This is a genomic window from Arthrobacter sp. NPDC058288, assembly GCF_042880995.1.
Taxonomy (GTDB): Bacteria; Actinomycetota; Actinomycetes; order Actinomycetales; family Micrococcaceae; genus Arthrobacter.
On sequence record NZ_JBHVYH010000007.1, the window covers coordinates 1 to 57,470 of the forward strand.

Annotated in this window: 50 protein-coding genes (1 of these 50 running past the window's edge); 28 read left to right on the plus strand and 22 right to left on the minus strand. The window is 62.8% G+C overall.

Annotation, left to right across the window (positions count from 1 at the left end; translation table 11 throughout):
• The 4 genes from ACFVWT_RS16925 to ACFVWT_RS16940 form a co-directional block, all read right to left on the minus strand.
• Positions 1-860: carbohydrate ABC transporter permease (locus ACFVWT_RS16925; protein ID WP_390249840.1), on the minus strand; the 860-nt coding region annotated here is incomplete at its 3' end.
• A 9-nt stretch (positions 861-869) separates the two neighbouring features.
• Entirely contained in the window at positions 870-2,180 is a 1,311-nt protein-coding gene (locus tag ACFVWT_RS16930) for an extracellular solute-binding protein (RefSeq protein WP_390249842.1), read from the minus strand.
• Positions 2,181-2,360: 180 nt separating this feature from the next.
• Positions 2,361-3,344: a LacI family DNA-binding transcriptional regulator gene (locus tag ACFVWT_RS16935; protein ID WP_390249844.1), complete on the minus strand. Its 984-nt coding sequence runs from the start codon at positions 3,342-3,344 to the stop codon at positions 2,361-2,363.
• Positions 3,345-3,550: 206 nt separating this feature from the next.
• The gene (locus ACFVWT_RS16940) at positions 3,551-4,486 is read right to left on the minus strand and encodes a helix-turn-helix domain-containing protein (RefSeq protein ID WP_390249846.1); all 936 of its coding nucleotides are present in this window, start codon (positions 4,484-4,486) and stop codon (positions 3,551-3,553) included.
• A 455-nt stretch (positions 4,487-4,941) separates the two neighbouring features.
• Here ACFVWT_RS16940 and ACFVWT_RS16945 point away from each other — a divergent pair, with 455 nt between their 5' ends.
• The 4 genes from ACFVWT_RS16945 (at position 4,942) to ACFVWT_RS16960 (ending at position 9,697) form a co-directional block, all read left to right on the plus strand.
• Entirely contained in the window at positions 4,942-6,096 is a 1,155-nt protein-coding gene (locus ACFVWT_RS16945) for a sugar ABC transporter substrate-binding protein (protein WP_390249848.1), read from the plus strand.
• A gap of 130 nt (positions 6,097-6,226) precedes the next feature.
• Positions 6,227-7,738 carry a sugar ABC transporter ATP-binding protein gene (locus ACFVWT_RS16950; RefSeq protein ID WP_390249850.1) on the plus strand — a complete coding sequence of 504 codons (1,512 nt, stop codon included), beginning with the start codon at positions 6,227-6,229 and terminating at the stop codon, positions 7,736-7,738.
• Positions 7,731-8,720 carry an ABC transporter permease gene (locus ACFVWT_RS16955; RefSeq protein ID WP_390249852.1) on the plus strand — a complete coding sequence of 330 codons (990 nt, stop codon included), beginning with the start codon at positions 7,731-7,733 and terminating at the stop codon, positions 8,718-8,720. The genes ACFVWT_RS16950 and ACFVWT_RS16955 overlap by 8 nt, the downstream gene beginning before the upstream one ends.
• Positions 8,717-9,697: an ABC transporter permease gene (locus ACFVWT_RS16960; RefSeq protein ID WP_390249854.1), complete on the plus strand. Its 981-nt coding sequence runs from the start codon at positions 8,717-8,719 to the stop codon at positions 9,695-9,697. Before ACFVWT_RS16955 ends, ACFVWT_RS16960 begins: the two co-directional genes overlap by 4 nt.
• 457 nt (positions 9,698-10,154) lie before the next feature.
• On the opposite strand, the gene ACFVWT_RS16965 is transcribed toward ACFVWT_RS16960, so the two are convergent.
• Entirely contained in the window at positions 10,155-10,943 is a 789-nt protein-coding gene (locus ACFVWT_RS16965) for an SDR family oxidoreductase (protein ID WP_390249856.1), read from the minus strand.
• 423 nt (positions 10,944-11,366) lie between these two features.
• On the opposite strand from ACFVWT_RS16965, the gene ACFVWT_RS16970 reads away from it, so the two are divergent.
• Positions 11,367-12,266 (plus strand): LysR substrate-binding domain-containing protein, encoded by a 900-nt coding sequence (locus ACFVWT_RS16970; protein WP_390249858.1) that lies wholly within the window; start codon positions 11,367-11,369, stop codon positions 12,264-12,266.
• A 28-nt stretch (positions 12,267-12,294) separates the two neighbouring features.
• On the opposite strand, the gene ACFVWT_RS16975 is transcribed toward ACFVWT_RS16970, so the two are convergent.
• A complete protein-coding gene (locus ACFVWT_RS16975) occupies positions 12,295-14,034 on the minus strand; it encodes a helix-turn-helix domain-containing protein (RefSeq protein ID WP_390249860.1) in 1,740 nt (579 codons plus the stop codon).
• Between the two features lie 217 nt (positions 14,035-14,251).
• On the opposite strand from ACFVWT_RS16975, the gene ACFVWT_RS16980 reads away from it, so the two are divergent.
• The 8 genes from ACFVWT_RS16980 to ACFVWT_RS17015 all read left to right on the plus strand — a co-directional run bounded on the left by ACFVWT_RS16980 (position 14,252) and on the right by ACFVWT_RS17015 (position 24,797).
• Positions 14,252-15,883 carry a flavin-containing monooxygenase gene (locus ACFVWT_RS16980; RefSeq protein WP_390249862.1) on the plus strand — a complete coding sequence of 544 codons (1,632 nt, stop codon included), beginning with the start codon at positions 14,252-14,254 and terminating at the stop codon, positions 15,881-15,883.
• 86 nt (positions 15,884-15,969) lie between these two features.
• Positions 15,970-17,340: an NAD-dependent succinate-semialdehyde dehydrogenase gene (locus tag ACFVWT_RS16985; protein ID WP_055806567.1), complete on the plus strand. Its 1,371-nt coding sequence runs from the start codon at positions 15,970-15,972 to the stop codon at positions 17,338-17,340.
• A gap of 27 nt (positions 17,341-17,367) precedes the next feature.
• Positions 17,368-18,417, plus strand: a complete 1,050-nt coding sequence (locus tag ACFVWT_RS16990; protein ID WP_390249864.1) for a 2,3-butanediol dehydrogenase — start codon at positions 17,368-17,370, stop codon at positions 18,415-18,417.
• Between the two features lie 187 nt (positions 18,418-18,604).
• Positions 18,605-19,213 (plus strand): cysteine hydrolase, encoded by a 609-nt coding sequence (locus tag ACFVWT_RS16995; RefSeq protein WP_390249867.1) that lies wholly within the window; start codon positions 18,605-18,607, stop codon positions 19,211-19,213.
• Positions 19,214-19,218: 5 nt separating this feature from the next.
• The gene (locus ACFVWT_RS17000; RefSeq protein WP_390250279.1) at positions 19,219-19,842 is read left to right on the plus strand and encodes an alpha/beta hydrolase; all 624 of its coding nucleotides are present in this window, start codon (positions 19,219-19,221) and stop codon (positions 19,840-19,842) included.
• 383 nt (positions 19,843-20,225) lie between these two features.
• Positions 20,226-21,539, plus strand: a complete 1,314-nt coding sequence (locus ACFVWT_RS17005; RefSeq protein WP_390249869.1) for an MFS transporter — start codon at positions 20,226-20,228, stop codon at positions 21,537-21,539.
• A 1-nt stretch (position 21,540) separates the two neighbouring features.
• The gene (locus ACFVWT_RS17010) at positions 21,541-24,066 is read left to right on the plus strand and encodes a glycoside hydrolase family 3 C-terminal domain-containing protein (RefSeq protein ID WP_390249871.1); all 2,526 of its coding nucleotides are present in this window, start codon (positions 21,541-21,543) and stop codon (positions 24,064-24,066) included.
• 71 nt (positions 24,067-24,137) lie between these two features.
• On the plus strand, positions 24,138-24,797 hold the full coding sequence (locus tag ACFVWT_RS17015) for a TetR/AcrR family transcriptional regulator (RefSeq protein ID WP_390249873.1): 660 nt from the start codon (positions 24,138-24,140) through the stop codon (positions 24,795-24,797).
• A 60-nt stretch (positions 24,798-24,857) separates the two neighbouring features.
• Here ACFVWT_RS17015 and ACFVWT_RS17020 read toward each other — a convergent pair whose 3' ends face one another.
• On the minus strand, positions 24,858-25,958 hold the full coding sequence (locus ACFVWT_RS17020) for an NAD(P)-dependent alcohol dehydrogenase (protein ID WP_390249875.1): 1,101 nt from the start codon (positions 25,956-25,958) through the stop codon (positions 24,858-24,860).
• A gap of 459 nt (positions 25,959-26,417) precedes the next feature.
• Between ACFVWT_RS17020 and ACFVWT_RS17025 the strand changes: the two genes are divergently transcribed.
• The gene (locus ACFVWT_RS17025) at positions 26,418-27,008 is read left to right on the plus strand and encodes a TetR/AcrR family transcriptional regulator (protein WP_390249877.1); all 591 of its coding nucleotides are present in this window, start codon (positions 26,418-26,420) and stop codon (positions 27,006-27,008) included.
• 171 nt (positions 27,009-27,179) lie between these two features.
• Positions 27,180-27,821 carry an NADPH-dependent F420 reductase gene (locus ACFVWT_RS17030; protein ID WP_055806774.1) on the plus strand — a complete coding sequence of 214 codons (642 nt, stop codon included), beginning with the start codon at positions 27,180-27,182 and terminating at the stop codon, positions 27,819-27,821.
• A 102-nt stretch (positions 27,822-27,923) separates the two neighbouring features.
• Here the strand turns inward: ACFVWT_RS17030 and ACFVWT_RS17035 are convergent, their stop codons facing one another.
• From ACFVWT_RS17035 to ACFVWT_RS17045, 3 genes are read right to left on the minus strand one after another with little or no spacing between them, the layout of a single operon-like run.
• The gene (locus tag ACFVWT_RS17035) at positions 27,924-29,030 is read right to left on the minus strand and encodes an NAD(P)-dependent alcohol dehydrogenase (protein WP_390249879.1); all 1,107 of its coding nucleotides are present in this window, start codon (positions 29,028-29,030) and stop codon (positions 27,924-27,926) included.
• A 32-nt stretch (positions 29,031-29,062) separates the two neighbouring features.
• Complete coding sequence (locus ACFVWT_RS17040; RefSeq protein WP_390249881.1) at positions 29,063-30,514, minus strand: aldehyde dehydrogenase; 1,452 nt, start codon at positions 30,512-30,514, stop codon at positions 29,063-29,065.
• A 57-nt stretch (positions 30,515-30,571) separates the two neighbouring features.
• Positions 30,572-31,930, minus strand: coding sequence for an MFS transporter (locus ACFVWT_RS17045; protein ID WP_390249883.1), 1,359 nt, complete (start codon positions 31,928-31,930; stop codon positions 30,572-30,574).
• Between the two features lie 177 nt (positions 31,931-32,107).
• Here ACFVWT_RS17045 and ACFVWT_RS17050 point away from each other — a divergent pair, with 177 nt between their 5' ends.
• From ACFVWT_RS17050 to ACFVWT_RS17090, 9 genes are all read left to right on the plus strand, one after another.
• A complete protein-coding gene (locus ACFVWT_RS17050) occupies positions 32,108-32,941 on the plus strand; it encodes a PaaX family transcriptional regulator C-terminal domain-containing protein (protein ID WP_390249885.1) in 834 nt (277 codons plus the stop codon).
• Between the two features lie 105 nt (positions 32,942-33,046).
• Positions 33,047-33,883, plus strand: coding sequence for a PaaX family transcriptional regulator C-terminal domain-containing protein (locus ACFVWT_RS17055; protein WP_390249887.1), 837 nt, complete (start codon positions 33,047-33,049; stop codon positions 33,881-33,883).
• Between the two features lie 87 nt (positions 33,884-33,970).
• Entirely contained in the window at positions 33,971-35,545 is a 1,575-nt protein-coding gene (locus tag ACFVWT_RS17060; protein ID WP_390249889.1) for an FAD-dependent monooxygenase, read from the plus strand.
• A complete protein-coding gene (locus ACFVWT_RS17065; RefSeq protein ID WP_390249891.1) occupies positions 35,538-37,574 on the plus strand; it encodes an acetate--CoA ligase family protein in 2,037 nt (678 codons plus the stop codon). The genes ACFVWT_RS17060 and ACFVWT_RS17065 overlap by 8 nt, the downstream gene beginning before the upstream one ends.
• Complete coding sequence (locus ACFVWT_RS17070) at positions 37,571-39,244, plus strand: (2,3-dihydroxybenzoyl)adenylate synthase (RefSeq protein ID WP_390249894.1); 1,674 nt, start codon at positions 37,571-37,573, stop codon at positions 39,242-39,244. Before ACFVWT_RS17065 ends, ACFVWT_RS17070 begins: the two co-directional genes overlap by 4 nt.
• Positions 39,245-39,253: 9 nt before the next feature.
• Complete coding sequence (locus ACFVWT_RS17075; protein WP_390249896.1) at positions 39,254-40,375, plus strand: cupin domain-containing protein; 1,122 nt, start codon at positions 39,254-39,256, stop codon at positions 40,373-40,375.
• Positions 40,375-41,199 (plus strand): fumarylacetoacetate hydrolase family protein, encoded by an 825-nt coding sequence (locus ACFVWT_RS17080; protein WP_390249898.1) that lies wholly within the window; start codon positions 40,375-40,377, stop codon positions 41,197-41,199. Before ACFVWT_RS17075 ends, ACFVWT_RS17080 begins: the two co-directional genes overlap by 1 nt.
• Complete coding sequence (locus ACFVWT_RS17085) at positions 41,199-41,948, plus strand: maleylpyruvate isomerase family mycothiol-dependent enzyme (protein WP_390249900.1); 750 nt, start codon at positions 41,199-41,201, stop codon at positions 41,946-41,948. The genes ACFVWT_RS17080 and ACFVWT_RS17085 overlap by 1 nt, the downstream gene beginning before the upstream one ends.
• Before the next feature lie 25 nt (positions 41,949-41,973).
• Complete coding sequence (locus ACFVWT_RS17090; protein ID WP_390250281.1) at positions 41,974-42,543, plus strand: adenylate kinase; 570 nt, start codon at positions 41,974-41,976, stop codon at positions 42,541-42,543.
• Positions 42,544-42,700: 157 nt separating this feature from the next.
• Here the strand turns inward: ACFVWT_RS17090 and ACFVWT_RS17095 are convergent, their stop codons facing one another.
• On the minus strand, positions 42,701-43,153 hold the full coding sequence (locus ACFVWT_RS17095) for a DoxX family protein (RefSeq protein WP_390249902.1): 453 nt from the start codon (positions 43,151-43,153) through the stop codon (positions 42,701-42,703).
• Between the two features lie 157 nt (positions 43,154-43,310).
• Positions 43,311-43,808, minus strand: coding sequence for a MarR family winged helix-turn-helix transcriptional regulator (locus ACFVWT_RS17100; RefSeq protein WP_390249904.1), 498 nt, complete (start codon positions 43,806-43,808; stop codon positions 43,311-43,313).
• 102 nt (positions 43,809-43,910) lie between these two features.
• On the opposite strand from ACFVWT_RS17100, the gene ACFVWT_RS17105 reads away from it, so the two are divergent.
• Together ACFVWT_RS17105 and ACFVWT_RS17110 are read left to right on the plus strand one after the other, a co-directional pair.
• A complete protein-coding gene (locus ACFVWT_RS17105) occupies positions 43,911-44,486 on the plus strand; it encodes an NADPH-dependent F420 reductase (RefSeq protein WP_390249906.1) in 576 nt (191 codons plus the stop codon).
• A 468-nt stretch (positions 44,487-44,954) separates the two neighbouring features.
• Positions 44,955-46,121: a luciferase family protein gene (locus tag ACFVWT_RS17110; RefSeq protein WP_390249908.1), complete on the plus strand. Its 1,167-nt coding sequence runs from the start codon at positions 44,955-44,957 to the stop codon at positions 46,119-46,121.
• A 46-nt stretch (positions 46,122-46,167) separates the two neighbouring features.
• On the opposite strand, the gene ACFVWT_RS17115 is transcribed toward ACFVWT_RS17110, so the two are convergent.
• The 8 genes from ACFVWT_RS17115 to ACFVWT_RS17150 form a co-directional block, all read right to left on the minus strand.
• Complete coding sequence (locus tag ACFVWT_RS17115) at positions 46,168-47,334, minus strand: serine hydrolase domain-containing protein (RefSeq protein WP_390249911.1); 1,167 nt, start codon at positions 47,332-47,334, stop codon at positions 46,168-46,170.
• Between the two features lie 24 nt (positions 47,335-47,358).
• Entirely contained in the window at positions 47,359-48,312 is a 954-nt protein-coding gene (locus tag ACFVWT_RS17120) for an alpha/beta hydrolase (RefSeq protein WP_390249913.1), read from the minus strand.
• 67 nt (positions 48,313-48,379) lie between these two features.
• Entirely contained in the window at positions 48,380-48,526 is a 147-nt protein-coding gene (locus tag ACFVWT_RS17125; RefSeq protein WP_390249915.1) for a hypothetical protein, read from the minus strand.
• Positions 48,523-48,972, minus strand: a complete 450-nt coding sequence (locus ACFVWT_RS17130) for a hypothetical protein (protein WP_390249917.1) — start codon at positions 48,970-48,972, stop codon at positions 48,523-48,525. Before ACFVWT_RS17130 ends, ACFVWT_RS17125 begins: the two co-directional genes overlap by 4 nt.
• A 52-nt stretch (positions 48,973-49,024) precedes the next feature.
• A complete protein-coding gene (locus tag ACFVWT_RS17135; protein ID WP_390249920.1) occupies positions 49,025-49,885 on the minus strand; it encodes an ATP-binding cassette domain-containing protein in 861 nt (286 codons plus the stop codon).
• Positions 49,882-51,729 carry a dipeptide/oligopeptide/nickel ABC transporter permease/ATP-binding protein gene (locus tag ACFVWT_RS17140; protein ID WP_390249922.1) on the minus strand — a complete coding sequence of 616 codons (1,848 nt, stop codon included), beginning with the start codon at positions 51,727-51,729 and terminating at the stop codon, positions 49,882-49,884. Before ACFVWT_RS17140 ends, ACFVWT_RS17135 begins: the two co-directional genes overlap by 4 nt.
• The gene (locus tag ACFVWT_RS17145; RefSeq protein ID WP_390249924.1) at positions 51,726-52,667 is read right to left on the minus strand and encodes an ABC transporter permease; all 942 of its coding nucleotides are present in this window, start codon (positions 52,665-52,667) and stop codon (positions 51,726-51,728) included. Before ACFVWT_RS17145 ends, ACFVWT_RS17140 begins: the two co-directional genes overlap by 4 nt.
• A 69-nt stretch (positions 52,668-52,736) precedes the next feature.
• Positions 52,737-54,254, minus strand: coding sequence for an ABC transporter substrate-binding protein (locus ACFVWT_RS17150; protein WP_390249926.1), 1,518 nt, complete (start codon positions 54,252-54,254; stop codon positions 52,737-52,739).
• 182 nt (positions 54,255-54,436) lie between these two features.
• Here ACFVWT_RS17150 and ACFVWT_RS17155 point away from each other — a divergent pair, with 182 nt between their 5' ends.
• Positions 54,437-55,075 carry a TetR/AcrR family transcriptional regulator gene (locus ACFVWT_RS17155; protein WP_390249929.1) on the plus strand — a complete coding sequence of 213 codons (639 nt, stop codon included), beginning with the start codon at positions 54,437-54,439 and terminating at the stop codon, positions 55,073-55,075.
• Positions 55,076-55,116: 41 nt separating this feature from the next.
• Here the strand turns inward: ACFVWT_RS17155 and ACFVWT_RS17160 are convergent, their stop codons facing one another.
• Entirely contained in the window at positions 55,117-55,980 is an 864-nt protein-coding gene (locus ACFVWT_RS17160) for an alpha/beta fold hydrolase (RefSeq protein ID WP_390249931.1), read from the minus strand.
• Between the two features lie 66 nt (positions 55,981-56,046).
• On the minus strand, positions 56,047-56,757 hold the full coding sequence (locus tag ACFVWT_RS17165) for an SDR family oxidoreductase (protein WP_390249933.1): 711 nt from the start codon (positions 56,755-56,757) through the stop codon (positions 56,047-56,049).
• 170 nt (positions 56,758-56,927) lie between these two features.
• Here ACFVWT_RS17165 and ACFVWT_RS17170 point away from each other — a divergent pair, with 170 nt between their 5' ends.
• Positions 56,928-57,470, plus strand: the 5' portion of a protein-coding gene (locus ACFVWT_RS17170; protein ID WP_390249935.1) for a LysR substrate-binding domain-containing protein. It continues 375 nt past the right edge of the window; 543 of the gene's 918 nt are visible here — the first part of the coding sequence; the start codon lies at positions 56,928-56,930; the stop codon falls past the right edge of the window.

Genomic DNA, 57,470 nt, shown 5'->3' on the forward strand with positions numbered 1-57,470 from the left:
AAGTCCTGGAAGACCGTGCGGTAGGCCAGGACTACCAGGGAGGTGGTGGCGCTGACCGGCCCGCCGCCGGTCAGCAGGTAGATGGTGGGGAAGTCGTTGACGCAGAAGATCGTCATCAAAATCCAGGAGATGTACGTGGACCGGGCGATCAGGGGCAGCGTGATCTGGCTGAACTGCTGCCAGCGGGTGGCGCCGTCCATGCTGGCCGCTTCATAGACAGTGGTGTCAACGGAGGCCAGGGCAGCGGAAATCATCATCATCATGAACGGGAAGCTGACCCAGACCTTGAAAACCATGACGGTGACGGCCGCGAGGTTGGGATCGGCCAGGAACAGGGGCGTGCCCAGACCGAGGTTCCGGAACAGGGACGGGATCAGGCTGTCCGGGGTGGCCACCAGCCAGTTCCAGGCGGTGGAGGAAACGACGATCGGGACAACCCAGGGCAGGAGCAGCAGGACCTTGAAGGTGCCGCCCGCCGGGATCCTGGTCCGCAGCAGCAGCGCCAGGCCAAGGCCCACCAGCCACGAGCCGAACACGCCCACGATGGTGAACATCAGGGTGAACTGTGCCGCTTTCCAGAATGCGGGTGAGGACAGGACGGTGGCAAAGTTCTCCCCGCCCACGAAGTTTCCGGTCTGGAGCAGGGAACCGTCGTGCGTGGCCTGCACGGCGGCGTAGATCAGCGGGTAGCCGTGGATCAGGACGAGCAGGACCACGGAGGGAATCAGCAGCCAGAAGAACGTCCGGGTGGTCTGTGCGCTGAGCTTGCTTTTGCGTTTTCCGGGGGAGGCCCCGGGCCCGCCCGGGGCAAGCCCGCGGCGGGCCCGGGAAAGGCCGGACGGTGCTGTGGTGGATGACATGCCGGCCGCCTACTTGTTAAGGACGGCTTTAAGGCCGGACTCGAACGCCTGCAGGGCGGACTTTGCGTCCGACTTGCCGGTGAGGACCGTCTGGGTGAACTCGTTCAGGGCCTGACCGCCGTCGAGCACCGCGAGGTTCGCATTCAGTTTGTCGCCTTGGGCTGCCAGAGTCTTGGCGATCGGCTGCCATTCCTTCACGATCTTGACGTTGTTCGGATCGCTCGCGAATTCCGGGAGCTCGGCGATGGATTTGAACACAGGCAGAGCGTTCATGAGCTTCTGCTTCCACAGTTCCTTCAGCTGGCCCAGGTAGTACACCAGGAACGCCTCGGATGCCTCCTGGGACGGGGTGTTGGTGTACATCATGATGTTGTTCGGGAACACGAGGCCGCCCTTGTCCCCATGCGGCCCGGCAATAGGGCTCGCCACGATGAGATCACCCGAAGTGTCACCAACTCGCGTGTCCATCTGGGACACATGAGCGCCGAAAGCCGCCTTCTTGTCCTTCCACTGCGCATCGAGGTTGGCGCTGGTATAACTAACTGCCGCTGGATCAATGATGCCGTTGGAAACCAATTCCAACAGGAATTCAGTCGCTTCAACATTGCGGTCGTTCATCACGTCGAGCTCGCCGTCCTTGCTGAAGACACCGCCGCCGTTGTTGATCATCATCATGATCATGGCCTGATTGCCGATGTTGTTGCCCGCACCGGCACCAGTGGCGAAGCCGACTGCCCCAATCTTCTTCAAGGCCTTCCCAGCTTCGAGTAGTGTTGCCCAGTCTTTGGGAACATCCACTCCGGCCTGCTCAAACAGGGACTTGCGGTACCACATCACGCGCATGGACAGATGCCACGGAACAGCTACATAGCCTTTGTCGGTCTTGAAGGGCTCAACCACTCCGGGGAGGAAGTCGTCGTACATGCCGTTTTTCTTCAGAGTTTCAATGAGATTGTCCGCATAGGCTATCTGGCCCTGCTGCTCAAACTGGAAGGCCTGGAAACCGCCGCCGGTGGACACCGCCGGACCGGTCTTGGACGCAATGGCAGACGAAAACGTCTGGTAGAAGTTGTTCCACTGGATGATCTGGTAGCTGGCCTTGCTGTTGGCTCCGGAGAAACCCTCCGTGAGCTTCCTCGATGCGTCGTTGAGGGCCGGGGTTGCCCACGGCATGTCCCAGAACTTGATGGTTCCACCTGCGCTCCCGCCGCCCTGGGAAGCAGAGCCTCCACCACAGGCGGCCAAAAGGGGTACGGAAGCGGCCGCGGCAGTGAGGCCGAGAAAGCCGCGGCGCGAGAATGTTGTGCGGGTGGAGGTCATGGCTGTTCCTTCGTCTTTGAGGAGTTTGGCAAAAGCAGCTTGTCGCCGGAATGAGGAGTTTGCCGGCTACTGATTCGATTAAGTAGTTGCCTGTTTCCAGTATCAGACTGCGTTGTTGACGGCGTCCAATATCTATTCGGTGATCAGTTATTCGAATTTCGTCTGAATGCGGCGTTCGACTCAGGTTGAATCGCGGACAACCAGCGCGAGCACGTCAAGCTTCGGACTGCTCGGCAGCATTTCCCCGTTGATGCCGGCTGCGATCCGATCAGCGAAATGGCTTCCGAACAGAGCATGATTTTGCCGGATGGTGGTAAGTGCGGGTGACATGAATTGGGCGAACGGCTCGTCGTCGACGCCAATGACGGCTAGATCTTGGGGAGCCATCATCCCTGCGACCCGCATTCCAGCCAGGATCGCTGCGGCAATCTCATCGTTGTAGGTCGCCACTGCTGTGACGTTGGCAGGCGCTTCAGACAGTTTGCGGACTGCCCCTATTGCACTGTCCAGGCTGAGGTCGACGTCAACGGTGAAAGGCTCATTCAAGCCCAAGGCAAGGCAGGCCCTTCGAAATCCTTCGTATCGTTCGGTAGTGAGTGCTTCCAGCTTGGGATTGCTGCTGCGGGCATAGCCAAAATGTCGATGGCCCCGTGAGATCAGGTGCTGGGCCTGCATGGCACCAATACGATCCTGTTTGATGCCAAAATCCGATATGGCGGCGGCCGCTATGAACGTGCCCCCTTTTCGGATGAGCAACTCATCCTTCGCGTCGATCGCTTCCACTGTCATCACAGCCGCAGGTGCCAGTTGACGCCAGAGCGAAATCAACGAGCGGTCCGGGCCCAGTCTTTGGAGGAGAAGGGACAGACCCCGCCGTGCAAGCCCGTCGGTAACTTGCTCGATCACCCTCGTAAGAGCGTGACTCAGGGGCCAGTCGGGCAGCACAAACAGGACGAGATCGTTTCGGCCCATCCGCAGAGCCCGGGCCGCTGCCAGCGAGGTGTAGTCCAACTGACGAACGGCGTCGATTACCCGGCGCCGCGTGTGTTCCGGGATTGTCTGATGCGGGGTTTGATTGAGCACGTAGCTGACGGTGGTCTTTGACACGCCGGCGGCTTTCGCGACATCGGACGCTGTCACTCTACGTGTCCGCGACACTTCCACTCCTTCTTGCGGGGCGTTCTACTGCTTCACTTTGCCAACGTATTCATCCGGCGTCCAATACCAATCCAGCGCAACGTTATCTGTGCTCTAGATAAATCGCTCGGGCAGCAGCCTGATCGTAGTACACGGCTGGTCATCACGGGCGCAGGATCCGGTGCAGAGACGACCGGAGCCACACAACGGCTCGATTTCCGACTGATGTGGCCTCACAATCCGTAACGGCGGATTCTCTCGTAAAGGGTCCCGCGTGAGATGCGCAACCGCTCAGCGGCATCCGACTTGTTCCCGCCACACTCACGCAGTACAGACGCAATAATCTCCCGCTCAGCCAGTTCAAGCTGACTGAGCAACGGCGGACTTGATGTCCTCTGCCCCTCGGAACCCTTCGCAGCAGCCCGCGCAAGGCCGGCAACATTCAGACGGCTGAGCACCAGCGAACAGCCCTCAGAGGTCTTCGGCGGCATCACTGGCACGATCTGAGCCCGCACACCTGTGGGCAGTACGAACTCCCGGGTAAACGGTCCGGCCTCCTCGACGTAGTGCCAAAGCTGTTCGCGATCAAGTGATAGGCCGCCCAGGCCGTCCTCCGCGATCATGGTGTACCGGTCCAGGGTTATGACTGCCGCTCCCGTACCCGCCTTGACGCGCAAGTGTGCATCAAGGAGCCGCTGGTGTCGGGCGCGTGAAAGACGGGTCAGGGAATCCTGAATCCCGGCAACCATCATGTTCAGCGCAATCTTCAGGTGCGGATTTTGCTCGCCAGCAAGGCATGTGACGTTGACGGCGCCAAGCAACTTCCGGGTGACCGGGTGCAAGACGGGACTCGCTGCGCAGACAAGCTTGTGCATGCGCTCATCCAGATGGTCAGTGCCCTGGACGACTGTGGTGGCGCGGGTCGCGAGCGCGACGCCCACTCCATTTGTGCCCACCGAACGCTGAGCGAGGTCGGCGCCCTCGGTCACATCCGCGCGCGCGAGATGCCGACGCAGGCTCGGAGCCGCTGCCCATTCGTATGTCACCTTTCCGTCGGCATCGGTTAGGGCGAGCCAGGTCGTTGTCCCCTCGAGGGCGACCTGCGTCGAAGTGATCACTCTTCGAGCTACCGTCACGAGCGATAACTGCCCCTCGATCGAATCCGACATCTTGTTGTTCCTCCGCGTCATTGCGTTGATGGAATCATCCTGTTGAGCATGAGGGATCCCCTAGCAGACTTAACCTGTGGACTTCAGTGCCCGCCGTTGGACTCCTGAAACCTCAGCCCCCTTCAGTGTGACATAAGCCACAATCCCGCCCGGGCCTCGCGGGCGGGATTGTTCAAACCTTGAACACTCCAACCTGTCGGCAATTTCCAGATGACGGCTCCATGTTCAAGTTCTGTACGGAGCGCAGATTTCGGCGCTCTTCTCCGCAAAGATCAAGGCACCGGTTCGATCCGGGATGGCTCCAAGACCGACGGAGCCCACTCCTGCCCGGTCGGCCCAGGCGCCCCGACAAGAACGTCGCTGGGTGGATTGCCGTTCTTCGCGCTACTTTCCGCGCATTCAAGCCCCGTTTTCCTCATTCACCCGTTCTCTCTATTCAAAGGAGCATAGAAATAATGAAATTCCCGTCTTCCCGCGCTTGGCGAAAAATCGCCGTTGGGTTCCTCGCCGCAGGTCTTGTCACCTCCGCCGCTGCCTGCAGCACCGGCAGCAGCGCTGCTCCGGGTGCCCCTGCCGCGTCCCAGGGCAAGGGCACCGGCACGACGGATGGCGGCGGCGCGCTCCTCAAGGTCTTTATGCCGTCGACGTCGAATGTCTACTTGGCGGCCGCCTCGCAGTCCATCAAGGACGAGGCGAAAGCCCTCAACTACACCGTCAACATCGTCGAGAACAACTGGGACCAGACGGAACAGGACCAGCAGGTCCAGGAATGGCTCGCCACCGGTGAGCGCGCAGCCGCGGTCCTGATGTGGCCGGCCGGCGCCGCCGCCGCAACGAACTCGATCCGCCTGCTCTCCGCGCAGGCACCGGTGATCCAGTTCAACAACCTGGTCACTCCGGAGGCGTCCAAGTACGTGACCGCCTACGCGGGGGTCTCGGACACCGGCATCGGCAAGGAAGCCGGAGCCAACGCGCTCGCCGCCGTCAAGAAGCTCAAGGCTGAAGGGGTCAAGTTCCACGGTCCCGACGGCAAGCCCAACGTCGTCGAGATCCGGTTCACCGCCGGGTACGCCGCTGGTGACGACCGCGAGAAAGCCTTCGCCGAAGCCACGCCCGGTGCGTTCAACATGCTCGCCGTCGAACCCACCCCGACCGTTGACGCGCAGGGCGGCTTCAAAGCAGCCAGCCAGGTCATCCCGCGCTTCCTCGGACAGGGCATCGACATCGTCTACGCACACAGCAACGACGTGGCCAACGGCGTGGTGCAGGCGCTTGAGCAAAACGGGCTGAAGCCCGGCAAGGACGTCATCCTGATCACCGGGACCTCCTCCGGTGACATGGCCAACCTGCGCAGCGGCAAGATTTGGTCTGCCACCCTGCAGTCCCCGGTGATCGAGGGCGCTCTCGTCGTCCGGACCGCCGCGCAGTACATCGCCACCGGCCAGGTGCAGTCCGGCGACGTCACCATCGAATCGTCGGCGGCCAAGCCTGAACTCAAGGTCGAGGCCCCGCACGCGGCCACGTACATGATGAACCCCCAGGTGACAGCCGAGAACAATGCCTCGTTCGATATCTGGGGCCTATCGTTCGACAAGCTGATGGGCAAATAGGCCCCCTCTACTGGAGTCAGCCCCCAACCGCCGAGCCTCGGATACCTCCCAGCTGCGGAGTGTTCCGAGGCTCCGCACCCATCTGGTGTGCGCGCCTTGCTGCGCCACCCAACAAACCTAGGAGAAACCAATGGCTGGAAGCACTCCCCTTCGCCTTAAGGCGAGCGGCATCTTCAAGTCTTACGGAGCAGTGAACGCCCTCTCGGACGTGCATTTCGAACTCCGAGCCGGCGAGGTCATGGCCCTCTTGGGTGAGAACGGCGCCGGCAAAAGTACGATCGTCAAGGTCATCTCAGGCCTCGTCTCACCCGACAAGGGTTCCATCGAAATCGCTGGAATCCCGGCAAATATATCCAGCGTCTCGCTCTCACAAGCGGCCGGGATCGCCGTCGTCCAGCAGGAGTTCAGCACAGTCGGAACCATGACGGTGGCCCAGAATCTCGTGCTCGGCCAGCAGGGCGCTCCCTGGTGGTGGAGCCCCCGCAAACTGAACGACAACGCCGTCGCGATCCTTGAGCGCGTCGGGCTGGCCGGCCTGGACCCGTCGACGCCGGTCGAAGAACTCTCCGTCGCGGAGATGCAACTTCTTGAGATCGCTCGCGTGCTGGCCAGGGACGCCAAGGTCATCATCTTCGACGAACCGACCGCAGCGCTCTCGGACGCGGAGATCGTCCGGGTGCTGGACGCCGTCAAACGTCTCGCGTCGGAGGGGCGGAGCGTCGTTTATGTCACCCACAGGCTGGGCGAGGTTTTCGAGATTGCTGACCGCGTCACTGTCTTCCGCAACGGCAGGAGCGAGGCTCCCCTGGAGGTCAAAGAGCTCGACGTCGAGACGATCGTCGCCAAGATGATCGGCCGGGAGCTGGGCCATCTCTATCCGGGAAAATCCGCGGCGGTCGGTGAAGTTGTGCTGGAGACGCGCGGACTCCGGATTCCCGAGCTCCGTTCCGAGACCAACCTGACCCTCCGGCGTGGTGAGATCCTGGGCCTGACGGGACAGCTCGGCTCGGGAACGGCAGAGCTGATGGAGGCGCTGGCCGGCGTCGGCGAGATCGTCTCCGGTGAGGTTCTCGTGGACGGCCAGACGCTCAACACCCGCGGCAGGCAGAACGGAATCTCGGCCGGCGTTGCGTACTGCTCCGCTGACCGGAAAAAGGATGGAATCTTCGCGAGAGTCCCGATTCGCCGGAACCTGTCCTCGCCCTGGTTGCACCGGCTGTCCGCCGTCGGGTTCGTCAGCGCCCGGCAGGAGGTCGACGAGACGAACCGCTTCGCCTCGCATTTCGCCATCGACGTCAAGCGCATGAACTCGAACGTTGGAACGCTTTCGGGCGGGAACCAGCAAAAGGTGGCCCTGGGCAAATGGCTCGGAATCAACCCCCGTGTCCTCCTCGTTGAGGAGCCCACCCGCGGCGTGGATATCGGTGCGCGCGCCGATATCTACGCCCAGCTTCGGCGCCTCAGCGACTCGGGGGTCGGCGTGATCGTCAGCTCGTCGGACACCAACGAAATCCTTGGGCTTTCCGACACGATCGCCACCTACTTCCGCGGCGAACAAACATCTATCCGACCAGCGGGAGAGTGGACCGAATCCGCCCTCGTCCGCGAAGTAATGCACCGTGAGGATGCGAATCATGTCTAGTACAGCAAGCATTGCCACCAACTTCATAGCACCGTCGCAGCGAGGCAGCGTAATTCGCTTCGTCACCAGCTACACGCTCCCGCTCCTCGTGGCGGCAGTGTTCGCGGTGGCCGCCATCAGCACACCCGATTTCGCAACTTTCGCGAATATCCGCGCGATCCTCATCAATACCTCCATCGTCGGAATCATCGCGGTCGCGATGACAGCGATCACGATCTCGGGCAATTTCTTCTCGCTCGGCATCGCATCCTCCACCGTGCTCGCCGGGATCGTGTTCCTCGCCGTATCCGGACTGACCGGATCGGCGCTGGCGGGCCTCGGCGCCGCCGTCGTGCTCTCGGTGGCACTGGGAATCTTGCAGGGCCTCATCGTCGGAGCCGGACTGAACCCGGTCATCACTACTCTCGCCGTGGGCTCAGTCATCTATGGCCTGGTAGCGATCACCACCAAGGGTGCGGTGGTCACTGCCGGCAGCGTGGACGTGGCGTGGCTGGCAACGTGGAACTTCCTGGAAATTCCGCTGCCTGTCTACATTTTCGTGCTCTTCACGGCTGTTGCCTGGTTCCTCACCGAACACACGCTGATCGGGCGCAGCACCCACCTGCTCGGCGCCAACCGCGCCACCGCGAGAAACAGCGGCATCTCTCCCCAGGCCACCACGATCTGGGCTTTCATAGCGTTCGGGGTTGGCCTGGGAGTCGCCGGCGCCCTTAACGCCTCACAGCTGCACCAGATGCAGGCGAACGACCTCGCCGGACTCACCATGGACGTTATCGCGGCGGTCCTGGTTGGGGGCACCGCCGTATCGGGCGGCGAAGGTTCCCCCACCCGGTCTGGGCTCGGTGCACTGCTCATTGTGGCCCTGGGAAACATCATGCTCCTGCACGGCCTCGACAACGGCTGGCGCGTGTTCCTCGTCGGCGGCATCGTCGTGGTGCTCGTCGTAGCCCTCCACGTCCTCAGAAAGGTCAGCACCCGATGAATGCAACCAGGGAATTCTTCCTCAAATACGCCCTCCAGATCGTCGTCCTCGTCCTGGTTGTCGGCATCATGGCCACGGTCTCACCCAGCTTCCGCGGGGAGGCCGCCCTGTTCTCGTCGCTCGAACGGCTCATCCCGCTCGGTGTCATCGCGGCCGGACTGGCGGTGACGATGATCGCCGGGGAGTTCGATCTCTCAGTCGCGTCCATGGCCGCTTTCGCGGGCGCGATCGCCGTGCAACTCGGAGGCCTCGGCCTGATCGCAAGCATCCTCATTGCCACAGTCGTGGGAGTGCTGCTCGGCTCGCTCCAGGGTTGGGTGATTGCACGGCTGGGAATCAGCTCGCTCGTGTTCACGGTCGGAACACTGATCCTGCTCCGCGGCGCAACCTGGCTGGGAACCGGCGGCGTCCCGGTCACCCTCACCGACTACAAGCTGAGCGACGCGCTCACGGTCCGGATCTGGGTCTTCACACCCCTGTCGCTGACAACGATCGCGGTGCTCGCCGTTCTGGGCATCTTCCTGGCGCGGACACGATGGGGCCGCGAGATCTCCTCGATCGGCGGAGCACGGCAGGAGTCCGTCGCGTCGGGGGTCAAGCTCAGGTCGCGGCTGGTGCTCGCCTTCGCCATTTCCGGCGGATGCGGCGCCCTGGCCGGGGCGCTGTCGTCCTTCCGGGGCGGGTCTGCGACGCCGGATGGCCTGGCCAACATGCTCCTTCTGGCACTGGCGGCAGTCCTCATCGGCGGCGTCAGCCTCAGCGGAGGGCGCGGAGGCATGGTGAACGTCGCGTTCGGCATCGCCATCACTGCCGTCCTGGCCGCGGGGATGTCCTCGATCGGCGTCAAGGCCTTTGTCACCGAGCTCTTCACGGGCGTCCTGCTGCTGGTGGTGATCCTCCTGGAATTCGTCATCGCCAGAGTGGTGGCCCCCAAGGCTGTTGTCCGGAGGCGCCAGACCCACCTGGCCGTTACCTGAGAAACTTCGCCCAAGCTGCGCCGGTTCCGGGGGCGCTCCGCACTAATCAGCGGTGCGTCCCCGTGATCCACGCGTCTCCGGCAAGGGACCACAGAGGCGTGCACCGGTGTGCAGAAATCCACACCGACGAGCAAAACGGAAGCCGCCGGCGGCGCCTGGACCCTGGCTGCATTTGCACCCCCTCGAGCGGTGCGGAGGTTGCCTGTCTGCGCGGATTCCCGAGGACTGCAGTTGCTCTTCCTTCGAACGTTGAGGACGGGGCTGACAGGCAGTTCGGCCGGCGCGGGACGGCGCCGGCCGGGGCATGGTCATTGTGGTCGGGTCGAAGGCGCCACTATTGTGCTGGCCCATCTTCCTGTTGTTACAGGCATTCGTGAGTGAGTCGTGGCAGTCGAACGGCGGCTTGCGTTCTACGCAAGCCGCCGCCAACATCTACTGCATCCGGAAATGCGAGCCGTTACACAAGAACCATGCCGCCGTCGATCATGATGGTCTGGCCTGTCATGTAATCGGAGTCTGAGGAAGCGAGGAAAAGGGCTGTGCCAACCACGTCCTCCGGGACGCCCTTGCGACCGATCAGATTCGCTCCGGAAAAGGACTCGAAGGCTTCGCCAGGATGCGATGTATCACCCATCTCCATGAGATCGAGGTCAAGCTTCTTCCACAGGGGGGTGTCTACAACACCCGGGGCAAAGGCATTGGATGTGATCTTGTACTTCGCCAGTGCGTGGGCAGCTGACTGGTTCAGTGCGGTCACCGCGAACTTGCTCGCGCAGTAGGACGCGAAGTTCGGGTAGCCCTGACGGCCTGCGATGGAAGACGTGACTATAAGCTTGCCACCGGTTCCCTGCGCGATCATCTGCTTAGCCGCTTCCTGCTGACAGATGAGAGTACCCAGCCCATTCACGTCAAGCGTGCTTCGGAAGTTCTCTTCGGTGGTCTCAAGGAAGTGTGTCGGCTTGATGATGCCCGCGATGGCGAACATGCAGTCGAGCCGGCCGAACGATTCAACGCTGGTCTTGACGGCCGTTGCTACGTCGTCGCGATTGACGACGTTACCGGAAACTGCCACGGCGTTACCGCCAGCCGCGGTGATTTCGTCCTTCACGGCGTTGGCTGCGTCGAGATTCAGATCAAGAAGCGTGATATTCGCTCCCTCATTTGCCAGCGCAAGCGCGATAACGCGGCCCATACCGCTGCCGGCACCTGTGATAAGGATGCTGCGCCCCTCTACACGTTCTGACATTTTGCCTCCAATGGCTCTAGCGGGAACACTTTGATAGCGGCACAGAGACTGACCGGGCCGCTCCGCGGAGCCGCCCTGCGCTGGGAGCCGAAGGCGAATCCTTGAGCCTCGTAGCACTTCTAGTCAGCTATGCACCGTCCGTCTCCCGACGATATTTGTTAGTCACCCATGAGCTCTTCGGTGAGCTGCGAGGGCGTCCCGCAGTGCGGCACATCCTCATCCTGCACTTGGCTTACCCGCCAAAGAACGAAGTGTCCAAATCTTGTACAAGACCGTTGGAGGCACTCGTTGAGCATCCCTCACATGCCAAAATCGGAAGCTGCGGCTTGGCGTCATCGAGTGAGCGGCACCAATTGTTTCGGTAGGGCACCCACAGCCGTTTCCAGTGATACTTTCTAATCAATAAAACAAGGACGGGAAAACATGGACGTCGGTCAGCTCAAGGCTTTCCTTGCTGTGGCCCAGGAACTCCATTTTGGGCGCGCTGCTGAGCAGCTACACATGGCCCAACCGCCCTTAAGCCGGATCATCAAACAGCTCGAGTCGGAACTCGGGACACGTTTGCTAGACCGCAACACGCGTTCCGTGAAACTTACCTCCACAGGACAGGCGCTAATCGGCCCTGCCACCGAAGTGCTGGATGCCCTGCGTCGAGCTGAAGAGGCCGTCCGGTCCGCCGACAACGGTGAGGCCGGACTGGTGCGGATTGCCTTTGCCGGCGTATCCACACACCAACTGGTCGCACGGCTCGCCAGGCAGGTGAAGTCCAACCGGCCAAGGATCCAACTTGAGCTGTCCAGTCAGAACTTCGCACAACCTGCCATGAAGAAGTTGGTGCAAGGTGAGACGGACATTGCACTGGGCCGATGGGACGTCATCCCGGCAGAGGTGTCTTCTCGTGTGGTCATGCGGGACTCACTCGTTATAGCTATGCCTGACACCCACGCCCTGGCCGGCGCACGTCGGCTGGCCATGCGGCGGCTTGCCGGCGAGGCCTTCATCTCGCTGACGCCTTTCGAAGGCGCCGTCCTGCCTGACAGGCTCCGGCGGCTCGCCCATGCCAACGACTTCGTCGCCGACGTCGTTCAGCTGGCTCCGGACACGCAGACCGCACTTGCGCTGGTCAGCGCGGAAGTGGGATGCCACCTGACACTAGCGTCTGTGGCGCAGAATGCGACAGATCCGCACGTCGTGTTCGTCCCTCTGGAGGATTCCACCGCCGATGTCGATCTTCGGGCAGCGTGGCGCCGCGACGACACAAGTCCGGCCCTAAAGGCTGTACTGGACGAAGTCGTCAGCCTGGACGAGGCCAGCGGGGACTAAGGCATTGTCGAACTGCCGCATTTTGGAATCAGATCGACCCCTCCCCCGTATCGAGGCCAAGCTGGCGGAGTCGCCGATACAGGGTTGACCTGCCCATGCCCAGGAGTGCCGCGGCCTCAGATTTGTTGCCGCCGGCCGCGTCTAGCGCCCTGATGATGGCCCCGCGCTCGGCCGTCTCCATCATGCTCATGTGACGTCGTGGCGGCGCCTGCTGTAAATGTTTCGGCAAGTGCCGACGTTCGATGACCGAGCCTTTTGCATCGCTGATAAGTCCCGCCACGGTATCAGCAAGTTCGGCGATGTTGCCCGGCCAGTTCCACTGGACTATGGACTGCAGAGCAGCTGGCGAGATCGTGTGCCGCGATTCCGGGTCGACGACGTCGAGGATGGCCTTGACCAGAGCGGGGATCCTTTCCGGTGTCAGGGCCAGAGCTTCCGTCCGCTCCGCGGGTCCGGTGGTGTCGATAAACGCCCGAACAGCCGGGGTAGCCTGATCACGCGAGGATGTCAGCAAAAGGCTGCTGTCACGCTGCCCGGCGGTCCGCGCCTTCCGGTGCCCCTCCACAAGGCTGGCCAGAAGTGCCACCTCGTTATCGGCGATCTCTTCCACCCGGCGGATCAGCACGTCCGTTCCGCCCGCAAGGAGGTCCTCAAACATCCCCCACGGTGTGGCCGCTTCGGCGGATACAGCGAACACTTCGAAACGCGCCGTACTTGCGCTCTTGGCGCGCAGTTTTCCGGCTACTGTCGCCCGTCCGGAACCACGCGGTCCATCAACAAGGACAACCGCTGGGACGGTCCTCCTCGGCCCTGTCGCAGCTTTGCCCGCGCTCGGGGCATGAGAGGGCACCGCCAGTCCAGACAGGCCTTCCGCAGCTTCATTCAGATCAGCAAAGTGCACCACGAAGTGCTCGCGCGGCCCATCCACTACCCTCCGCGCCGTAACCTCGACGGAGGTACCCTCTAATTCACGGCGTAGCGTGCTGCTTGAGGACCACTTGTGGGAGTTGAGCAGTTCCCAGAGCATGACATGCGAGGCAACGCTCACGAAGGGCAGGCCCGGCGTGTTGGCCAGGATGGACTCGTGATCCATGACCACCGTGGGACGTTGCGAACTGCTGAACCGCATAAACGACATCGCGAGGGCGAGGTCCTGGGGCCGGGAGGATGACCGGAATCTCTCCTCAATCTGTTGGCTGATCTCCCTCGTGAGGGACAGCATGATCGGGCTTGCGGCTTCGAGGGGCCCGCCAAGCGAAACCGAGCCAACGACCAAGCCGGCCGGCGTATAGATAGGCGCGGCCGCACACGCCAGCGCGGCCAGGGCGTCATTGTAGTGCTGGCTCCCCTTCACGAACACCGGACGCTTTTCGACCATCGAGGTCCCCAGGCCATTAGTGCCGATAGTGTCCTCGGAGTAATCAAAGCCCTCTGCAGCGTGCATGCTGTCGAGGCGCTGCCGCTCACTGTTATCACTCGTTCGCCGGGCGACGATGCTGCCGCCCCTGTCGCTGAGGAAGAGCGTGGTCCCGGTGTCGGCCAACTGGTGCTGCCAACGGTCGAGCACGGGGACGGCGGCGCGGCACAGCAGGGAGTCTGTGTCCACGTCCTGAAAACGCTGAGACGGCACAGAGCTTTCAACCGCGTTGCTAATCGATCGGCGCCAGCTTCGCACGATGATGTCCGGCACCGCGTCGTTGGCACCGTACTGTCCCGTGAGGCCAACGCGAATCAGTTGATCCCGCGCTTCCCGGACCGGGTCGGCCATGTCTGCCCCTTTGCAAAGTCGGAACCGCAGCCTCGCCCTTTGCGGATCGGTACTCGTCAGCGGTCCGGACTATTGCTGAAAGGGTATCAATCGCGGCTTTTCGGGCTTCGCGGAAGTGTCCCAAATTGAGACACAGAGTCGTGCTCCAGTCACCACAGACTGGTGATTACAAAGTGAATTATCTCACAGAGCCCTCTTAGTCGAAGGAAAAGACATCATGGACAACGCCGTCCCCGAGAAGACCTACCAGCTCGACGCACTCGTCGTTGGAGCAGGCTTCGGTGGAATCTACATGCTCCACAAGCTGCGCAACGAGCTCGGCCTTGATGCGGTGGCAATTGACCGCGCCGGAGGCGTGGGCGGGACCTGGTACTGGAACAAGTATCCAGGCGCACTCTCTGACTCCGAGAGCTTCGTTTACCAGTACTCGTTCGATCGCGACCTCTACCACCAGACTCCGTGGAATACGAAGTACGTTCCCCAGGCTCAGATTCTCAAGTACCTGAACGGCGTCGTTGACCGGTACAGCCTGCGCGAACACATCCAGCTTGAAACCGGTATGACTGAAGCTGAATTCGACGAGAACACTGGCACGTGGACTGTACGGACGGACCGGGGCGTAACGTTCCAGTCCCGGTTCCTCGTCACCGGCCTCGGCCTCCTCTCCGCCACAAACCTGCCCAAATTCCCCGGCATGGAAACCTTCCAGGGCCGGCTCGTACACACCGGCGCCTGGCCCGAGGACCTGGACCTTGCGGGCAAGCGCGTGGGCGTCATCGGCAACGGCTCCACCGGCAACCAGGTAATCACCGCCACTGCCCCGATCGCCGCTCATCTGACATCCTTCCAGCGCACACCGCAGTACAGCGTTCCCGCAGGCAACCGCCAACTCACCGCGCAGGAACAGCAGGCCCACCGGGAGAACTTCGAGTCCAACTGGGAACAGGTACGGAACTCGTCCGTCGCCATGGGCTTCGAGGAGAGCGCCGTTCCGACGTTCAGCGTCTCCCCGGAAGAGCGCGAGAAGATTTACCAGCAGACCTGGGAGGAAGGCGGCGGGTTCCGCTTCATGTTCGAGACGTTCTCCGATATCGCCACCGACCCGGACGCCAACGAAGAGGCGGCGAAGTTCATCCGCCGCAAGATCGCCGAAATCGTCAAGGACCCGGAAACACGCCGGAAACTGACGCCTACCGATCTCTACGCCCGCAGGCCGCTGTGCGATTCGGGCTACTACGAAACGTTCAACCGTTCAAATGTGTCCCTCGTTAACGTCAAGGAAAACCCGATCGAGGAAGTGACGGAACAGGGCATCGTCACGGCTGACGGCAGCCTGCATGAACTTGACGTTCTCATCTGTGCAACGGGTTTCGATGCCGTGGACGGCAATTATGTGCGGGTCAACATCCGAGGCCGCGCGGGAGAAACGCTTAAGGAGCACTGGGCCGACGGCCCGACCAGCTACCTCGGCATGGCAACGAGCGGTTTCCCCAATATGTTCATGATCCTGGGCCCCAACGGGCCCTTCACCAACCTTCCGCCGTCAATCGAGGCGCAGGTCGAGTGGATCAGCGAAACCATCAGCCACGTCGCGGCCTCCGGCACGAGCTGGATCGAAGCCAAGTCCGAAACCGAGGCCGCCTGGACCGAGACCTGCTCGGATATCGCCCACCAAACCCTCTTCCCACAGGCCGCCTCGTGGATCTTCGGGGCCAACATTCCTGGCAAGAAGCGCACCGTCATGTTCTACCTCGGTGGCATCAAGCAGTACCGTTCCATCCTCGCCGACGAGGCCTCGAACCAGTATCCGAACTTCATGACCGATGCCGACGCGCTGACACCGGCCTGACCAGCACCACAACTGAAGCCCCGGGAAGGGCGGCAGTCCATGCCACCCTTCCCGAGGCTGGCCACAGCAAAGATGAAAGACTATCAATGAAGAAATATGCAACGGTCGACCCCACCAGCGGCAGTGTGGTGCAGGAGTACGACAGCATGACCGACGCCGAGGTGACAGCCTCCCTGTCTCGCTCCCACACTGCCTACCGGTCTTGGCACACAAAGGACCTCGCCGAACGCTGCGCCCTCTTGCAGCGCATAGCAGACCTTCACCGGCAGCACGCCATCGACCTTGCCAAGCTGATGACGCTGGAGATGGGCAAGCCGATCACCCAGGCTAAGGCCGAAGTGGAACTGTCCGCCGCCATTTACGAGTACTACGCCACCTCCGGCGAGAAGCTGCTCGCTGACGAGGAGCTCGACATCGCAGGCGCCGGCCGGGCGCTGGTGCGCACAGCTCCCATCGGCCCTCTCCTCGGCGTCATGCCGTGGAACTTCCCGTACTACCAGATGGCGCGCTTCGTCGCACCCAACCTGCTGTTGGGCAACACTGTGCTGCTGAAGCATGCCAGCAACTGCCCGCAACAGGCTCTGCGTATTGCCGAGATTATCGACGCCGCGGGGGCCCCTGAAGGGGTCTACCAAAATATCTTCGCCACCTCCAACCAGATCGCCGACATCATTGCCAGTCCCCTCCTCCAGGGTGTGTCCCTCACCGGGTCAGAGCGCGCAGGCAGCGCAGTCGGTGCCCTCGCCGGGCGCCACATGAAGAAGTGCGTCCTGGAACTCGGTGGCTCCGACCCGTTCCTCGTGCTCCCGGACGCCGACATCAAGAAAGCCGCCAGCGCGGCAGCGGCCGGACGCTTCGGGAACGCGGGCCAAGCCTGCACGTCACCGAAAAGGCTCATCATCGATGCTTCCAACTGGGACAATTTCCTGGCGGAGTTCCTGGCCAAAGCCGCGGACTGGCAAATCGGTGACCCCATGAGTGAAGACACCCGCCTCGGTCCGATGTCCTCCGCCCAGGCTCGCGCAGAACTCGCCGAACAAGTCGATGACGCCGTGTCAAAGGGGGCGACAGTCCATCTGGGCGGGGTGGTCCCGGAAGGCCGCGGAGCTTATTACCCGGCAACGGTCCTCTCCGGCGTTACACCGGAAATGCGCGCCTTCCGCGAAGAACTCTTCGGGCCGGTCGCCATCCTCTACCGCGTCAATTCAGTGGACGAAGCGATCGAGATGGCCAACGATTCACCCTTTGGTCTGGGCAGCGCCGTCTTCACTGAAGACAAGCAGCAGGCCGCCTACGTTTCCGACCGCCTGGAGGTGGGCATGGTGGGGATCAACACCACGATCAAGAGCGCTCCGGACCTGCCGTTCGGCGGCGTCAAGAGCTCCGGAATCGGCCGCGAGCTCGGCAAATTCGGACTCAACGAGTTCGCGAACAAGAAACTCATCCGGATCATCTGAACCTGAACACGATATTTAGGAGGCGCCATGCGCGCAGCGGTGTACTACGGAAAAAACAAACTCGAGATCGAGGACATTCCGGAGCCGTCCCCGGGCGAAGGCCAGGTGAAGATCAAGGTCAGCCGCAACGGGATCTGCGGCACCGACCTCCACGAGTACTACGACGGGCCGATCTTCATTCCGCCCACCGACCCTCACCCGCTCACTGGCCGATGCATGCCCTTGACGCTGGGCCATGAGTTCTCGGGTCTGGTGACAGAAGTGGGCAAGAACGTCACGGATGTCCACGTCGGTGACCGCGTCGCCGTCGAGCCCATTTACCGTTGCGGCGAATGCCGTCCATGCCGGACGGGTGCGTATAACCTCTGCAATGTCATCGGATTCCACGGATTGATGGCGGACGGGGGCATGGCCGAATACACGGTCGTACCTGTCAACCAGGTACACAAACTCCCCGACAACGTGTCGCTTGAGATGGGGGCACTGGTTGAACCCATGTCCGTGGCCTATCACGCCGCCACCATGGGTGAGGTCAACGACCAGAGTCGGGCGCTGATTTACGGCGCAGGGCCCATCGGCATTGGCCTGTGGTTCGCCCTTCGCGGGATGGGCCTGACCGAGATCGACGTCGTTGAACCGTCGGAGACCCGCCGCAGGTCCATCGAGGCACTCGGTGCCCGAACACTGGATCCGAGCAGCCAGGACGTGACCGCCCTCATCGCTGACCGGACCAACGGTGACGGGGTTGACGCCGCCTTCGATGCCGCGGGGGTTGCCCCTGCCGTCCAATCAGCCCTGGAATGCCTCGGAGAACGCCGCCCACTTGTCAGCGTGGCGATCTACGAGAAACCCCTGCCGACCCCCCTCATTAACCTTGTTCTGCGGGAGCGACGCGTCCAAGGGACCATCTGCTACACCGGAGCGGACTACTCGGCAGTCATCGACCTGATGGCGAAGGGCCACTACAAAACCACCGGGTGGGTGGAGGACGTCCCTCTCACCGGCGTCATCGACCGGGGATTCGAACAGCTCCGTGCCGGCCAGAAGATGAAACTTCTGGTCGACCCCGCAAACTAATCCACCGCAATAATCCCCCATCGTTGACGACAGAATGCGAGAGCCTGGACCTGCAATGCAGGTCCAGGCTCTCGGCGTGACATGGGAGGGAAGGCTGCGAGCGAAAGTGACGGGAATAGAATACCTCGAACCGACAGTTGTAGATTAAAGTAATCTAGCCGAATAAGACGCGCCTACAGGAGACACCATGGACAACACGCCCCTCGACCTCAGCAAAGCCGCCCTGCTACTGGTCGACCTTCAGAACGATAACGTCCATCCCGACGGAGCCTTCGCCTCGTTCGGCGCCGCCGACCATGCAGCTGAGCAAGACCTGGTCCCCCACGTTCGGCAACTGCTCGAGTGGGCCCGCAACCAATCCATGCCGGTCATCCACAACCGCATCGTCTTCTATCCCGGCGGTGAATTCGGCGGCAGCAACGCTCCCATCTTCCGGATGATCGGCCCGGAATCCCTCAAGCTCGGCACGTGGGGGGCAGATGCACTGGAAGGCTTGGAGGCACGATCGGACGAGCCGGTCCTGATCCGCAATCGGATGAGCAGCTTCAATGGCACGGGCCTGGACATGCTGCTAAGAAATTCAGGTGTCACCACCGTGGTGGTGGCAGGGGTCTGGACCAACATGGCAGTGGAACACACCCTTCGTGACGCTGCGGACCACGGTTACCGTGCAGTCCTCGTCACGGACGCGGCGTCGAGCATCAACGCGGACTGGCACGGGGCCGCGTTGACCTACGCATTGACCAACATCGCCGAGTTCGTGACCACTGACGAAGTTACCGGAGTAGCCGTATGAGCCAAATGCCTGATCCGGCAGTCGCATGGCAATCCCCGGATAGTCCAGAAAAGCCCCTTGTGGTTCTGCTGCATGGCCGAGGATCGCGCGAAACAGACATTCTCGCGTTGGCCGATCACCTCCCACCCGGTCCGAGCTATGCAGCGGTGCGGGCCCCTATCGCAGAAGGTCCAGGATTCGCCTGGTTCGCCAACCGCGGCATCGGCCGCCCGATAGCAGAGTCATTAGCCGAGACCATGGCATGGTTCCGGGTCTGGCTGGAAACTGTCGCGCCCGCCCCGCGACCAGTGATCATCGTAGGGTTCAGCGGAGGTGCCGCCTTCGCCGGAGGCCTGATCCTCGACGATCCGGAACGTTTCGCCGGCGCGGCTATTCTTCGCGGAACCTTGCCCTTCGAAGCCGGAGTGCCGACCACGCCAGGCCGGCTCCGGGACGTTCCGATGTTCGTCGCCCATGGTGACGCCGACGCAGTCATACCCGGCGAGCTACTGGCGTCCACGTGGAGCTACCTCACGGTGGAGTCAGGCGCACAGACAACGTCGCTCCGCTCGGCCGGTGGACACAGCATTGGCCAAAACGACGTCACGGCCCTTGCGCGTTGGATCACCGACCTCGGGCTTTCCAAGTGAATATTGATCTCAACGTGCCCGGAAAAGATCAATCACGTTACCAGGGTCACCGTAGGCCTGCGGGTTAAGTAGCTGGACCCAGGGTCCGGCTGCCGAACGTCTCCGCGTGCAGGACACGAACCACGTTCATCAGAGAGTCGTCGCGCAAGAGCACGACCCGCCGTCTCCGGTTTGCCCGAAGCCTGGGTGGCCCAGGGCAGACCGGTGCTTCGAGAACACTTCCCTCAAAGTTTGCCGACGCACTTGCGCCATTGTTACCTCACATTTCGTTGAGGTTTGTGGCGCAGCACACTCTCAATAATAATGAATACTCACTATTAGCTAATAATCTAATAGGTCCCTCACTTCGCCGCTCGGCACCACACCCACCCTCGGAGACACTGATGTCCATTGGAAACCACAACGTCCTTGCCCCGCGTTTACGGGGCCAGCGCCCCACCGATCCCTCCTGCGGAGAAAAGCCCACGGAGGCCAAGGGGCCGTTATTCATCGCGGCCCTGGGATTTGCCCAGCTAACCTTGTTTATCGCGCTGCTGGGACCGGTCATGGTGTCCATGGCGCTCAAAGTCTCAACGCTCACCGAGGACCCGACGGCACGCACCAGCATCGTCGGATCGGTTCTGGGCATTGGTGCTCTTGCTGCCGTGATCGGCAACGCAGTTTTCGGCCGCCTCTCGGACCGCACCACGTCCCGTTTCGGGCGCCGGCGTCCATGGCTCATTGGCGGATCCCTCGTCATGGCGGCAGCGCTGTTCGCGATCAGCCAGGCCAACAGCGCCGAGATGCTAATGATCAGCTGGTTCGCCGCTCAACTAGGCGCCAACGCGGCCATCAGCCCGTTTGTCGCCACGCTGGCAGATCAGTTGCCCGAAAAGCAGTACGCAAGCGTGTCCGCTACCGTCGGCGTTATGCAGAACGTCGGTATTCTCGCGGCCACCTGGTTTGCGTCCCTGTTCGCGACCAACATGTTCCTGCTCTTCATGGCCCCCGCAGCAGTGGGCGTTCTGGGAATGGTGGTCTACGCCCTGGTCCTGCGGGACCCCGTGCTGACGGAGCGTCCCCCGCGCCTCACCGCAGCCGAACTGATTAGGTCTTTCTGGGTCAACCCGATCAAACATCCCGACTACGGCTTCGCGTGGTGGTCGCGGTTCCTCATTTTCCTGTCCAGCTTTATGTTCACTTCTTTCAGGCTGCCGTTCGTCGTGGACCGTCTTCACATCGGGGCTGCGGAGGCCGCCGGCGTAGTGTTTATTGGCGTACTGATGTACACGGTGGTGCTGGTGCCAGCCAGCTATGTCGCTGGCTGGCTCTCCGACCGGGCCGGCCGCCGCAAACTGCCGGTGGCAGTGGCCACCGCTCTGTTCGCGGTCGGCACGTACATGCTCGTGCACGTCGAGTCGGTCGGTCAGTTTTACTTGGTGGAGGCACTGCTCGGGATGGCCTTCGGTATCTACGCCAGCGTGGACATGGCGCTCGTCCTGGAGGTCCTCCCCAACGCCGACAGCACAGCCAAGGACCTGGGCGTGTTTAACATGGCGAATGCAGCACCTCAGTCCCTGGCACCGTTCGCGGGGGCCTGGCTGCTGACCGTCGGCGCTGCCGCCGGCGCCCCAAACTACAGCCTGCTGCTCGGTGCAGCCGCTGCGGCCGCCCTGGCCGGAGCCTTGATCATCCTCCCCATCAGGAAAGTGAAATAGCGTGCCCTGTCCCCCGCAGGCTGCCGTTGCAGGTGCCGCCGTCCCCGACTATTCACATCTGGTCGCCCGGCTCTCGCTCGAGGAAAAGGTTCATCTACTCACCGGCGAGACGGCTTTCACGCTCCACGGAAACGCCAGAATCGGTCTTGCTCCCCTAGCGTTCTCCGACGGGCCAACAGGAGTCCGTGGCCTGAAGTTCGCCGGAGGCGATGCAGTCGCGCTGTTTCCGAACGCGACCCTCGTTGCTGCCTCGTGGGACGATGCTATTTCCGAACAGGTGGGGACCATGCTCGCGGAAGAAGCGCAGCGACAGCACATCCACGTTGTCCTTGGGCCAACCATCAACCTCCACCGGTCACCCCTGGGCGGGCGCCTGTTTGAGGCTTATTCCGAAGACCCTTACCTGACCGGACGCACTGCGGTTGGCTACGTCAGGGGCCTGCAGGACAAAGGAACCGGCGCTTGCCTGAAGCACCTGGTCGCCAACGAATCGGAGACATTACGCAATTTCGTAGATTCCAGGGTTTCTGAGACCGCACTCCGGGAGATCTACCTGCTGCCGTTCGAGATGGTTGTTCAGGACGCCAACGCCTGGTCCATGATGTCCGCCTATAACGACGTCAACGGAATCCCAGCTACTGAGCATGACCAGATTCAAAACAGGATCGTCAAAGATGAGTGGGGCTGGGACGGCCTGATCATGAGCGACTGGTTCGCCACAAAGCGCACTGCCGCATCAGCCAACGGAGGCCTGGACCTGGTCATGCCGGGCCCGGATGGGCCATGGGGTGAGCGGCTGGTTGCGTCCGTGCAGGCCGGAGATGTCGATGAAGCTACCGTTGACGGCCACGTCAGCCGGCTGCTGCGCCTGGCGGACAGGACGGGTGCGCTCGCTTCCGTGGGCGCACCACCGAAGACATGGCAAGAGGGACTGCCGGCAGTGGATTCCCTTGAACGCAAGGAACAACTGCTCCGTATTGCCGCCCGCGGCATGACTGTGGTGGCCAACTCCGGTGTCTTGCCGCTCTCCTCCACCGGATCCGTGGCGCTCATCGGTCGGCACGCCCTTGCCACTGTGAACATGGGCGGGGGCTCGGCCCAGGTCACTCCTCCGTACCAGTCCACTGTCGCGGAAGGACTGACCGCCCGGCTGGGCAACGGCATGGTGATTTCCGACGGGGTTGGAGTACGCACTCGCCCCGTGCCTGCCGACCCGGCATACCTCACCGATCCGTTGACTGGCACTCAGGGTATGCAGGTACGGCTACTTGCCGCCGACGGAACAGAGCTTTCCCGCCGGCACGAGAACGCCTCAACCATCACAGTCGGATGGGACGACGGCCTCTCCCAATTGCCTGCGACTGCAGTGCTGACCGCCACGTTGTCCAACGAGTCAGGCCCGGTGATGCTGGGCGGCATCGGTGCCGGCAAGTGGACGGTTGCCTCCGACGGTGTGGCCCTGGACGCAGAACTGGCACTTGCCGGCAAGGATCCGGGCGAGGGAATGCTCCGCCCGCCGGCCTTCGCGGAAGTGGTAGACCTACCCGCCGGGAGCACCGTGACCGCCACCGTAAGCCTCAGCACTGCCAACCACCGCGAAAGCCTCCTGCAGGACGCATCCCTGGGCCTAAGTGAGGAGAGCCATCTCCTGAGCGTAGGAGCTGTCGGGCAGCTGGCATTCGTGGCAGCTCCGGCTCCACTGCCCGACGGCGATCTGCTTCGCGCCGCGGAAGAGGCGGCCAGGACGGCGGACACGGCGGTGGTCGTCGTCGGCCTAACGGACGAGCAGGAAACAGAGGCAGCAGACAAGGAGACCTTGGCCCTTCCGGGCCGCCAGGACGAGCTTGTGTACCGTGTCGCGGCAGCAGCGAAGCGAACAGTCGTAGTGGTAAATGCCGCGACACCTGTTCTGATGCCATGGTTGGACGCCGTAGACGGCGTGATCATTGCAGGACTGCCCGGGCAGGAAGGCGGCAACGCGGTGGCAGCGGTCCTGACCGGCGAACTTGAGCCTACCGGGCGCCTGGTCTGCAGCTACCCCGCGACCGATGGTGCCGCTCCGGCCTGGGAAGTGGAGCCGGACGAAGACCTCCGGCTCACGTATGCCGAGGGCACTTCGGTCGGCTACCGCGGATACTATGCTGGAAACGCACCCGCACCCCTGTTCTGGTTTGGGCACGGCCTGGGCTATGGCAGTTGGGCCTACAGCTCGGTGCAAATCGTTTCGAATAACGAGGCGGAACTGCTCGTGTCGGTGGACGTGACAAACACCTCCGAACGAGACTCCCGCGAAACCGTGCAGGTTTATCTTGACCCGGCCGAGGAGGACCAGCCGGTCAGGCTAGTAGGCTACGCAGGGGTCGACGTCCCGGCGGGGACGACCGTCACCGTGCGAGTACCCTGCGAGGAACGACTGCGACGCCGGTGGAACGAGGCAACAGACGCCTGGGAAAGCCTGGCCGCAGGGGCACAACTCATCCTCGCGCGAGGACTCGGCGACATCAGAGCCCGGGTATCGTTGACCTGATAATTCCGACAGCGAACGACGGCCATTCGGGGCCAAAGCCCCCCACGTCCGGCCGCCGACCAGGAGACACCATGCCCACCGCCACTGCTTCATCGTCCCCGCGCCGCAGTAGCGGCCGGCCGAAAGGCGCCGACAGCGCCAACCGGCGGGAGGAGATATTGGCCGCAGCCACCGAATTGTTCTCCATAGAGGGCTTCCGGGGCGTTTCCATGAGTGCTATCGCCCGCGCGTGCGGAATGAGCCTGACCGGCCTTGTGCACTATTTTCCCTCGAAGGACCTGCTTCTGCAGGCCACCATGGATCGCCGTGATGAGGTAGACCAAGCACGGATTGCCGGCCCTAAGCGGGCGAGGGGCTGGGCCTACCTGGAATCTTTGGTGGAACTAGTTCGCCACAACCAGGACCAGAAAGGAATTGTCCGGCTCTTCACTACCGTCGCCGCGGAAGCCGTTGACCCGGAGCATCCCGCTAACTCCTGGTTGCGCCACCACCACCGGGCGTCCGTTGAGCGCATCCTTACGGCGCTGGCGGAGGCCATCGAAGACGGTGCGCTTAGCCCGGACGCTCCGGCAGAATCCATCGCCCGCAGTCTCATCGCCGCAATGGATGGGCTGCAGGTGCAGTGGCTCTCCGAACCCGACTACGGAGACATGGCGGCCGATTTCAAAATGCTGCTCGAAACCGTACACCACCGCTGGGGTCAATTCCACGCACCGGGCATGGCCCGATAGCCTCGGGTTGAAAGCCCGCCAGGCCGCCGGATAAGCGAACCCGGCGGCTTGGGAACCGCATCAGAAGACGATGACCGGCTTGATGGTCTTTCCGCTCCTGGAATCTTCAAAGCCTTGGTTGATGTCATCGAGGGCATAATCACTGACGAGTTTTTCGAAAGGGAACCTGCCGTCTTTCCAGAGCTGGATCAGCCGGGGAATGAAGACCTGCGGCACCGAACTGCCCTGGACCACGGTCTTGAAAGTCCAGCCCTTCACCAGGGACGCGCCGATCTCGAAGCTGACCTCCGTGCCAGGCTTAGCCGCGCCAACGAGGGCGAGGGTGCCGCGCACTCCCAGGGCATCGGCCGCCTGGCGAAGGAGCGAGGGCAGGCCGGTGGTGTCCACCACGTAGTCCACGCCTTCGTCAGCCGTGATTTCACGAAGCCGTCCGGCGACATCCTCGGTCTTCGAATTGATGACGTGTGTAGCGCCGAGCTCTCGGGCGAGTTCCAACCGGGAGTCGTGGATGTCAATCGCAATGACAGTGGCACAGTCCGCGATACGCGCAGCCATGACTGCGGCGCAGCCGACGGCGCCCGTGCCAAAAACAACCAATGAGGACCCGATCTCCGGCCTAAGTTCATTGAGGACAGTTCCCGCCCCCGTGTTGATGCCACAGCCCAGCGGGCCCAGGTGCTCGAGCGGGACGTCCTTGTCGACACGGACGACCGACTCCTCGACGACGTTGGCGTAGGTCGCGAAGGATGACTGGCCGAAGAAGTGCGACGAGATGGCCTCATCGTTCTTACTCAGGGAGGTTGTGCCGTCCAGACGTCGCCCGCCAAAGTCTGCCGCCATCAGGTTCTCGCAGTACGCCATCTGGCCGTTCCGGCAACGCTTGCAGTGACCGCAGTACGCGGCGGCGAGGACAACATGATCACCAGGCACCACGGAGACAACCGAGTCGCCGACCGCTTCGACAACGCCGGCCCCCTCATGCCCCAGGACGGCCGGCAGCGGTGTGGGATAAACGCCATCGCGGACGAGCACGTCCGTGTGACAGATCCCGGTTGCAACCATGCGGACCCTCACTTCATTGGGCCTCAGGGCGTCCAGCTCAAGCTGTTCGATCGTGAACGGTGCATCGTGCTCCCGCGCGACAGCAGCAGTTACCTGCATGGCAAACTCCTCATCATCGTGACCGGGATGATCGTGCACCCCGGCGTGGCTTGCGAACCCGCGTATTGCGTTTCGCAGTGCGACCCACGCGTGTGCGCGTCGCAGCGTGGCCCAGCTTCGTCTGAATCAGGAGAAGGCGGGGAACAGCGAAGTAGACGGCGATAGGAACGACCACAAGAGTGAGCGTGAAAGCGCGCAAAACCGGAGGCCACCCCGGCGCCAATGCGGCCAAGACACTCATTCCTATTGCGGCCAGCGGAAAGATCGCCACCCAGGTAATGACAGCCCTTACGTGGACGGATGCCATACCGGCAGTTCGGTGATGATGCGCATCCGTCTCATCGGCTGCTAACGCTTTGCCCTCATGTTCCACTCAATCTCCAAACGTCTGGTTGGATTTGATGCTACTGCGCCTTGAATCGCAAAAGCAAACGAACGGTTGGAGATATGATGGGGTCCATGGCCTGGGACACTGACGCGACACGGGAAAAACTCCTCGACGCCGCTATCACCGAGTTCTCCGACCGGGGCTTCTCCGGTGCGCGCATCCACCAGATTTCGCGGATCTCAGGGTGCAACCGGGAACGGATCTACTTCTACTTCGGCGGCAAGGCCGAACTCTTCGAAGCGGCACTCACCCGCGAACTCGTCACCGCCCTGGACGACCTTCCGATCGTCGGCTCGGGCCCCGTTGCGATCGCCGACTTCGCGGGACGGTACTTTGATCTTTCCAGGAACCGCCCCAGTCTCGCGCGCCTCACCTTTTGGGAGGGGCTTGAGCAGGGGCATCCGGTAGGGGCGGAGACCCGCGCCCTGCGCGCGGCGAACAAAGTCAGCGAGATCCGGGGCGCCCTTCCGGCATTGAGCGAGGCGGCGGCGGAAGACCTTCTGCTAACAATCGTCACACTCTGCCACGCCTGGGTATCGAGTCCGAACGTCCCGCTCGTGATAACCGGAACGCCGGACGACGGACGCAGGCGCGCGTCCATTATCCGAACCAGCGAACTACTCGCCCGCGACGCACCCGGCGTGGCCTCGCAGCCGTCCTAAACGCCAGCCTCGGAGCCGGGCGTGAGCCCAGGCAATCTCATCACTCAATGCATTTACTTGACGCTTCAACTTTATTGATCTATATTTAGTTGTAGCTTCAAGCATCACACCTTGAGAGAGCAGAATCCAATGAACAACCTCCTGGCCCGTATTTTCGGAAAGAAGACTCCAATGACGAACCTCACCATCATCGGCAACGGCAACATGGCCCGTGGCATCGCAACCCGTGCCCTCGCTGCAGGCCTGACCGTCGAAATTCTTGGGCAAGAAGAAACCAAGGCCAACGAACTGGCCGGCGCGCTTGGATCCGGCGTCACCGCCGGCACCACCGCCGACACCCCGAAGGGCGGCATCGTGGTCCTGGCGGTCCCGTTCGACGCCGCAAAGTCCGTGGTCAGCGCCTACGGCGACGCCTTGGCGGGCAAAACCATCGTGGACATCACCAACCCGGTGAACTTCGAGACCTTCGATTCCCTGGTCGTCGAGCCCGGCAACTCCGCCGCCGAGGAAATCGCGCAGCTTGTTCCCGCAGGCGCCAACGTCGTCAAGGCATTCAACACGACCTTCGCCGGCACCTTGGTGGCAGGCGAGTCAGGTGGACAGCCGCTGGACGTCTTCATCGCCGGGGACAGTGCCGAGGCCAACGCAGCCGTGAGCAGCTTCGTCAGCGCTGGCGGCATGCGCCCTCTGGTAGTCGGTCCGCTGAAGCGCTCCCGCGAACTCGAAGGATTCCAGTTCGTCCTGATGACCATGCAGGCCAACCCCGAATTCGCCGATTTCAACTGGGACACCGGGCTTCAGGTCACCAAGTAGCATCCAACTCAAAAAGCGGACGACGCCGGGAACTCTCCCGCGTCGTCCGCTTTCGTATGAACTGAAGAATGTCAGGGCGCCTGCCTCAAAAGCAGCCGCCGCCTAGTACACAACGACAGGCTTGATCACTGTTCCTTTGGCGGAATCTTCGAACCCCTGGTTGATCTCATTCAGGCTGTAGTTACGCATCAGCTTGTCCATGGGGAACCGGCCGTCCTTCCACAACTGGATGAGCTTGGGAATGAACACCTGCGGTACCGAGCTTCCCTGAATCACCGTCTTGAACGTCCATCCCTTGACCAGTGACAGCCCGATCTCGAAGGAAACCTCGGTTCCGGGCGCAGCAGCGCCCACCAGCGCCAGCGTGCCCCGGAGGGCCAGGGCGTCGGCTGCCTTGCGGAGCAGCTCCGGACGGGCCGTTGTATCCACCACGTAGTCAGCGCCGCGGCCGTCCGTCAAGCGCAGGATCTCATCCGTCAGGTCGGTTTCCTTGGTGTTGATCACGTCCGTCGCTCCAAGTTCTTTCGCGAGGTCGAGCCTGGAGGCGTGGATGTCAACGGCGATGATCCGCGCGCACCCAGCGATCCCGCCGGCCATGATCGCACCGGATCCGACAGCGCCGGTGCCGATGACCACAAGCGTGCTGTTCAGGCCGGGCTTGAGTTCGTTGAGAACGGCGCCGGCGCCGGTCTGGATACCGCACCCGAGCGGGGCAACTATCTCAAGCGGAACGTCCGAGTCGACCCGGACGACGCTTTCTTCGACGACGTTCGCGTACGTGGCGAACGACGATTGTCCGAAGAAATGGGAGGAGATCACTTCCCCGTCCTTGCTCAATGCCGTGGTCCCGTCGGGCCTCCGGCCCCCGAAGTCAGCGGCGAAGAGGTTCTCGCAGTACGCCATTTCGCCGGACCGGCAACGGTCGCACTTACCGCAGTAGGCGGCAGCGAGCAGAACGTGGTCACCCGGCTGCACAGTGGTCACCGAACTCCCGATTCGCTCCACGACTCCGGCTCCCTCGTGTCCAAGGACGGCCGGCAGCGGCGTGGGATAGACCTGGTCACGGACGATGGCGTCCGTGTGGCACACACCGGAAGCCACCATTTTTACGAGTACCTCGTTGGGACGGAGATCGTCCAGCTCAAGCTCTTCAATCGTGAGGGGTTTCCGTGGCTCCCGGGCCACTGCTGCGGTTACTTGCATGGTCATTTCATCCTTTACGGCTGCGTGGGGGTTTTGCTCTAGAACGGGTACTGCTGGTCGGACTGCTCGACGGTGATCCACTTCAACTCAGTGAATTCGTTGATGACCGCCCTGCCGTCGAACCGGCCGTAGCCGCTGTTCTTCATGCCGCCGTATGGAGCCTGCGCCTCGTTCTGCACGGTCGCCCCGTTGACATGCACGTGTCCGGCTTGAATGCGCATGGCAACCTGCAGTGCGCGGGTGCTGTCCGCTCCGAAAACGGCAGCGGCGAGACCGTACTCCGTATCGTTGGCTACTTGGACAGCCTCTTCGACACCGGAAACGCGGACAACCGTGGTGATGGGTCCGAACGTTTCCTCATCGTAGATGGACATCTCAGGCCGCACTTTATCGATGATGGTGGCCGGCATCGAAGCGCCGTCGGCACGGTCGCCGACTACCAGCTCCGCTCCCTTGGCCAGGGCATCGTCGATGAGTCCGTTGATCCGGGCGCCTGACTCTTCACGGATCATCGGACCGACGATGCAGGCATCGTCGACCATCGGGTCTCCGCTGCCGAGTTGCGCCGCCCGTGCCGCGAACTTGGAAACAAACTCGTCGGCCACACTTTCGTCAACGACGAAACGTTCCGTCGACATACAAATCTGCCCCTGGTAAAGGAAGGAACCGAAGACTGCCGCGTTCACAGCGCCGTCAATGTCAGCGTCGTCGAGGACGACGAACGGAGCCTTGCCGCCGAGCTCGAGCAGGGCGGGCTTAAGATGGCGGGCGGCCTTCTCGGCAATAATGCGCCCTACCGCGGTTGATCCGGTGAAGTTGACCCGGCGCACCGCCGGGTGCGCAATGATGGATTCCACCACCCGCTCCGAGTCCTCAGCAGTACTTGTGAGGAAGTTGAGGACACCGGCCGGGAGTCCGGCCTCGTGCAGGACCTCTGCGATGATCGCATGGGTCTTCGGGCTTGTTTCCGAGGCGCGGAAGACTACCGTGTTGCCACAAACGATCGGGTAAGCGATCGCCCGGGCGGCAAGCACGCCGGCCCCGTTCCAAGGGGCCATGCTGAGAACCACTCCGGCGGGTTGCCGGACAGTCATCGAGAGCGTTCCCGGTTTGTCCGTCGGGAGGGTCTCACCCTGAATCTGGGTGGCGAGCCCGGCTGCTTCACGGAACAGTTGTGCAGTGAGGAAGACGTTGAACCCGGCCCAGAGCTGCGCCGCCCCGACTTCTGACATCATCGTCTCGATAAACTCCGGGCCGCGCCGCTCCATGATGTCCGCGGCCTTCAGCAGCACGGCCCGGCGTTCGGTGGGGCCGGACGTTGACCAGGTGCTGAATGCCTTTGATGCCGATTCAACCGCATCCAGAGCGTCATCCACTCCGGCTGCCGCACCTTCGGTCACAACTGCGCCCGTCAGGGGGTTTCGTCGTTCGAAGGTCTTGCCTTCACGGCCGCTTCTGGGCTGGTTGTCAATGATAAGTTGCGTCTGCAAGTGGACTCCTTAGTTGGTGGCCTGCGCCGCCGGCGCGATGGCCCGGCTCTGTGGTTCTTAGTGGTGGACGGTGGTGCTGGACGAATGCTGTTCGGGAGTAGCTGCAGCTTCGCCGTCGGCGGCCGCGTTGGAGGGGCGAGGCACGGTCAGGACCGCAACTACGCCGATTGCAGCTGCTATGGCCCAGACGGAGAAGTTGATGAAGTTGCCCAACGAGGCGGCAACGAGAACGCCTCCGCCTGAGATCGCCAGGACTGCGCCGATCCGTCCGATGCCGAGCGTGATGCCAAGGGCTGTGGCCCGCGTTGCGCCTGAGAAGTAGGTGGCGACGAACCCGTTGACCAGGATCTGGGCTCCCACGGACCCGAAGCCAACAACTGCGACGAGCAGGTACATGACCGGAAGCGGCATAACGCCTGTTCCCATGAGAACCAGCGCTATGCCGGAACTGGCAAAAGCCGTTGCAGTGACCGGCCGCGGACCGAAGCGGTCAGCGAGTCGGGAAGATACCAGCACGCCGACGACGGCGCCGACGTTGACCGTGAGGAGGAATGTCAGCGAGGAGGCCAGCGAATATTTGGCGATGACCATGAGCTGCGGCAGCCAGGTATTAAGCCCGTACACGAGGGTCTGCCCGCAGACCCCGGCCAAGCAGAAGAGGATCATCGCTCCCAGCAGGCGTCCGGTCAGCAGGGTGCGGAAACGGCCGGCAACCGGTGCGTCGCCCTGAACCCGTGCTGCAGGCAGCGGTTCAAGCCCATAATCGGCGACAATGCGTTCCGCCCGGGCCCGGTCGCCCTTGACGGCGAGAAACGCCGGGGATTCGGGGAGGAACTTGGACAGCAAAGGGACGACGGCGACGAGTGGAACGCCGCCGAGCGCCAGCATTCCCTGGAATCCGAGAGCGGGCAGGAAAGCGAGCGAGAGTAGCGCGGCAAGGACGCCGCCGACAGCGTAGCCGGAGAACATCAGGGCGTTATTGAAGTTGCGCCGGTTCGTCTTCGAGAACTCGACTGTCAGTGCTATCGCCGTCGGGATCACACCGCCCAGTCCAAGGCCCGCGAGAAAACGGAACAGGCCGAAGAGTTCCGGAGTCGGCGCCCAGGCGGTCAGAAGCATCAGTACCGAGAAGGATGCGATGGAAATCATCATGATCTTCCGACGCCCGACAATGTCCGTAAGGTAGCCAATGAGGATGGCGCCAATAAACATTCCGGCCAGCGCATAGCTGCCGATTGCGCCGGTCTGCACCGGAGTCAGGCCCCATGGTTCGTAGGCCAGGAGCTTGGGGACGATGGCTCCGTAGACGACCAGGTCGTATCCGTCGAAGACGATGGCCAGAAAACAGAGAAAGATAACAGCGGCTGCCGATTTACGAGGGCGAACCGGAGATGAGGCAGGCGATTGAAAAGCCATTGGGGACTCCAGGTGATATACACGACTTTGTGGCTGTGCCAGAGATGAGGGGGTCTATCGTCTGTGATCTGACCCACAATCGAATGTAACATAAATATGTTGTTCGTCAACAGGTCTGTTGCATGTTTGTGATTGACGGATTCATTCGGACTCGAAAACAAGAAGTGGAGGAGCCTTATGCAGTGGAAACCCAGAGCCCTGATCCTGGATCTATTCGGGGACTACCTCCGATACGCCGGGAGTGAGGTCAGGCTCGCCGACATCACGGAACTCCTGTCCGTCTTCAACATCGAGCCTGCTACGGTCCGGGTCAACCTCTCGCGGCTTCGCAAGGAGGGCTGGTTCACCACCCGTCGCGTGGGGCGGGAAACGGTTTACACCCTCACTCCCCACATGCTGGAGATCCTCGACGAAGGCCGGGAACGAATCTTCCGGCGTCGGGACGAGAGCTGGGAGGGCCGCTGGACCATGGCCATTTACCAGGTACCGGAATCTGAGCGTGCCGTCCGCGAGCAGCTCCGAAAGCAACTCGCGTGGCATGGGTTCGGCCAACTGTCGCCGTCGACTTGGCTCAGTCCGCACGATCTCATGTCGGAGGTCCGCGAGATCGCCGCCGAGTTTCCGCTGGCAAAGGTTGATGCGCTCTGGTGCGGGACCGGCGACCTCGAGGAGGACAGAGACCTGGCCGCGCGATGCTGGGACCTAAAGCAGCTCGGCGAGGACTATCAGGAGTTCATTCGCACCTACTCCGCCCTTAAGGACGAGGTGGCGAATGCGGGCAAGGACGGCCGCACGGCGCTTATCGAACGGATGCAAATCATCGGCGACTTCCGCCGCTTTCCATTCCGGGACCCCTACCTGCCCAGGGAACTGCAGCCCGAGGGATGGCCGAGCAGTGAGGCATACGGCTTGTTTGGCGCGGTACACCGCCAGCTCGGTCCGGGAGCCACGGAATTCGTCTCCGGCATCATCGGCCAGCCCGTCGGGGAGGGTCAAGAGGTCGTGGCATAAGCAGCCCGCCAATCATTTTCAGGACGCGCCCACCCCTAAATATGTAACATTATGACGCAGGCCGTTACTCTGGACGTTACATCAATTTCGATTCCAGGAGTCCCCATGGTGGAGACACCCCGGTCGCTGGTCCTGAACCTCTTTGGCGACTACCTTCGCTACGCCGGCGGTGAGGCCAAGCTCGGCGAACTGACCGAGCTCATGACGGCTTTCGGCTTGGAACCCGGCACCGTCAGGGTGAGCATGTCCCGCCTCAGGCAGGAGGGGTGGTTGACTACGCGCAGGGATGGCCGGGAGACGGTTTACACCCTGAGTGACCAGATGCTCGACATCCTCGTCAACGGCCGCCCGCGGATCTTCCGCCGCAAGGAGGAGCCCTGGAGCGGCCGCTGGACCATGGTCATCTATCAGGTGCCGGAATCCGACCGCGCCGTTCGGGAACAGCTCCGCAAGCAGTTGGCGTGGACAGGGTTTGGTCAACTCTCCCCCTCTACCTGGCTGGCCCCTCACGATCTCGCCAAAGAGGCAAAAGAGATCGCGTCCCGGCACGGAAGCGCCCGCGTGAATGTCCTCTGGTGCGGCTCCCATGACGCGGCAGCGGCACGCAAACTGGCGGCCCGGTGCTGGGATCTGGAGTCCCTGCGTCGCGACTATCTGGATTTCCTGTCCTCCTATACGCATCTGGACGACGTACAGGGCAACAGCGCCAAAGATGGCAAACGGGCCCTGGTGGAACGCACCAGGATCATTGACGATTTTCGCCGCTTCCCCTTTCGCGACCCGGAACTGCCGCGCGAGCTGCAGCCCAGGGACTGGCCCGGCCCTGCGGCATTCAGTCTTTTCAGCCGGGTGCACGAGCAGCTGGGCCCGCGGGCGCAGTCGTTCGTCGAGGAAGTCATCGGCAGGCAGGTCCGTCCGGTGACGGCCGATTGCTACTTGTAACAAATAGTTGACGTTCAGCGTAGAATGGTTACATAATTTCGGTGAGAGCTTTCTCACTGACTTCCAAAACTTTAGAAGGTGGCATCGATGGCACTTCGCGTAGCCTGCATTGGCGGCGGTCCCGGCGGACTGTTCTTCTCAACTCTGTTCAAGCAAGCCGTTCCCGACGCTGAAGTCGTGCTCTTTGAGCGGAACCAGGCGACTGACGCGTTCGGTTTTGGCGTAGTTTTCTCAGACGCAACGCTCAATCGGATCAACGACGCCGATCCCGTTGTCCGCAACGGCCTCCGTGACTTCGGCACACACTGGGAGGAAATTGAGGTCTGGCTCAAAGGCGAACAAAAGTCCTTCGCCGGCAACGGAATGGCCGCCATCTACCGCAAGACCCTCCTGAAGCTCATGCAGGACCGGGCGGCCGAAGTCGGCGTCGACATGCGCTTTGGCCAGTATGTGCCCGACCTGTCCCAGCTTGACGACTTCGACCTGATCGTCGGCGCAGACGGCGCAAACTCCTCCACCCGCGAACAGCTGGGCGAGAGCCTTGGCCACACCGCTGAGACCGCGACAGCGAAATTCATCTGGTTCGGGACCACGTACAAGTTCAGCGGACTCACCTTTGTCCACCGGCAAAGCGAATTCGGCAACTTCGCCGTTCACGGCTACCCGATCAGCGACGACCTCAGCACCTTCATTGTCGAAACGGACGAGGAAACCTGGCGGAAGTCCGGCCTCGACGAATTCGATGCCAGCCAGCCCCCGGGACCCTCAGACCTGAAGACCCAGCGCTTCCTGGAAAAACTGTTCGCCGAAGACATCGCCGGTGAGCCTCTCGTAGCCAACAACTCCCGATGGGCGAATTTCCGCACCCGTCGGACCCGGTCCTGGCACAAGGGCAACGTCGTCCTGCTTGGCGACGCCGTCCACACCGCCCACTTCTCCGTCGGCTCCGGCACGAAGATGGCGATGGAGGACGCCATCTCACTGGTCCGTGAAGTCGCTGCCCACCAGGACGACCTCGAACTCGCTTTTACGAACTATGAGGCCGAACGCCAGCCACAGGTCGCCAAGATCCAGAACCAGGCACGCGGTGGACTGAGCTGGTGGGAGCACTTCGCCCGTTACTACAACTCCTTCGAGCCCACGCAGTTCACCTTCCACTTCTTCTCCCGCAGCATCGACATCGACAAGATCCGCCAGCGCGATCCCGGGCTTGTTGCCTCTGCGGAGCAGGACTGGCTGGCCCGGCACGGCAACACGCCACTGGAGACACCGCTCACCGCAGGATCCGTCGAGTTCACCGGTCGCCAGCTCGCCGTGGCGGAACAAGACGGCCGGTTGGCTCTGACCGGCCCCGGCGGCAGCGTTCCCCTGACCACCGACCCTACCGACGCAGACGTCAATACCGGACTGCTGCTCTACGCGCCGGATACGGAAGCCGGCCTGGCAGCCACCTTTGAGCACTTGCCTGCTGAGGCTGCCGTCGTTGTCATCCAGGGCGGCAACCCGTTCACACGCGTCCTCCTTTCGGAGGAAGCCCGGCTTGGTCGCGGTCTGGCGAGTGTCATCGTCGATGACCAGGGCCCGGCTTCGGGTTTGACGCTGGTGCTCTCCGGCCGGGCAGATGCCGTTGCAGCACAAGGCACGGAGGCAACCGATGCATAGCCTGACTCCGCTGTTCGCACCCCGCGGCATCATCGTCGTTGGTGCCTCATCCAGCCCGGAAAAGCTCGGCGCTGTTATGGCACAGTCGCTGTCCAACTACCCTGCTCCCGTTGAGCTCGTCAACAGCCGTGGTGAAAACGGCATGCACACCAGCATCGCCGAAGCCGCGTCAGCAATTCCTGGCGGTCCGGATCTGGCCGTCCTCTGCGTCCCTGCCGCCGCCACTGCCCAGGCACTTCGGGACAGCGCAGCAAACGGCGCCAAAGCGGCACTGGTTTGCGCCGGCGGTTTCGCCGAAGCGGGCGGGCCCGGCGTCGAATTCGCCCGGCAGGTGGAGGCAGCGGTCAAGGAAACCGGCATACGGCTGCTCGGCCCGAACACATCAGGCTTCTTCGTCCCCCGCCGCAATCTGCGCGCCAGCTTCGTCCCCGGCGTCGCAGAACTTGAACCTGGTTCGGTGGCCGTTGTGGCGGCGAGCGGTGGAGTAAATCACGTGCTTGCTTTCCATCTGCAGCGAGCCGGAGCGGGCGTCAGCCTGGCCGTCGGAATCGGCGCGGGCACGGACATCAGCGCGCCCGATGTCCTCGACTACTTGATCCATGATGACCAAACCAAGGCGGTGGCGCTGCACCTGGAAACCGTCGCTGACGGACCAGCACTCATCGACGCCGTTTCGCGCCTCAGCTCGGTGAAACCGGTGGTGGCTTTGGTGGTCGGGCGAAATGACGTGTCTGAGTTTGCCCAGTCCCATACCGGTGCCCTGGCCACATCCTGGCGAACCACGCGGGCGGCCCTGAAGCAGGCCGGCGCCGTGATCGTCGACGACGAGAACCAGCTGGTGGCCGCCGTTACCGCCCTGGCGGGGCGCCGGCTTAAGCCGGCGGCAGACCCCGGCGTCGGACTCATCACCGGGCAGGCAGGCCCCGGTTTATTGATCGCCGATGCACTCCACAGTGTCGGGGTAAGCCTGCCGCGCCTGGCGCAGACGAGCCAGGACACCATCGGCACGTTGCTGCCGCCGCTGACCTTCCAGGCCAACCCCGTGGACACCGGCCGGCCGGGACCCGGTTACGAGAAGGTCGTTGCCGCGGTGGCAGCCGACCCTGCCATCGATCTCGTGGCGGTGTATGGACTGACCGAACCCGTGGCCGATCTTCCTCTCGCTGTCGCTAACTCCGGAGTGGCCAACACGATGCCGTTCCTGATCGGCGTGGACGGCCCTGACGGTGATCTGGAACGTGCCCGGAAGTCGGCCGCCCAGCACGATCTGCCCCTGATAAGCGGACCGACTTCGCTGGCCCACGGCATTACAGCCCTCGTCAACGATTCGCGCGGACAATTTCAGCGCGCCGAGGCACCGGCTGGAGCATTCACCTGGCCGGGGCTGGAAGGGCCCTGGGACGAAAACCGTGCCAAGGAACTCCTCGGCGCACTCGGTATTGCCACGCCTGCGCGGCGCAGCTGCAGCAGCCGCGCCGCAGCTCATGACGCTTTCACCGAGCTGGGAGGTCCGGTGGCGGCCAAGCTGCTTGATGCCGCGGTCATGCATAAGACTGAGATCGGCGGTGTGCACCTGGGGGTGGACTCCCCCGAGGCCATGGACCGGGCCCTGGACGGCCTGGAAGCCGCCGGTGCCCGCGAGTTCCTCATCGAAGCCATGGCTCCGTCCGGCGTCGACCTGGTGGTCGGCGTGCGTCGTGATCCTGTCTTCGGACCGATCGTCGTCCTGGGCCTGGGCGGCACCGCCGCAGAGGTCTTCGCCGATATTTCCATCCGGTCCGCTCCCCTTTCGGTGCGGGTGGCCGAGGGCATGCCCGGAGATCTTCAGGCGCGGGAACTCTTGTACGGTTTCCGTTCCGGGCCGATGCTGGAGACAGCGGAGCTCGCAGGCCTGCTGGCCAGGCTCGGCGATGCACTTGTTTCCAATGACGAAATCGCCGAGATCGAAATCAACCCCCTGCGCCTCACCCATGACGGGCTTCTAGCCCTGGATGCAGTAGTTATCAATGTCGAGGAGGACATTAAATGACAAGCCACACCCGTGAAGGCACCATCCCGTGGCCGGAGGACCTGGCAGCCGAATTCCGCAGCAAGGGCTACTGGGAAGACCGTCCGCTGGGGGCATACGTGCTGGAAACTGCCGACCGGTTGCCGGAAAAAATCGCGATTGTGGACGGGGACGTCCGGCTCAGCTACGCCGAGCTGGCCAACAGAATGGATGCTGCCGCGGAACGCCTCCTGCAGCTGGGCCTCAAAGCGGATGACCGTATCATGGTCCAGCTGCCCAATGGCTGGCAGTTCACGGTGCTGACCTTGGCATGCTTCCGGGCCGGCATTATCCCGGTAATGGCTCTGCCTGCACACCGCCAGTACGAGCTCTCCTTCCTCACGGAACTCTCCGAATCGCGCGCCATCGCAGTTCCGGACGTCATCAAGGACTTTGACCACCAGGCAATGGCCGAAGAGCTTGCGTCAAGCATTCCGTCTTTGGAGATCATCCTCGTTTCCGGCGCAGCAAAACCGCTGAACGTACGTCTCGAGGAAATCCTGGCCCCAGTGAAGGATGTTGCAGGCGCCCGGGCAAGGCTGGACGCCAACGCGCCTTCGCCGGACTCACCGGCCCTGTTTCTGCTCTCTGGGGGCACTACCGGCCTGCCCAAACTGATCACCAGAACCCACAACGACTACGCCTATAACATCAAAGCAACCTCAGTTCCCACGGGAGTTTCCGAGGACACCGTTTACTTGGGCACCCTGCCGGCGAGCCACAACTTCCCGTTGGCCTGCCCGGGCATCCTCGGAATTCTGTTCGCTGGCGGCCGTGTGATCATGCTGCCCAGCCCGGAACCACGCAAGGCGTTCGCCGCTATCGAGCGTGAGGGCGTGACACTCTCCACTGCTGTCCCTGCCGTCGCCCAGAGATGGATCGAGTACCAGCAGGAAGCCGGCACCAAGCAGCTGGCCAGCCTCGAGGTGCTCCAGGTCGGCGGCTCACGTCTGCCCGACGAGATTGCGCGGAAAGTGAAGCCGGTCCTGGGTGCCACCCTGCAGCAGGTCTTCGGCATGGCCGAGGGGCTCATCAACACCACCCGGCTGGACGACCCCGAAGACGTCATCTGTACTACACAGGGTCGCCCCGTGTCCGAAGCCGACGAGGTGCGCATTGTCAATGAGGCCGGCGAGGACCTGCCGGACGGCGTCCCCGGCTCCATCCTGACCCGCGGACCCTATACTCCTCGGGGATATTACCTCGCGCCGGAAGCCAACGCCCGGGCCTTCACGCCGGATGGCTGGTACGCCAGCGGTGACATTGTGGAGCGGCGTCCTGACGGAAACCTGATCGTCCAGGGACGCGACAAGGACATGATCAACCGCGGTGGAGAAAAGATCTCGGCCGAGGAAATCGAAAGCCTGGTCTACCGGATCGACGACGTAACCATGGCGGCCGCGGTCGCCATGCCGGACCAGATGCTCGGCGAACGGCTCTGCCTGTACATCACGGTCAGACCAGGATGCGAAGTAACCCTGGAACAGATCCAGGAGATGCTGCGCCGGACCGGTGTGGCTGCCTTCAAGATCCCTGAACACCTTGTCGTGGTTGACGAGCTGCCCACGACCAAGGTCGGAAAGATCAATAAGAAGGACCTCCGCGCCGACATCGCTGAACGCCTGGCTGCCGCCGGCGCCCACTCAAAGTAGAGGATTGCCATGACTGAGAACATCACCCATGAGTCAGTTGCTGCCAGCCACGCCCTGCCGGAGCCGACGCCTGAAGAAGCTGCCCAGCTGAAGGAGCTGTATCGGGATTTTGACCGGGAGAACCTGATTCCGTTGTGGACTGAGATCGGTGATTTGATGCCGATGGTCCCGTCGCCGAAGGCCGTGCCGCACGTGTGGCGGTGGAGTGACCTGTACCCGCTGGCGGCCCGTGCCGGTGATCTGGTGCCGGTGGGCCGCGGCGGGGAACGCCGCGCCATCGCCTTGGCGAACCCGGGCCTGCCCGGCACGCCCTACGCCACGCCCACCCTCTGGGCCGCCATCCAGTACCTGGGCGGCCGCGAAACGGCCCCGGAACACCGCCACTCGCAGAACGCCTTCCGCTTCGTCGTTGAGGGCGAAGGTGTCTGGACCGTGGTGAACGGGGACCCGGTCCGGATGTCCCGCGGCGATTTCCTGCTGACCCCGGGCTGGAACTTCCACGGCCACCACAATGACACTGATGAGCCGATGGCCTGGATCGACGGCCTGGACATCCCGTTCGTGCACTACGCCGACGCCGGGTTCTTCGAGTTCGGCACCGAACGGGTCACCGACGAGGCCACCCCGGACATCTCCCGGTCCGAGCGGCTCTGGGCCCACCCCGGACTCCGCCCGCTCTCGGGCCTGGATGACACCACCAACTCCCCCATCGCAGCCTACCGGTGGAAGTACACCGACGCCGCCCTGGCCGAGCAGCTGCTGCTGGAGGACGAGGGCCACCCGGCCACCGTCTCCCAGGGCCACGCCGCGGTCCGGTACACCAACCCCACCACCGGCGGGGACGTGATGCCCACCATCCGGGCCGAATTCCACCGCCTCCGCGCCGGCGCCACCACCGAGACGGTCCGCGAGGTCGGCTCCAGTGTCTGGCAGGTCTTCGAAGGCACCGGCTCCGTGACCCTGAACGGCGAAAGCAGGCAGCTGGCCAAGGGAGACCTTTTCGTGGTGCCGTCTTGGGCCGCCTGGTCCCTGCAGGCCGAGACTGAGTTTGATCTGTTCCGGTTCAGCGACGCCCCCATTTTCGAGCGCCTGAACTTCAACCGCACCTACATCGAAGGACGCACCAAGTAATGAAACTCCTCACCCTCCGCACCGCTGAAGGAACGACGGCGGTTCGCCAGGACGGCGACACCCTCACCGAAATCCCGGGCTTCGCCGACGTCGGGGCCCTGCTGCAGGACCCCGCTTGGGAAACCACCGCTGCGGCCGCGAACGGCGCAACCCATCCTTTGGACGGCGCCGATCTCGCCGCCGTCGTGCCTTCCCCCGGCAAGATCATCTGCGTGGGCCACAACTACCGCAACCACATCAAGGAGATGGGCCGCGAAGTCCCGGCGCACCCCACCCTGTTCGCCAAGTACGCCGAATCCCTGATCGGGCCCAACGATGACCTGGCCCTGCCGCAGGAATCTGACGCGGTGGACTGGGAAGCCGAACTCGCCGTCGTGATCGGCAAGAAGGGCCGCCGGATCAGCGAAGCCGATGCCAAGGACCACATCGCCGGGTACTCCGTGCTCAACGATGTGTCCATGCGCGACTACCAGTTCCGCACCATCCAGTGGCTCCAGGGCAAGACCTGGGAGAAGTCCACCCCGTTCGGCCCGGCCCTGGTCACGCAGGACGAATTCACCCCCGGTCCCCTGATGACCTCGGCCGTGGACGGCGAGGTCCAGCAGTCCACCCCGACCGGGGACCTCGTGTTCACCCCGGAATTCCTGGTCTCCTACATCTCCACGATCATCACGCTGAACCCCGGTGATGTGATCGCGACCGGCACCCCGGGAGGTGTGGGCCACGCCCAGGACCCCAAGCGCTACCTGCAGGAAGGCCAGATCCTGGTCACCACCATCGAGGGCCTGGGCCAGCTGAGCAACCGCGTGGTCAAGGAAGCCTGATGGTCGCCCGCCACGACCAGACCACGGACCCGGTCCTACTCGAGGGTTTGCTGCAGGCACGGCGGGGCACCGCGTTCTTCGCCCGCAAGCTCAACGAGCTCACCGACGCTGACCTGGACGGGGACTCGCTGCTGCCGGGCTGGACCCGCCGCCACGTTGTGGCCCACGTGGGCTACAACGCGCGGGCCATCGCGCGTCTCATCGAGTGGGCCGCCACCGGCGTGGAGACACCCATGTACGCCTCCACGTCGGTGCGCGAGCACGAAATCAATTTCGGAGCCACCCTCCCGCCGATCGCGCTGCGGCACCTGTTCGACCACTCAGCCGTGCACCTGAACGTCGAATGGCGGGACCTGCCCGCCGACGCCTGGCACCACAAAGTCAAAACAGCCCAGGGCCGGATCGTCCCGGCCGAGGAAACCGTGTGGATGCGCACCCGTGAAGTCTGGCTCCACGCAGTGGACCTGGACAACGGGGCAGCCTTCAAGGACATCCCGGCACCTGTGCTTGAGCGGCTGCTCAAGGACATCACCGGCGCCTGGCACACCCGCGGGACCGACAGCGGGCTCCTGGTCACAGTGGACGGCACAGATCTGGCGTTCGGCGACACCGGCGCCACCAACCCTACGACCATCACCGGTTCCCTGCCCGCCGTCGTTCAATGGGCCGCCGGGCGCGGTTCCCAGGGAATCGCCGCCACCGGGCCGGGCACTGCGGACAGCACGCCCACCGCACCAAAGTGGATCTAGGCGAGGGGCCTTTGCGATGACGAGAATGCTGATTATTGGACCTCCCGGTTCCGGAAAAGGAACGCAGGCGGAGCGGATCTCAGAACGCCTCGGCGTTGTGGCCATCTCCACCGGCGACATCTTCCGGGTCAATGTGAAGAGTGAAACCCCGCTCGGCGTCGAGGCCAGGAAGTACATGGAGAACGGTGACTTTGTCCCGGACAGCGTGACCAACAAGATGGTCCGTGACCGCTTGGGCGGGTCCGACGTCGAAAATGGGTTCCTGCTGGACGGCTACCCGCGCACCACCGCGCAGGTGGACTACCTGGACGGCATCCTCTCCGACGGAAACGAGAAGCTCGACGTGGTGCTACAGCTGACCGCCGATGATGAGGAACTCGTCCACCGCCTCCTGGGCCGGGCCAAGGAAACGGGCCGGAGCGACGACAACGAAACCGTCATCCGCCACCGACTGGACCTGTACCACGAGCAGACCGAAGCCGTGGTGGCGAACTACGCCGGGCGCGGCATCCTCACCCGAGTCGACGGCATCGGCGGCATTGATGACGTCACGGATCGCGTGATGCTGGCCATCAAAGCCGCGCAGGCAATCTAGCCAGATCCCTCCAAGCCTCAATTTCGCTGCTCCGCATTGTTGAAAGAGGGGACGCTCCAAAGCACCCGCTCGACTTGGTAGCAAACGAATGGCGCCCGGCACCCGCTTGTACGGGTTCCGGGCGCCATTTCATCTTCTTGAGTTTGGCTGCCGCCGCTTAGGCCAGGGCTGCGAGGGTGCGGTTCGCACTGCGGCCGAAGACCAGGGCGTCGATGGAGAAGCGGCCAGCCCCGACGATGGCGAGGACTGCCGCGCCGGCTGCCAGGACGAGCACGAGTTCGTAACCGCCTTTATCAGCGAAGATTCCGGCGGGAGCGTGTACCAGGAAGAGGGCGCCAAGCATGTCCAAGGCCAAGAGGGCGGCCACTGGGCGAACGAGTACGCCCAGGATGATGGCGGCGCCCCCAAGGAGCTCCAGGAAGCCGATCGCGGGAGCAACCAGCTGGGCCGCCGGTACTCCCATCTGCGCGAAGGCTGCCTGAGCGCCCGGGATGGTGTATTCAAAGATTTTCTGCCAGCCGTGGGCGAAGAAGACAACGCCCACAACGAGGCGCAGCACTGTGCGGGCGATGGTGGACTGGGTAGCAGCGGGATTGATCGGAGAAGTCATGATGCGGTCCTTTTGTCTGGGCTTCTGAAGTCGGTAGGATCGGTTTTCAGGAAGTATTAGTTGATCCTTCAAGTAAAAGCATATTGCAGATTACTTGTTGCGTCAACCATTTTCTCCAGCGTCGCCTTCTTTACGCCGCGCTCTCCCGCAGCGAAACTCACCCTGGCCCGTCATGGCGGCGGTACAGGGGGGCCATCGCCGCGTCAGGGTCGAGCTTCTCCAGCAGGGCATCGGCAATCCCCCGCAACTGACCGAGCTGTTCCGGGGTGAGGGCGTCGATGACGTTCCGCCGGACGTTATCCACATGCCCGGGTGCGGTCTCCACAATTTTGCACTGCCCCCCGTCAGTGAGACGGGCGTTGGTTGCACGTCGATCCTCGGGGCAAGGAAAGCGCTCCACCAGACCGCGCGCTTCGAGACGCTTTACGACGTGCGACAGGCGCGCCAGCGTGGAACTCGTCTGGGCGGCCAAATCGGTCATCCTCAGCGTCCGGCGAGGGGCTTCTGAGAGCATGGCGAGCACGTAGTACTCAAAGTTGGTCAGGTCCGCGTCGCGGCGGAGCTGGGAGTCAAGCGCGTTCGGCAGGAGTTCAACCACCGTATAGAGCCGCACCCAGGCAGCCAATTCATCCCTTGTAAGCCATCGCGTCTCCATGCTTTCATTCTTCCCCATTTTGGTTGTTGCAACAACTAACTTCAGGAGGCTACTATTAAGTTGAAGCATCAACGAATGCCCCAATGCATAAAGGAGACCGTTATGACTGCAGTAAGCATCCTCGGACAAGGCAACATGGGCTCGGCCATAGCCGGCATCGCTGAGAAGGGCGGCAACGCCGTCCAGGTCCTCGGCAGCGGGGACACAGACAAGACCGTTACCGGAGAGATTGTCGTTCTGGCCGTTCCCTACCCGGCCGTGCGGGAGATCCTGGCCCAGCGCGCCGACCAGCTCGCCGGCAAAATCATCGTTGACATCACCAATCCGCTGAACTTCGAAACCTTCGACTCCCTGACCGTTCCGGCTGATTCCTCGGCCACCGCCGAGATCCAGGCCGCACTCCCTAACTCCAGCGTAGTGAAGGCATTCAACACCACCTTCGCGGCCACCCTGGCCTCGGGCGAAATCGCCGGGCAGCCCACCACCGTCCTGATCGCCGGGGACGACGCCGACGCGAAAACCCGGCTCGCCGAGGTCATCACGGCCGCCGGCCTGCGGGCCATCGACGCCGGCTCGCTGCGCCGGGCACGTGAGCTGGAGGCAACGGGCTTCCTGCAGATCGCCCTCGCGGCCGGCGAAAAGATCGCTTGGACCGGTGGCTTCGCCGTCAAGGCCTAACCCGGCAGTCAACCCGACTCCGCACGTTCGTTTTCCGCGGGAGCCGGCCGGCCTCAATGGGCCGGCTCCCGGACCATGGCCGCGGCTTCCGTACCGAGAAAGAATCACCTCCGATGCCAGTCGCACCCGTCCGGCCAGCGCGCCGCCCGAGGTGCCTGGCGGTGCCGGGCTCTATCACCCTGCCTGGCAGCTGGGCACCATCGAGGAACTGTCTTAAGCCCGCACGACCTTGGAAGAAGCCGGCGCTTACACAGGCCAGTCGAGCCATGGGGCCACGCAAAGGGTCTACGGGGCAGATCCGGACGGCATCGAGTTCGAACTTACGTGGAGGCTTCCCCGGCAGCATTGGGGAGGGTACGCGAACGCTGCGCCCGTTGAGCCGTTGGAGCTGGACGACGAACTGCCCAGATGGTCCGGTATGCCCACCGCCGACCGAATCACCGTCATTAATTCTGATGAGGACAACCAATGAATAACGCCTTCGACGAACCCACGGTTGTCTGGCACAGCCCTGACACCCCCGACCGTCCCCTGGTGGTGCTGCTGCACGGACGCGGCGCCGACGAGACCGGCATCATCGGCCTGGCCGGAGACCTGCCAACGGGCCCCTCGTACGCAGCTGTCCGTGCACCGATTCCCGCCGGAGGCGGATACGCCTGGTTCGCCAACCGTGGAATCGGCCGCCCGGTAGCCGAGTCCCTCAACCAGACCATGGCGTGGTTTCGGAAGTGGCTCGACCACTTGGCACCCGCGGGGCGCCCGGTAATACTTGTCGGCTTCAGCGGCGGCGCCGCGTTCGCGGGCGGGCTGCTGCTGGCCGATCCTCAGAGGTTCGCCGGCGCTGCGATCCTCTACGGAACATTACCGTTCGACGCCGGCGTCCCAACGTCACCTGCCCGTCTGGCCGGGGTGCCGGTCTTCGTAGCCCACGGCGAATCGGACACTGTCATCCCCCGTGAACTTCTGGACCGCACGTGGACCTATTTACTTGGAGACTCGGGCGCACCCGGCTACGCCCGTCGTGACTCCGGCGGCCACGGCCTCACCAATGCCACTCTTGCGGAGCTCGGCGGCTGGATTGCGGAACGGCTGCATTTCCTTGCCTCCCGCGGCCCGCTGGCGGACGACGACACCTGGAGCAACCTTCCCCACGGCGCGCTCCCGGTCCGGTCCGGTGACCGCCCCGACGTTTCCTGGTCAATACCGCAGGAGCAGCGCTCTGACAATAGCCCGCGCCAAGTCCGGGAGCGGCTCCTGAACCGGGTCCTCGCCTTGCCCGGGGTAACTGTGCGTCAGTCAGCCATTTCCGTACCCGGTGCGTCGGGGTTCATGGTCGAACGAGACCTGCGGGCGCCCCTTGATGCATACCTCGTTCCACAGGCTGGAGAGTTTGCGCACCTCCATCCCGAGTACGACGGATCACTCCATGTGGCCTTGCCTCCGACGCTTGCCCGCGAGGCTATAGGCAAAGGGTGGGGCGTGGCTCATCCCTTGGCCGGGATCCGACTTGCCCGGGGAATGGTCATGATCTACGGACCACGGAACGACGCAGAGCTTGATGTCGTCACTGGAATCCTGCAGACAAGCCACGCCTACGCCACCGCCACGCTCACCGCAGGCAGCGGGAACGCCTGACATTCCGCGGAGCCAAGGCCATGGACGGCCATGGCTTCCGTTGCCTCTAGCTTTGGCGGACAGCAGCCCTAATGGTCTGCGAGAGGTGGATCGCCCTCGCATCCGCGCCGCCCGGCAGTTGCATCTGGAGCGGGATGTAACCAAAGCTGATGCGGTACAGGGGGTCGGCGTACCCGAGCGCTCCACCGGCACCATCATGGCCAAACGCCTGGTAGCTGCCAAAATCACATCCTGGGTGGGGCTTCATGAAGACGACGCCGAACGCCGTCGGGAAATTCAGGACCCTGTCGACGCCCCACACCTGCTGCTGCCCCATTACCGCAACGGTATCCGGATCCAAGAGGGCATCCCCCGTCAGGCCAATGGCGGCTGCGTAAACTTGAGCCAGTCCCCTTGCCGATCCGATTCCGCCAACCGCGGCGGGGCCAGCCGCGCGCACTTCGCGGCGATTGGGTGAGTAAGGACTCAGGTTTGGCGGAACAAGGCTGTTGACACCGTTGAACATCAGGGCGCCCAGACCATCCGGCGACATTTGGCTCGCGGACATCATTTCAAGCTGTTCGGCGGTCGGTTGGGCGGGACGTACCGCTTCGAACCGATCTTCTTGTGACTGTGGCAGGGCGAGCCAAAAGTCAATGTCCCGGGGTGCGCGGACGGTGCTCTCGTAGAGTTCCTGCAGGCTCCTGCCCGTAATCCGTCGCACCAGTTCCTCCATGAAGGATCCGACGGTCAGACCGTGGTAGCCGAAGCTTGACCCTGGGCGCCAATACGGCCGCTGCGCCGCAAGCTTGGGGGCCGCGCGGCGGGAGTCCAGTATGTCCGCGGTTTCCAGTCCCCCGTCTACATTGATAAGCCCGGCCTGGTGCGACAAGAGCTCGCGGACAAGGACGTGATCCTTCCCGTTGGCGCCAAATTCCGGCCAATAGTGAACCACGGTTGTATCAAGGTCCAGTTCCCCTGAGCGGACCAAGGTCGCCAGCACTATTGCAGCGACGCCTTTTGTCGCCGAGAACGTTCCCGTCAGAGTGTCGTATTCCAGGCCGTCGCCTCCGACCAGATCAACTACGAGGCGGTCTCTCCAGTACACGGCCAGTTGGGCGCTGTAGTTGGGGTCGTCGGCGAGATAAGCATCGAACTCGGCCCGCACGCCCTCGAACCCGGAAGCTACGGTGCCTGTGGACTGGCTTTTGGCTGGAGCCGTGACGGCTGACATGTGGTGCGCACCTTTCCTTGGAGACTAGTGGCTGGACGACGGCTGGTTGTCCGTCGGTGCTCTCATCCTGGCGCCATCGTGGAGCCAGGCGAGCATTTGCTCAATGGAGTGTTTGGCGGGTCCTGCGTGTGGATCGTCCAGGTGTCCGTGCATGCTGTCCGGTTCCGTCTCCATGCGGACTGGCACTCCTGCAGCTTCCAGTTGGTCGGCGAAGCGTTCCCCTGAGGCGCGCAGCGTGTCGGATTCGGAATTGATGATGTAGACGGGAGGGAAACCCGTGACGTCGCCCTCCCCGGCGAACGCATGCGGGTCCTTGAAGTTGTCCTCACTGCCGGCGAAATTCAGGTTGATGTCCCGGATGAAGTCCTGCCCGAAGGCGAGGTCAGCGGGAACGCCTGCCATCTTCCTGCGTAGATCCTCGTTCAGCGGTGGAAGCTCTGCATGGACGAGAGGGTATGCGAGCAGCAGGGAAGCCGGCATCTGCCCGGATTCGTCCCTGAGGCGGCCCGTGAGTGCGGCCGTCAGCGCGGCACCGGCACTGGCTCCGCCAAGGTGAAGGTCTTTCACAGTTCGCAGCCCTAGAGACTCGAGATTCTCAATTGCCCAGGACCAGCCGGCGAGTACGTCGTTCGAGGGGGCCGGATACTTCACGCCGTGAAGCGCCTTGCGATAGTCCAGCGACAGCACCGAAATTCCGTGGGAGGCGAGGTATAGGCTGACCCAGTGGGCTTCGGGCATGTCCAGGTCTCCGGCGACGAAGGCGCCCCCGTGAACCCAAACGAGGCCGGCAACGGCTTCGTCCGAAGCGCGGTACAGACGTCCGGGAACCCCACCCTCGGCAGTCGGCACATCAATGTCGACTGCCGATACCGCGGCCAGCTCCGGGTAGATGGCCACCAGGGACTGGTGGTCTGTGTCAGTTCTGGGATCAGGGAAGGGCCCGTTCAGTTCCAACCCTTGGATTAACTGGCCAGCCATCGATGTAGTTGAAATTTGCGCGCCGGTTGTATCGGCCATGTCTTTGTCTTTCTTTCCGGGAGGAGCCCTAGTCTTGGGCCAGTTTCAGCGTGGCGTGCAGCGGGAGTTCGTTGACGGAGGTGCCGATGCAGAGGGTGTAGTCGCCCGGTTCGAAGGCCCAGCCGTTGTCCCAATATGCAAGGAGACGCGTGGGAACCTTCACATTGGCTGTCACAGTTTCGCCGCTTCGGCCCAAACAGGAACGGAGGCGACAAGCCAGCGGACTGGACGGTCGACGGCGAACCCCGGCTTTTCTGCGTATACCTGCACGACGCTCTTGCCGGTGCGGGCGCCGGTGTTTGTCAGTGTGATAGTCACTGGAAGAACCGTGTCGGCTGTGGCTGCGGCGGCGATGGCCGGATCCCAGGAGGAGCTGATTGCTGCAGCAGACGGGAAGTTCATGGACGGCTCACGCTCGTCCCAAACTTCACCGCGGACGCCCGTCGGACCGTCCGAGAAGAGCATGCGCCGCAGCCCAATCTTTTCAAGCGGCCAGGTAGTCCAGAAATCAGGGCCCGTCAGCAGCTGGACCTTTTCGGCAAGTGTCAGTTCGGCCATCAGGGACATCAGTCGTGCGTCGGTGCTGTTGTCGGTGTTTTCTGCGGCAGTGAGGGGTTCCATGGGGTTTTCTTGGCTGTTCTTGCGAGGATTGCGGCGACGTTCATGCTGTTTGTCAGGCTACGCCGGCCTGGAGGTCCTGCTCCCGCTGGAGCTCCAGGAGGCGTAGTCTGTCGGCCCTATGTTTGGCCTGCCTGTCAGGGTCCGGAATGGGGGCCGCCATAAACAGGCGTTGTGTGTAGGGGTGCTCGGGCGCGCCCGTGACTTGTGCGCCGTCGCCCCACTCCACAATCTCGCCGTGGTACATCACTGCCACCCGGTGGCTGAGATGGCGGACGACGGCGAGGTCGTGGGAGACAAAAAGGTAGGCGACACCGGTGCGCTCCTGGATCTCAATGAAGAGTTCCATCACCCGGGCCTGGGTGGAGAGGTCCAGCGCAGAAACGGGTTCGTCGCAGACGATAAGCTTGGGGTCCAGGGCCAGGGCCCGGGCGATGGCCACGCGTTGGCGTTGGCCGCCGGAGAACTCTCGGGGCAGCCGGTGCGCGGCGCCCTGCGGCAGCCGGACCTGGTCAAGCAGGTCGGCGACACGCCTGTTGGCGGCCTGCCTTTCCACCTTGCGGACGGTGAGCGGTTCGGTAAGGATCTGCTCGATGGTCATCGACGGGTTCAGCGACGTGTACGGGTCCTGGAAGACCACCTGGATCTCATGGCTGAGTTCCTTGCGCTGGGCACGGGCGGCTTTGGAGATCTCCTGGCCGCGGTACGTGATGCTGCCTCCGGTGACGGGCGCCAGGCCCAGGACGGCGCGGCCCAGGGTGGTCTTCCCGGAACCGGATTCGCCGACCAGCCCCACGGTCTCGCCGGGCCGGATGTCCAGTGAGACGCCCTTGAGCGCCTTGAATGGTTTTGCGCGGAAGCCCTTGGGCGGGTATTCGACGACGACGTCCTTGATGTCGAGCAGGGTGTCGGTCATGATGTCACTCCTTTCAATACCTGGGGCTTGGCGAACTGCGCTGTGCCGGCAGCCGGGATGTACTGCCCGCGGGGGGCGGTGTCTTCGAGGATCGCATCGAGCAGCTGGCGGGTGTAGGGGTGCTGGGCGTCGCTGAAGATGGCCCGGACGGGCCCGGTTTCCACGACGCGTCCGCTATGCATTACGGAAACGCGGTCGCAGAGGTCGGCCACCACGCCGAAGTTGTGGGTCACCAGGATGACGCCCATGTTCAGCTCGTCCTGGAGTTCGCGGAGCAAGTTCAGAACTTCGGCCTGCACGGTGACATCCAGGGCGGTGGTGGGTTCGTCGGCGATCAGCAGGTCCGGTTCACAGGACACGGCACCGGCGATCAGGACGCGCTGGGCCATGCCGCCGGAGATCTGGTGCGGGTAGGCATTGAACGTCCGTTCCGGGTGGACAATGCCAACCTTGGCCAGCAGTGACAGGGCCCGCTGGCGCGCTTCGGCCTTGGAGATTCCCAGGCACACACGCATGGGTTCCATCAACTGGCTGCCGATGGTGAACGCGCCGTCCAGGTTGGACATGGGTTCCTGCGGAATGTATGCAATGCGCTTCCCGCGGACCTTTGTCATCTCCTTCTCGGAGAGGTGCGCCAGGTCCTTGCCCTCGAAGAAAATGGAACCACCTGTGATTCGCCCATCCTGGGGCAGCAGCCGGAGGATGGAGAACGCCGTCTGTGTCTTGCCGGAACCCGACTCACCTACGAGGCCGTGGACTTCGCCGCGGCGGACGGTCAGGCCTACATGGTTCACCACGTGCGTGGTGGAACCGTCGGGCTGGTCGTAGCCGATCCCAAGGTCCGTGACTTCCAGCAGCAATTCGCCCGTGTCTGCGCCCGGCTCTTCGGGATGGACGACGGCGGCCGCACCGCGTTTCGCGGCGGCACCTTCGGCGTCGGCTGCTGCCGCGGCTGCCGTTGCCCTGCGGCTCTTCTTCACCGGCCCGCGGCTGCGCTCCAGCTCATCGCGCATGGCGTTAGCCAGCAGTGTCAGGGCGATGCAGACAAAACCGATGACCAGGGCCGGCCAGAGCACCAGCGTGGGTGCTTTGAAGATGTTGATGAAGCCGTCGTTGAGCATGCTGCCCCAGGTGGGGATACTCCGGTCGCCCAGCCCCAGGAATTCCAGTCCGGCCTGGATGGCGATGGCAATGCCGAGAACCATGGCTGACTGGATGATGACCGGTGCACGGACGACGGTGAGGATGTGGCGGCCAATGATCCTTAAGTCGCTTAGGCCGGAGACCCGTGCCGCGTCCACGTAGAGTTCGTTCCGGACCGCGGTAACGGATGCATAGACAAGCCGGAAGAACGCTGGCGAAAGCAGCACACCGAAGATCATCATGGACAGCCACATGGAGGGGCCCAGCACGGCACGGGCAGCCAGCAGGACCACCATGCCCGGCAGCGCCATCAACAGTCCCGTGAGCCACGAGGAGACCGCATCGAACCAGCCGTCGTAGTACCCGGCGATGAGCCCGGCTGTGACGCCGATGACCAGCGCTACGGCGAGGGCCACCAGGGCGCCGGTGAGGCTGAACTGGCCGGCGAAGAGCAGGCGGCTGAAGACGTCGCGTCCGGCACTGTCAGCCCCCAGCAGATGCTCGGATCCGCCCTTGGCCAGCACATCCTTGAGGATGGCCTCGTTGGGATCGTGCGTTGCCAGCACTGGGGCCAGAACTGAGGCCAGTGCCACCAGGAACAGGACTAGCACGGATGCCGCACCTGTCGGGTGGGTTAGGAGCTTGCGGAAGAGGGAAACCTTGGCTGCCGTGGTGGGCAGTGCGAGAGGAGCGTCGATCATGACAGCCGAACTTTCGGGTTGAGCCAGCCCTGGGCGAGGTCGATGACGAGATTAACGGTGACCACGATGGCAGCGGTTGCAAGGACGACTCCCATCACCACCGGGATGTCACCCTGGCCGGTGGCGGCGACGGTGATCTGCCCGAGGCCGGGCAGGGCAAAAATCTGCTCAACAATCACTGCGCCGCCCAGCAGTCCAATGAACTGCACGGCAAGAACAGCCAAGGCCGGTCCGCCCGCGTTCCGCAGCACGTGCTTATAGACAACGCGGTTGAAGGACAATCCGCGGGCGCGCAGCGTGCGAACGTAGTCCTGGCGGAGCGCATCGATGAGTGAACCGCGGATCTGCTGCACCAGGGCAGCAATGCATCCGATCGAGAGCGCAATGATTGGCAAGGTAACGGTGGCCACCCAGCCGCCGAACGACGTCGTAATGGGTACATACCCTGTGGCCTTGAACCACTTGAGGTTGAGCGCGAAAAGGGAGACCAGCCCCAGCGCGACCAGGAACCCCGGGATAGCGAAGCCGAGGACGCCCACGAACTGGACCACCCGGTCAATCCAGCCCCGGCGCACCGCTGCCCAAACAGCCACGACCACCGAGATAAAGGCAGCGACGATGGTGGCTCCGAGGACGAGGGAAAGCGTGACCCAAACCCTGCTGCTGACACCGGTGCTGACGAGCTGGCCATTGAACCAGGAACGGCCGAGGTCGCCCGTGACGGCTCGCGTAATCCAGTCCCAGTACTGGACAACTAGGGGACGATCGAGACCCAGCTGGCTTGCCTTCAGGGCAACCTGGGCCTCCGTGGCGGTGGGACCCACGATACGCCGGGCGATGTCTCCGCTGCCTGCGTACAGCAGCAGGTAAGCCACAGTGGTGATGACGAACAGCAGGAGGACGCCGGAAACAAGGCGCCGAAGCACGAATCGGTACATACGAAAATCCTTTGAAATGGTTACTGAGGATGCCGGACCAGGCAACGTCTCCGGTCCGGCAACCCTCCGCTACGCAGCGGGCGTAAAGGACCAGATGTAGGGGTACACGTTGCCCGTCTGAAGCTCGACCTTGGTCTTTGCGTCAGTTACGAAACTGTTCTGCGGGCGGTACCACGGGGCAAACCAAGCCTGCTCCACGATGTACTTGTTCAGTTCCTTGGCAGCGGATTTCTGCTCGTCCGCCGAACCCAGGTGGATCTTGTTGATCAGGCCATCTACGGTCGGGTCCTCATACTTGTAGGGATTCCATCCCGAGTTCGGGGCAATCTTCATGTTGATGAGCTGCCAGTCTGACTGTTGCTCGAGAATCATGTAACTCGCGGCGTACTTTGCTGCCAGGAGATCGGCAATGAAGTTGTTGCCGGCGTCGACCGTCTGCACTGTGACGCCCACCTCCTTAAGCTGCTGGGTGATCAAGGTGAAGATTGAGCTGTTTACCAGTGGTGTGGACGGCATTTGCAGCGTGAAACCGTTTGCGTAGCCGGCGTCGGCCAGAAGCTTTTTGGCCTTTGCAGGGTCATAGGCATAGCGGGAGTCCAGAGAAGCGTCGTAAGCGTCCGAGGATGGCGGGAAGACCTGGGTCGTGGTTGTGCCGCGGCCCTGGTTGACAGCATCCAGCAGCGCCATTGTGTCGAAGGCGTAGTTCAACGCCTGTCGGACCCGGACGTCCTTGAGGGCTGCGTTGGTCTTGCCGGCACGGTCGAACAAGATCAGTCCGGTCCAGTTGCCCTCGAAGGAATTGTTCTTGTAGCCCGCTGCTTCAGCCTCCTGGATCATCGAGATATCGATGAGGGAGCCGTTAAGTGTTCCGGCCTTGACGGCATTGAGGAGTGACGTCTGTTCCGGGTAGACGTTCAGCACCATGTTGTCGTAGTGGACCAGGCCTTTGTTCCAGTAGTCAGGGTTGCTCTTGTACGAGTATGAGGTCCCCGTAACGGTGGCTGCAGTATCCAGGATGTAGGGGCCGGATCCAACAGGTTTGGTGGCGATGTCCGCGTTGCCAAACGATGCCGGGCTCTGCATGAACGAGGCATCTTTGGACAGGTAGCCGAGGAATGCCGGGTCTGGGGCAGCGAGGGTCAGTTCCAAGGTCGTGCTATCCACAGCAGTTGCGGTCTTGAGTGCTGCCAGGAACTGGGCGTCTGCCGACGTTCCGGTCTTGAACCGCTCCAGGTTCTGTTTTGCCGCTTCTGCGTTGAAGGGGGTGCCGTCGGTGAATTTTACGTCGTCGCGGAGCTTCAGGGTCAGGACGGTTTTATCGTCGTTGTACTTCCACTCGGTTGCCAGCATGGGTACCAGCGTTCCGTTAGGTTCCATGCGGAGCAGGGTGTCGTACACGGCCTGGTAGAAGGGCGAAACGTTCGCGAAGTCAGAGTCGGCAGCAGCGAAGGATTTCGGCGCCATAAGGGTGCCCAGAGTCAGCGTTTGCGAGGAGTGCTCTGCAGAGCTTTCCCCGCCGGCACCGCAGCCGGTGAGGCTTAGGGCAACGGCGGCAACGAGTGCGGCCATGCGCGTAGGTCGGAACATCATTGGTCCCTTTCACGGTCAGTGGCGTCCACCATGGAGGCCATTGAAAGAGACCGTAACACGAAAACAGACCATCTGGTATGTTTTCGCTGCAGCTTTCAAAATTTTGTTGGATGTGACGCCCTGCACAGCCATTTGCTTGCACTCCGGCACGCCCGCTCCAACGTTGTTAGAGTTTCAAGATGACTGAAACAGCGACCAGTGATGTCGCACGTGAACCGCGGCGCGGACGGCCGCGCGGAACATACGCCAAGACGGAAGCACGCCGTCAGGAAATCCTGAAGGCTGCCTTCGAGGTCTTTTCCACGGCCGGCTATCGAGCCGGATCGATTCAGGACATTGCTGACAAGATCGGTCTCACCAAGACGGGCCTCCTTCACCACTTCCCCAGCAAAGAGGCACTTCTGGAGGCCGTCCTCACCCTTCGCGATGAGGACTCCTGGGCTGGGGCCGGGATCGTGACCGACAACGGCATGGAAACGCTGAATGGCATCGTTCGGCTGGTTCACAACAACACGACGGTGCCGGGACTTGTTGCCCTGCATTGTGTGTTGTCGGCCGAATCAACAGACCCTACACACCCCGCCCACGAGTACTTTCAGCGACGCTACAACTGGGTGCGGGAAGTAGGTGGACAGGCCTTCTCAGATTTGGATCGACGGGGCAAGTTGCGGCAAGGAATCACACCCGGGGCGGCCGCGCGGCAACTCGTGGCACTCATGGACGGGCTGCAGGTGCAGTGGCTGCTGGACAACGACTCTGTGGACATGGCCGGAGAGTTGAAGAGCTTTCTTGGTTCCATCACCACCGAAAAGTTTTAGTCCCCGGCAGGCGCGTATTCCTGCCGGGGACCGAAAACCTTCTACAAGCTGGTTCCCAGGAAGGCGAGCAATTCCCGGTTAAACTCTTCCGGCTCGTTCCAGTGCGGGCAGTGGCCGCTGTTTTCGAAAACGGAGAGGGAGGATTTGGGCATGTTGTCTGCCAGCCACTGCATGCCCTCAAGCGGGAAAGAAGGCGAGAAGCGGCCCGTGGCTACCCAGGACGGAACATTCACGGTCCGTGCAACGTCCCGCCAGTCCGCCGTGAAGTGATCCACCATAAGTTGGAGTACAGCGCCCTCCGGAAATTCGGTAAGCCCCCCCGCCTCAGAGAAAAGTTGCGTGACGTGGGCTGGCATAGGGGGCTCCAGCGACGGGTTGCCCCATTGAAAGCGCCCGTTGACGGAGTCCCACACGTTGGACCACTCGACGGACCTGACGCCCCATGTCCAGGACTCGTCGTTAACGATTTTTGGCGACTGATCGATTGCTACGAACGCGCGAACGCGATCCGTTCCGTACAAGTCAAAGAATGCCAGGCAGACGGAGACGCCCAGGGAGTGACCGATCAGCGCAACCTCGTCTAGCCCCAGGTGCTCGATCAGCTCTCCGAGGTCTTTGCCCAGGCGTGAGACTCGTTGGCCGCTGGCGGGGAAGTCCGATCGGCCATGGAATCTGAGGTCGAGGGCAAGGGTTCTGTAGCCTGCCGCGACCAAAGCCTCGCGCTGCAACGCCCAGTGCGCGGCCCTGCACGTAAACCCGTGTACGAGCAGGACGGCGGGGCCGGAGCCGTGGTCGTCATAGACAAGGCGAACACCGTCTGTGGTACGAAACGACTTTTCATGACCAGTCAATTGCGCCTCCTTGGGCAATGAGGGTTGTACATTCTTCGCGGCGCGATCCGCCATGCTCCGGAGCGTCGATTTTCGCCGGGGGTTCGCCCGGACACTGTGTTCACAAGGTCCTTAATGACCTCACATGGGATTCGACCCGACCGTAAGTCCGCCACAGACATACAGCGTCTGGCCCGTTACGAACCCGGATCGCTCGTCGAGGAAGAAGCCGGCAGCGTTAGCGATGTCATCGGGCTGGCCGAGCCTGCCCACGGGAACGGACGAAATGATGGCTTTGGTCTGCGGCGAGTCTTCCGGATTTGCGTTCATGAACAACTCGGTGGCGATCGGTCCAGGCCCGATCGCGTTCACCGTAATCCCGGCCCCTCCGAGTTCCAGAGCCCACGTCCGGGTCAAGCCGATAAGGCCGGCCTTAGCGGCAGCGTAGGCGGTGCGCAGTTCCTTCCCCAGAGCAGCGCGCGACGACATGTTGACGATACGACCGAATCCAGCTTCTGTCATGCCGTCGAGGACACTTTGGGTGCACTGCACGGCACATCGGAGGTTTAGTGCGTGTGATTGATCAAGTTGGCCCAGAGTCTGCTCCCGGAGCGGGGCCGGGAAAACGGCGCCAACGTTGTTGACCAGGCGTGTAATGGGACCCTCCGACAGGGCCGTTTCCAAGGCTTCCGCTGTGCTCTCGACGTCGGAGAGGTCCGCGATAATTGAGCGACCGACGCCGGCGTGCTGCCTGTCAAGGATTACGACCTCCCATCCCTGCTCGAGTCCGTGCAGTGCGATTGCGCGTCCGATTCCCGACGCTCCGCCGGTAACCAGAAGACGTTCGACCATGAGATTTTCCTTCCTCCGCACACATCGGCATGAGCGGAACGCTGTTGCTTCGGCGCAACACACGCTCTCTAGTATCCGCCCCCAGAGACCGGGATAGTACCTGACTTTGATACTAATTAAGGCTAATCTGATCCCTAGAACAGAATAATCGAATCAGGGAGCACGTAGTCGTGGATATTAAAGATCTTGAGGCTTTCGCCGTTGTAGCCGAAGAACTCCATTTCGGCAGGGCGGCGGCGAAGCTGCACATGTCTCAGCCGCCTCTTAGTGCGCGCATTAAGCAGCTCGAACAAAGTCTCGGCCTACAGCTGTTCGAGCGAAGCACGCGCAGCGTTGCGCTGACCGATGCAGGCTCAAGGTTGCTCGTTCCGGCACGAAAGGTGCTCAGCCAGGTTGTTGCGGTCCAGAATCTCGCTGAATCGATCGTCGCCGGAGACCAGGGTCGGGTGCGGATCGCCTTCGCCGGGGCCTCGAGCCAGCGCGCGCTTCCGCTGCTGACCCGGGCGGTGCGGGAGTCGCATCCCGGAATCGAGTTGCAGCTGGAATCGCAGACCTACGTATATACGGCGCTGGACAAGCTCCTTGAGGGCTCGCTGGATCTTGCTTTCGCCCGCCTTCCTACGCCGCACCCGGAGCTCGAATCGCGCGTCGTCGAAGTGGAGCAGATTTTGTGTGCACTGCCGGAGGGGCATCCACGAGCCAATCAGCCCAAT

Coding starts and splice junctions, on each gene's coding strand:
- ACFVWT_RS17110 (WP_390249908.1), top strand. CDS start 44,955: ATGAATAACGCCTTCGACGAACCCACGGTTGTCTGGCACAGCCCTGAC.
- ACFVWT_RS17155 (WP_390249929.1), top strand. CDS start 54,437: ATGACTGAAACAGCGACCAGTGATGTCGCACGTGAACCGCGGCGCGGA.
- ACFVWT_RS17005 (WP_390249869.1), top strand. CDS start 20,226: ATGTCCATTGGAAACCACAACGTCCTTGCCCCGCGTTTACGGGGCCAG.
- ACFVWT_RS16995 (WP_390249867.1), top strand. CDS start 18,605: ATGGACAACACGCCCCTCGACCTCAGCAAAGCCGCCCTGCTACTGGTC.
- ACFVWT_RS16945 (WP_390249848.1), top strand. CDS start 4,942: ATGAAATTCCCGTCTTCCCGCGCTTGGCGAAAAATCGCCGTTGGGTTC.
- ACFVWT_RS16985 (WP_055806567.1), top strand. CDS start 15,970: ATGAAGAAATATGCAACGGTCGACCCCACCAGCGGCAGTGTGGTGCAG.
- ACFVWT_RS17115 (WP_390249911.1), bottom strand. CDS start 47,334: ATGTCAGCCGTCACGGCTCCAGCCAAAAGCCAGTCCACAGGCACCGTA.
- ACFVWT_RS17050 (WP_390249885.1), top strand. CDS start 32,108: ATGCAGTGGAAACCCAGAGCCCTGATCCTGGATCTATTCGGGGACTAC.
- ACFVWT_RS17055 (WP_390249887.1), top strand. CDS start 33,047: ATGGTGGAGACACCCCGGTCGCTGGTCCTGAACCTCTTTGGCGACTAC.
- ACFVWT_RS17025 (WP_390249877.1), top strand. CDS start 26,418: ATGGCCTGGGACACTGACGCGACACGGGAAAAACTCCTCGACGCCGCT.
- ACFVWT_RS17150 (WP_390249926.1), bottom strand. CDS start 54,254: ATGTTCCGACCTACGCGCATGGCCGCACTCGTTGCCGCCGTTGCCCTA.
- ACFVWT_RS17105 (WP_390249906.1), top strand. CDS start 43,911: ATGACTGCAGTAAGCATCCTCGGACAAGGCAACATGGGCTCGGCCATA.
- ACFVWT_RS17030 (WP_055806774.1), top strand. CDS start 27,180: ATGACGAACCTCACCATCATCGGCAACGGCAACATGGCCCGTGGCATC.
- ACFVWT_RS17090 (WP_390250281.1), top strand. CDS start 41,974: ATGCTGATTATTGGACCTCCCGGTTCCGGAAAAGGAACGCAGGCGGAG.
- ACFVWT_RS16960 (WP_390249854.1), top strand. CDS start 8,717: ATGAATGCAACCAGGGAATTCTTCCTCAAATACGCCCTCCAGATCGTC.
- ACFVWT_RS17100 (WP_390249904.1), bottom strand. CDS start 43,808: ATGGAGACGCGATGGCTTACAAGGGATGAATTGGCTGCCTGGGTGCGG.
- ACFVWT_RS17015 (WP_390249873.1), top strand. CDS start 24,138: ATGCCCACCGCCACTGCTTCATCGTCCCCGCGCCGCAGTAGCGGCCGG.
- ACFVWT_RS17145 (WP_390249924.1), bottom strand. CDS start 52,667: ATGTACCGATTCGTGCTTCGGCGCCTTGTTTCCGGCGTCCTCCTGCTG.
- ACFVWT_RS17165 (WP_390249933.1), bottom strand. CDS start 56,757: ATGGTCGAACGTCTTCTGGTTACCGGCGGAGCGTCGGGAATCGGACGC.
- ACFVWT_RS16950 (WP_390249850.1), top strand. CDS start 6,227: ATGGCTGGAAGCACTCCCCTTCGCCTTAAGGCGAGCGGCATCTTCAAG.
- ACFVWT_RS16940 (WP_390249846.1), bottom strand. CDS start 4,486: ATGTCGGATTCGATCGAGGGGCAGTTATCGCTCGTGACGGTAGCTCGA.
- ACFVWT_RS17135 (WP_390249920.1), bottom strand. CDS start 49,885: ATGACCGACACCCTGCTCGACATCAAGGACGTCGTCGTCGAATACCCG.
- ACFVWT_RS16970 (WP_390249858.1), top strand. CDS start 11,367: ATGGACGTCGGTCAGCTCAAGGCTTTCCTTGCTGTGGCCCAGGAACTC.
- ACFVWT_RS17060 (WP_390249889.1), top strand. CDS start 33,971: ATGGCACTTCGCGTAGCCTGCATTGGCGGCGGTCCCGGCGGACTGTTC.
- ACFVWT_RS16990 (WP_390249864.1), top strand. CDS start 17,368: ATGCGCGCAGCGGTGTACTACGGAAAAAACAAACTCGAGATCGAGGAC.
- ACFVWT_RS17080 (WP_390249898.1), top strand. CDS start 40,375: ATGAAACTCCTCACCCTCCGCACCGCTGAAGGAACGACGGCGGTTCGC.
- ACFVWT_RS17000 (WP_390250279.1), top strand. CDS start 19,219: ATGCCTGATCCGGCAGTCGCATGGCAATCCCCGGATAGTCCAGAAAAG.
- ACFVWT_RS17045 (WP_390249883.1), bottom strand. CDS start 31,930: ATGGCTTTTCAATCGCCTGCCTCATCTCCGGTTCGCCCTCGTAAATCG.
- ACFVWT_RS16975 (WP_390249860.1), bottom strand. CDS start 14,034: ATGGCCGACCCGGTCCGGGAAGCGCGGGATCAACTGATTCGCGTTGGC.
- ACFVWT_RS17065 (WP_390249891.1), top strand. CDS start 35,538: ATGCATAGCCTGACTCCGCTGTTCGCACCCCGCGGCATCATCGTCGTT.
- ACFVWT_RS17070 (WP_390249894.1), top strand. CDS start 37,571: ATGACAAGCCACACCCGTGAAGGCACCATCCCGTGGCCGGAGGACCTG.
- ACFVWT_RS17140 (WP_390249922.1), bottom strand. CDS start 51,729: ATGATCGACGCTCCTCTCGCACTGCCCACCACGGCAGCCAAGGTTTCC.
- ACFVWT_RS16980 (WP_390249862.1), top strand. CDS start 14,252: ATGGACAACGCCGTCCCCGAGAAGACCTACCAGCTCGACGCACTCGTC.
- ACFVWT_RS17035 (WP_390249879.1), bottom strand. CDS start 29,030: ATGACCATGCAAGTAACCGCAGCAGTGGCCCGGGAGCCACGGAAACCC.
- ACFVWT_RS17020 (WP_390249875.1), bottom strand. CDS start 25,958: ATGCAGGTAACTGCTGCTGTCGCGCGGGAGCACGATGCACCGTTCACG.
- ACFVWT_RS16930 (WP_390249842.1), bottom strand. CDS start 2,180: ATGACCTCCACCCGCACAACATTCTCGCGCCGCGGCTTTCTCGGCCTC.
- ACFVWT_RS17130 (WP_390249917.1), bottom strand. CDS start 48,972: ATGGAACCCCTCACTGCCGCAGAAAACACCGACAACAGCACCGACGCA.
- ACFVWT_RS17160 (WP_390249931.1), bottom strand. CDS start 55,980: ATGGCGGATCGCGCCGCGAAGAATGTACAACCCTCATTGCCCAAGGAG.
- ACFVWT_RS17075 (WP_390249896.1), top strand. CDS start 39,254: ATGACTGAGAACATCACCCATGAGTCAGTTGCTGCCAGCCACGCCCTG.
- ACFVWT_RS17120 (WP_390249913.1), bottom strand. CDS start 48,312: ATGGCTGGCCAGTTAATCCAAGGGTTGGAACTGAACGGGCCCTTCCCT.
- ACFVWT_RS17095 (WP_390249902.1), bottom strand. CDS start 43,153: ATGACTTCTCCGATCAATCCCGCTGCTACCCAGTCCACCATCGCCCGC.
- ACFVWT_RS17085 (WP_390249900.1), top strand. CDS start 41,199: ATGGTCGCCCGCCACGACCAGACCACGGACCCGGTCCTACTCGAGGGT.
- ACFVWT_RS16965 (WP_390249856.1), bottom strand. CDS start 10,943: ATGTCAGAACGTGTAGAGGGGCGCAGCATCCTTATCACAGGTGCCGGC.
- ACFVWT_RS16955 (WP_390249852.1), top strand. CDS start 7,731: ATGTCTAGTACAGCAAGCATTGCCACCAACTTCATAGCACCGTCGCAG.